Origin of the sequence: Limimaricola sp. G21655-S1 (assembly GCF_027213785.1) — a bacterium.
Lineage (GTDB): Bacteria > Pseudomonadota > Alphaproteobacteria > Rhodobacterales > Rhodobacteraceae > Limimaricola.
The window spans coordinates 1-57,671 of sequence record NZ_JAPWGO010000007.1 but is presented as its reverse complement, the minus strand read 5'-3'; the positions used below and the strand labels follow the sequence as shown (position 1 = coordinate 57,671).

The 57,671-nt window shown below is 68.4% G+C and carries 48 protein-coding genes (1 of these 48 running past the window's edge); 31 read left to right on the top strand and 17 right to left on the bottom strand.

What is annotated here, in order from left to right; translation table 11 throughout:
• The 8 genes in view from rsmH to murD are tightly spaced (at most 17 nt apart) and all read left to right on the top strand, a layout consistent with a single transcriptional unit that may run on beyond the window.
• Positions 1-851, top strand: the 3' portion of a protein-coding gene (gene rsmH / locus O4G76_RS08785; RefSeq protein ID WP_269396981.1) for a 16S rRNA (cytosine(1402)-N(4))-methyltransferase RsmH. The gene continues 124 nt to the left of window position 1, outside the view; 851 of the gene's 975 nt are visible here — the last part of the coding sequence; the start codon falls outside the window, past its left edge; its stop codon occupies positions 849-851.
• A complete protein-coding gene (locus O4G76_RS08780; protein WP_085894715.1) occupies positions 848-1,207 on the top strand; it encodes a cell division protein FtsL in 360 nt (119 codons plus the stop codon). The genes rsmH and O4G76_RS08780 overlap by 4 nt, the downstream gene beginning before the upstream one ends.
• Positions 1,204-2,988: a penicillin-binding protein 2 gene (locus tag O4G76_RS08775; protein ID WP_269396980.1), complete on the top strand. Its 1,785-nt coding sequence runs from the start codon at positions 1,204-1,206 to the stop codon at positions 2,986-2,988. Before O4G76_RS08780 ends, O4G76_RS08775 begins: the two co-directional genes overlap by 4 nt.
• Before the next feature lie 17 nt (positions 2,989-3,005).
• Entirely contained in the window at positions 3,006-4,508 is a 1,503-nt protein-coding gene (locus tag O4G76_RS08770) for a UDP-N-acetylmuramoyl-L-alanyl-D-glutamate--2,6-diaminopimelate ligase (protein WP_269396979.1), read from the top strand.
• A complete protein-coding gene (gene murF, locus O4G76_RS08765) occupies positions 4,505-5,947 on the top strand; it encodes a UDP-N-acetylmuramoyl-tripeptide--D-alanyl-D-alanine ligase (RefSeq protein ID WP_269396978.1) in 1,443 nt (480 codons plus the stop codon). The genes O4G76_RS08770 and murF overlap by 4 nt, the downstream gene beginning before the upstream one ends.
• Positions 5,948-5,952: 5 nt before the next feature.
• The gene (gene mraY / locus O4G76_RS08760; RefSeq protein ID WP_085894719.1) at positions 5,953-7,035 is read left to right on the top strand and encodes a phospho-N-acetylmuramoyl-pentapeptide-transferase; all 1,083 of its coding nucleotides are present in this window, start codon (positions 5,953-5,955) and stop codon (positions 7,033-7,035) included.
• 10 nt (positions 7,036-7,045) lie between these two features.
• Positions 7,046-7,345 (top strand): hypothetical protein, encoded by a 300-nt coding sequence (locus O4G76_RS08755; protein WP_269396977.1) that lies wholly within the window; start codon positions 7,046-7,048, stop codon positions 7,343-7,345.
• On the top strand, positions 7,342-8,739 hold the full coding sequence (murD, locus tag O4G76_RS08750; RefSeq protein WP_269396976.1) for a UDP-N-acetylmuramoyl-L-alanine--D-glutamate ligase: 1,398 nt from the start codon (positions 7,342-7,344) through the stop codon (positions 8,737-8,739). Before O4G76_RS08755 ends, murD begins: the two co-directional genes overlap by 4 nt.
• 14 nt (positions 8,740-8,753) lie before the next feature.
• Here murD and O4G76_RS08745 read toward each other — a convergent pair whose 3' ends face one another.
• Positions 8,754-9,944 (bottom strand): NAD(P)/FAD-dependent oxidoreductase, encoded by a 1,191-nt coding sequence (locus tag O4G76_RS08745; RefSeq protein ID WP_269396975.1) that lies wholly within the window; start codon positions 9,942-9,944, stop codon positions 8,754-8,756.
• Positions 9,945-10,096: 152 nt separating this feature from the next.
• Here O4G76_RS08745 and O4G76_RS08740 point away from each other — a divergent pair, with 152 nt between their 5' ends.
• From O4G76_RS08740 to recN, 12 genes are all read left to right on the top strand, one after another.
• Entirely contained in the window at positions 10,097-11,263 is a 1,167-nt protein-coding gene (locus O4G76_RS08740) for a putative peptidoglycan glycosyltransferase FtsW (protein WP_269396974.1), read from the top strand.
• Complete coding sequence (locus tag O4G76_RS08735) at positions 11,263-12,369, top strand: glycosyltransferase (protein ID WP_269396973.1); 1,107 nt, start codon at positions 11,263-11,265, stop codon at positions 12,367-12,369. Before O4G76_RS08740 ends, O4G76_RS08735 begins: the two co-directional genes overlap by 1 nt.
• Positions 12,370-12,386: 17 nt before the next feature.
• Positions 12,387-13,790: a UDP-N-acetylmuramate--L-alanine ligase gene (gene murC, locus O4G76_RS08730; protein ID WP_269397096.1), complete on the top strand. Its 1,404-nt coding sequence runs from the start codon at positions 12,387-12,389 to the stop codon at positions 13,788-13,790.
• Entirely contained in the window at positions 13,787-14,044 is a 258-nt protein-coding gene (locus tag O4G76_RS08725) for a DUF2484 family protein (protein WP_269396972.1), read from the top strand. The genes murC and O4G76_RS08725 overlap by 4 nt, the downstream gene beginning before the upstream one ends.
• Positions 14,044-14,982: a UDP-N-acetylmuramate dehydrogenase gene (gene murB, locus O4G76_RS08720; protein ID WP_269396971.1), complete on the top strand. Its 939-nt coding sequence runs from the start codon at positions 14,044-14,046 to the stop codon at positions 14,980-14,982. Before O4G76_RS08725 ends, murB begins: the two co-directional genes overlap by 1 nt.
• 91 nt (positions 14,983-15,073) lie before the next feature.
• On the top strand, positions 15,074-15,994 hold the full coding sequence (locus tag O4G76_RS08715) for a D-alanine--D-alanine ligase (protein WP_269397095.1): 921 nt from the start codon (positions 15,074-15,076) through the stop codon (positions 15,992-15,994).
• A complete protein-coding gene (locus O4G76_RS08710) occupies positions 15,982-16,869 on the top strand; it encodes a cell division protein FtsQ/DivIB (RefSeq protein ID WP_269396970.1) in 888 nt (295 codons plus the stop codon). Before O4G76_RS08715 ends, O4G76_RS08710 begins: the two co-directional genes overlap by 13 nt.
• Before the next feature lie 22 nt (positions 16,870-16,891).
• Positions 16,892-18,220, top strand: a complete 1,329-nt coding sequence (gene ftsA, locus O4G76_RS08705) for a cell division protein FtsA (protein ID WP_269396969.1) — start codon at positions 16,892-16,894, stop codon at positions 18,218-18,220.
• A 167-nt stretch (positions 18,221-18,387) separates the two neighbouring features.
• Positions 18,388-20,103: a cell division protein FtsZ gene (gene ftsZ, locus O4G76_RS08700; protein WP_269396968.1), complete on the top strand. Its 1,716-nt coding sequence runs from the start codon at positions 18,388-18,390 to the stop codon at positions 20,101-20,103.
• A 193-nt stretch (positions 20,104-20,296) separates the two neighbouring features.
• Positions 20,297-21,232, top strand: coding sequence for a UDP-3-O-acyl-N-acetylglucosamine deacetylase (lpxC, locus tag O4G76_RS08695; protein WP_269396967.1), 936 nt, complete (start codon positions 20,297-20,299; stop codon positions 21,230-21,232).
• A gap of 122 nt (positions 21,233-21,354) precedes the next feature.
• Positions 21,355-22,224, top strand: a complete 870-nt coding sequence (locus O4G76_RS08690; RefSeq protein ID WP_373568024.1) for an outer membrane protein assembly factor BamD — start codon at positions 21,355-21,357, stop codon at positions 22,222-22,224.
• Between the two features lie 38 nt (positions 22,225-22,262).
• On the top strand, positions 22,263-23,936 hold the full coding sequence (gene recN, locus O4G76_RS08685; protein ID WP_269396966.1) for a DNA repair protein RecN: 1,674 nt from the start codon (positions 22,263-22,265) through the stop codon (positions 23,934-23,936).
• Positions 23,937-24,247: 311 nt separating this feature from the next.
• Here the strand turns inward: recN and O4G76_RS08680 are convergent, their stop codons facing one another.
• Complete coding sequence (locus O4G76_RS08680; protein ID WP_269396965.1) at positions 24,248-25,957, bottom strand: LuxR C-terminal-related transcriptional regulator; 1,710 nt, start codon at positions 25,955-25,957, stop codon at positions 24,248-24,250.
• A 151-nt stretch (positions 25,958-26,108) separates the two neighbouring features.
• Between O4G76_RS08680 and O4G76_RS08675 the strand changes: the two genes are divergently transcribed.
• The gene (locus tag O4G76_RS08675; protein WP_269397093.1) at positions 26,109-27,800 is read left to right on the top strand and encodes a chloride channel protein; all 1,692 of its coding nucleotides are present in this window, start codon (positions 26,109-26,111) and stop codon (positions 27,798-27,800) included.
• 18 nt (positions 27,801-27,818) lie between these two features.
• Here the strand turns inward: O4G76_RS08675 and O4G76_RS08670 are convergent, their stop codons facing one another.
• From O4G76_RS08670 to cobS, 5 genes are all read right to left on the bottom strand, one after another.
• Complete coding sequence (locus O4G76_RS08670) at positions 27,819-28,160, bottom strand: DUF427 domain-containing protein (RefSeq protein ID WP_269396964.1); 342 nt, start codon at positions 28,158-28,160, stop codon at positions 27,819-27,821.
• A 31-nt stretch (positions 28,161-28,191) separates the two neighbouring features.
• On the bottom strand, positions 28,192-30,009 hold the full coding sequence (locus tag O4G76_RS08665) for an aminopeptidase P family protein (RefSeq protein WP_269396963.1): 1,818 nt from the start codon (positions 30,007-30,009) through the stop codon (positions 28,192-28,194).
• The gene (cobT, locus tag O4G76_RS08660) at positions 30,009-31,880 is read right to left on the bottom strand and encodes a cobaltochelatase subunit CobT (protein WP_269396962.1); all 1,872 of its coding nucleotides are present in this window, start codon (positions 31,878-31,880) and stop codon (positions 30,009-30,011) included. Before cobT ends, O4G76_RS08665 begins: the two co-directional genes overlap by 1 nt.
• Positions 31,881-31,967: 87 nt before the next feature.
• Complete coding sequence (locus tag O4G76_RS08655) at positions 31,968-32,675, bottom strand: aspartate/glutamate racemase family protein (protein WP_269396961.1); 708 nt, start codon at positions 32,673-32,675, stop codon at positions 31,968-31,970.
• Position 32,676: 1 nt separating this feature from the next.
• On the bottom strand, positions 32,677-33,663 hold the full coding sequence (cobS, locus tag O4G76_RS08650) for a cobaltochelatase subunit CobS (protein WP_269396960.1): 987 nt from the start codon (positions 33,661-33,663) through the stop codon (positions 32,677-32,679).
• Positions 33,664-33,835: 172 nt separating this feature from the next.
• Between cobS and O4G76_RS08645 the strand changes: the two genes are divergently transcribed.
• Together O4G76_RS08645 and O4G76_RS08640 are read left to right on the top strand one after the other, a co-directional pair.
• Positions 33,836-34,390, top strand: a complete 555-nt coding sequence (locus O4G76_RS08645; RefSeq protein WP_269396959.1) for a sigma-70 family RNA polymerase sigma factor — start codon at positions 33,836-33,838, stop codon at positions 34,388-34,390.
• A complete protein-coding gene (locus O4G76_RS08640) occupies positions 34,387-35,079 on the top strand; it encodes an anti-sigma factor domain-containing protein (protein ID WP_269396958.1) in 693 nt (230 codons plus the stop codon). The genes O4G76_RS08645 and O4G76_RS08640 overlap by 4 nt, the downstream gene beginning before the upstream one ends.
• A gap of 90 nt (positions 35,080-35,169) precedes the next feature.
• Here the strand turns inward: O4G76_RS08640 and O4G76_RS08635 are convergent, their stop codons facing one another.
• The 3 genes from O4G76_RS08635 to gatB all read right to left on the bottom strand — a co-directional run bounded on the left by O4G76_RS08635 (position 35,170) and on the right by gatB (position 37,873).
• Positions 35,170-35,817, bottom strand: coding sequence for a J domain-containing protein (locus O4G76_RS08635; protein WP_085894739.1), 648 nt, complete (start codon positions 35,815-35,817; stop codon positions 35,170-35,172).
• A gap of 105 nt (positions 35,818-35,922) precedes the next feature.
• Positions 35,923-36,327: a DUF4177 domain-containing protein gene (locus tag O4G76_RS08630; protein ID WP_269396957.1), complete on the bottom strand. Its 405-nt coding sequence runs from the start codon at positions 36,325-36,327 to the stop codon at positions 35,923-35,925.
• A 22-nt stretch (positions 36,328-36,349) separates the two neighbouring features.
• A complete protein-coding gene (gene gatB / locus O4G76_RS08625) occupies positions 36,350-37,873 on the bottom strand; it encodes an Asp-tRNA(Asn)/Glu-tRNA(Gln) amidotransferase subunit GatB (RefSeq protein ID WP_269396956.1) in 1,524 nt (507 codons plus the stop codon).
• Between the two features lie 252 nt (positions 37,874-38,125).
• Here gatB and O4G76_RS08620 point away from each other — a divergent pair, with 252 nt between their 5' ends.
• Both O4G76_RS08620 and O4G76_RS08615 read left to right on the top strand, forming a co-directional pair.
• Positions 38,126-38,746 (top strand): transglycosylase SLT domain-containing protein, encoded by a 621-nt coding sequence (locus O4G76_RS08620; protein ID WP_165761369.1) that lies wholly within the window; start codon positions 38,126-38,128, stop codon positions 38,744-38,746.
• A gap of 113 nt (positions 38,747-38,859) precedes the next feature.
• On the top strand, positions 38,860-39,765 hold the full coding sequence (locus O4G76_RS08615) for a transglycosylase SLT domain-containing protein (RefSeq protein ID WP_269396955.1): 906 nt from the start codon (positions 38,860-38,862) through the stop codon (positions 39,763-39,765).
• Positions 39,766-39,769: 4 nt separating this feature from the next.
• On the opposite strand, the gene O4G76_RS08610 is transcribed toward O4G76_RS08615, so the two are convergent.
• The 3 genes from O4G76_RS08610 to pepN all read right to left on the bottom strand — a co-directional run bounded on the left by O4G76_RS08610 (position 39,770) and on the right by pepN (position 43,988).
• Complete coding sequence (locus tag O4G76_RS08610) at positions 39,770-40,633, bottom strand: lysophospholipid acyltransferase family protein (RefSeq protein ID WP_269396954.1); 864 nt, start codon at positions 40,631-40,633, stop codon at positions 39,770-39,772.
• Between the two features lie 158 nt (positions 40,634-40,791).
• Positions 40,792-41,352, bottom strand: a complete 561-nt coding sequence (locus tag O4G76_RS08605) for a type 1 glutamine amidotransferase domain-containing protein (RefSeq protein ID WP_269396953.1) — start codon at positions 41,350-41,352, stop codon at positions 40,792-40,794.
• Between the two features lie 83 nt (positions 41,353-41,435).
• Entirely contained in the window at positions 41,436-43,988 is a 2,553-nt protein-coding gene (gene pepN, locus O4G76_RS08600; protein ID WP_269396952.1) for an aminopeptidase N, read from the bottom strand.
• A 123-nt stretch (positions 43,989-44,111) separates the two neighbouring features.
• Between pepN and O4G76_RS08595 the strand changes: the two genes are divergently transcribed.
• The 4 genes from O4G76_RS08595 (at position 44,112) to O4G76_RS08580 (ending at position 48,034) form a co-directional block, all read left to right on the top strand.
• Entirely contained in the window at positions 44,112-44,372 is a 261-nt protein-coding gene (locus O4G76_RS08595; RefSeq protein WP_269396951.1) for a hypothetical protein, read from the top strand.
• A gap of 133 nt (positions 44,373-44,505) precedes the next feature.
• Positions 44,506-46,674 (top strand): malate synthase G, encoded by a 2,169-nt coding sequence (locus O4G76_RS08590; RefSeq protein WP_269396950.1) that lies wholly within the window; start codon positions 44,506-44,508, stop codon positions 46,672-46,674.
• Positions 46,674-47,102 carry a heme-binding protein gene (locus tag O4G76_RS08585; protein WP_269396949.1) on the top strand — a complete coding sequence of 143 codons (429 nt, stop codon included), beginning with the start codon at positions 46,674-46,676 and terminating at the stop codon, positions 47,100-47,102. The genes O4G76_RS08590 and O4G76_RS08585 overlap by 1 nt, the downstream gene beginning before the upstream one ends.
• Positions 47,103-47,251: 149 nt before the next feature.
• Entirely contained in the window at positions 47,252-48,034 is a 783-nt protein-coding gene (locus O4G76_RS08580; protein WP_269396948.1) for a gamma-glutamyl-gamma-aminobutyrate hydrolase family protein, read from the top strand.
• Positions 48,035-48,139: 105 nt separating this feature from the next.
• On the opposite strand, the gene O4G76_RS08575 is transcribed toward O4G76_RS08580, so the two are convergent.
• The 3 genes from O4G76_RS08575 to O4G76_RS08565 form a co-directional block, all read right to left on the bottom strand.
• Positions 48,140-51,463 carry an error-prone DNA polymerase gene (locus O4G76_RS08575; protein ID WP_269396947.1) on the bottom strand — a complete coding sequence of 1,108 codons (3,324 nt, stop codon included), beginning with the start codon at positions 51,461-51,463 and terminating at the stop codon, positions 48,140-48,142.
• A 70-nt stretch (positions 51,464-51,533) separates the two neighbouring features.
• Entirely contained in the window at positions 51,534-53,390 is a 1,857-nt protein-coding gene (locus tag O4G76_RS08570) for a DNA polymerase Y family protein (protein WP_306467246.1), read from the bottom strand.
• Positions 53,391-53,594: 204 nt separating this feature from the next.
• A complete protein-coding gene (locus O4G76_RS08565; RefSeq protein ID WP_269396946.1) occupies positions 53,595-54,197 on the bottom strand; it encodes a hypothetical protein in 603 nt (200 codons plus the stop codon).
• A gap of 190 nt (positions 54,198-54,387) precedes the next feature.
• Between O4G76_RS08565 and O4G76_RS08560 the strand changes: the two genes are divergently transcribed.
• Entirely contained in the window at positions 54,388-55,707 is a 1,320-nt protein-coding gene (locus O4G76_RS08560; RefSeq protein ID WP_269396945.1) for a cytochrome-c peroxidase, read from the top strand.
• Positions 55,708-55,716: 9 nt separating this feature from the next.
• On the opposite strand, the gene kynU is transcribed toward O4G76_RS08560, so the two are convergent.
• Positions 55,717-56,910: a kynureninase gene (gene kynU, locus O4G76_RS08555; protein ID WP_269396944.1), complete on the bottom strand. Its 1,194-nt coding sequence runs from the start codon at positions 56,908-56,910 to the stop codon at positions 55,717-55,719.
• Between the two features lie 101 nt (positions 56,911-57,011).
• On the opposite strand from kynU, the gene O4G76_RS08550 reads away from it, so the two are divergent.
• Positions 57,012-57,458 carry an isoprenylcysteine carboxylmethyltransferase family protein gene (locus O4G76_RS08550; RefSeq protein WP_269396943.1) on the top strand — a complete coding sequence of 149 codons (447 nt, stop codon included), beginning with the start codon at positions 57,012-57,014 and terminating at the stop codon, positions 57,456-57,458.
• Positions 57,459-57,671: the final 213 nt, after the last annotated feature.

Below are 57,671 nucleotides of genomic sequence, written 5' to 3'. Positions count from 1 at the left end.
CCGGCGCCGACAAGGTATTCGCTGTGGATCGCGATCCCTCGACCTTCGATATGGCCAGGGCCTGGGCCGGGCAGTATGGCGACCGGCTGCAGATGCGCGAGGGGCGATTCTCCCAACTCGATCAGCTTGCGGGCGAGCCGCTCGACGGCGTGGTGCTCGATCTCGGCGTCTCCTCGATGCAGATCGACCAGCCCGAGCGGGGCTTCTCCTTCCAGAAGGACGGCCCCCTCGACATGCGCATGGGCACGACCGGCCCCTCGGCCGCCGATATCGTCAACGAGGCGGACGAGGCGCATCTCGCGCGGATCCTGTTTCTCTATGGCGAGGAGCGGCAGAGCCGCCGCATCGCCCGCGCCATCGTCGCCGCGCGCCCCGTCACCACGACGCTGCAGCTGGCCGAAATCATCGCGCGCTGCCTGCCGCGCCAGAAGCCGGGCCAGTCCAATCCGGCGACCCGTAGCTTCCAGGCGCTGCGCATCGCGGTGAACGAGGAATATGACGAGCTCTACGAGGGGCTCGCCGCGGCCGAGCGGGCGCTGAAGCCCGGCGGGCTGCTGGGCGTCGTGACCTTCCATTCGGTCGAGGACCGCATGGTCAAGCGCTTCATGCAGCTGCGCGCCGGTGCCACCGGCAACGCCAACCGCTTCGCCCCCGAGGTCGAGGGGCCGCCGCCGGCCTTAGAACTGGTCGGGCGCAAGGCCGCCGGGCCCGACGACGAGGAACTGGCCGCCAACCCGCGCGCGCGCTCGGCGCGGCTTAGGGTGGCGCGGCGCACCACAGCCCCGGCGGGGCGGGCCGATCCGGCCGCGCTGGGCATGCCTATTCTGGACAAAGGGGAGAAACGTCGATGAGGGGCGTGATCTACGTGCTGTCGGCGCTGGCCGTCGTCGCCTTGGGCTTCTGGGCCTATCAGGAGAATTACAGCACGCAGCAGAGCCTGCGCGAGGTGCGCCAGCTCTATGCGCGGATCGGCGCGGCACATGCCCGTCTGGGCATGCTCAACGCCGAATGGGCCTATCTCAACCGTCCCGACCGGCTACGCGACCTCGCCGACCTGAACTTCGACCGGCTGGGTCTGCTGCCGCTGCGCCCCGAGGCCTTTGGCCAGATCGAACAGGTGGGCTTTCCGCCCGAAATGCTGCCGCCGATCATGAACCCGGTCGAGGTGTCCTCGGCCTTCATGAACACCGATGAGGAACCGCTGTGATCAGACGGCCATTGCGCCCGCTGGCGCGAATCCTCAAGGCGCGCGAGCGCGGCGAGAATCCCGACGCGATCGAGCGCGAGAACCTGCGACTGCGTCACGAGGAAAACCGCGACCGCGCCCGTTCGCGCGCCGAGGGCCGGCTCTTGGTGCTGGGCGGCTTCTTCTTCCTCGCCTTCGGGGCCATCGGCCTGAAGATGGGTGGTATGGCAGGCGCGCCCGCCGAGGAGCCCCGCGCGTCCGCGTCCGGCAACCCGATCATTGCCCAGCGCGCCGACATCACTGATCGCAAGGGTCGGATCCTCGCCACCAATCTCGATACCTACGCGCTCTATGCGCAGCCGCCGCAGATGGTCGACCCGGTTCGCTCGGCGGCCGAACTGGTGCGGATCTTCCCCGAACTCGACGAGCAGGAACTGCTCGAGGATTTCACCGGCCCGCGCAAGTTCATGTGGATCCGCAAGCAGATCAGCCCCGAGCAGCGTCAGGCGGTGCATGACATCGGCGATCCGGGCCTATTGTTCGGTCCGCGTGAAATGCGGATCTATCCGAACGGACCGATCGCCGCGCATATACTCGGCGGGGCCAGCTATGGCCGCGAAGGGGTCTCATCGGCCGAGGTGATCGGCGTCGCGGGTGTGGAGCGTCGATTCGATGCCTATCTGCGCGATCCCGCCAATGAAGGGGCTCCGCTCCGGCTGTCTCTCGACCTTACCGTGCAATCTGCGGTCGAGGAGGTCCTGCTGGGCGGCATGAATCTGCTCAACGCGCGCGGTGCGGCGGGGGTGCTGATGGAGGCCAAGACAGGCGAGATCGTCGCCATGGCGAGCCTGCCGGATTTCGACCCGAACAACCGGCCCCGGCCACTGACCAAGGGCTCCCCCGCCGACAGCCCCCTCTTCAACCGCATGGTGCAGGGCGTCTACGAACTGGGCTCGGTGTTCAAAATCTTCGCCGTGGCGCAGGGGCTCGAGATGGGCCTGATCCAGCCTTCGACCATGATCGACACCAAGGGTCCGATGACCTGGGGCCGGTTCCGAATCCGCGACTTCCACGATTACGGCCCGCAGCTCTCGGCCACCGACGTGATCGTCGAAAGCTCCAACATCGGCACCTCGCGCATCGCGCTGATGTTCGGCGCGGAGAAGCAGCGGGAATTCCTAGGAGAGCTCGGCATGCTCGAACCCACCGCGGTGGAGATGATCGAGGCACCCACCGGCAAGCCGTTGCTGCCGGCGCAGTGGTCCGAGATCTCGACCATGACCATCTCCTATGGCCACGGCCTCTCGGTCACGCCGCTGCATCTCGCCGCCGGTTACGCGACGCTGGCCAATGGCGGCCTCAAGGTCACGCCGACGCTGCTGCACAAGGCCAACCGTGCGCCCGGGGAGCGGGTGGTCAGCGAGCAGACCGCCGCCGCGACCCGCGCCATGCTGCGCGCCGTGGTCAGCCGCGGTACCGCGAGCCTGGGTGATGTCGAAGGCTACGAGGTCGGTGGCAAGACCGGCACCGCCGACAAGCCCAAGGAAAACGGCGGCGGCTATTACAAGGACAAGGTGATCTCGACCTTCGCCGGCATGTTCCCGGCCACCGATCCGAAATACGTCTTCGTGGTGACCTTCGACGAGCCCGTGGAAACCACGGGTTCGATCCCGCGCCGTACCGCTGGCTGGACCGCCGTACCGGTGGCCGCCGAGATGATCCGGCGCACGGCACCGCTGCTGGGGCTCCGGCCGCAGGTTGAAGGTGCGCCCTATGAGGGTATATCGCTGGCCGCGAACTAGGGCGGCGAGGGGCTGACATGGACGGCAAACAGGCCACGCTGGCCGGATTGGGGCTGACGGCGCAAGGCGGCCGCGAGGCACGCCTGACCGGGCTTTCGGTGGATAGCCGCGAGGTGCGGCCGGGTCATCTCTTCGCGGCGCTGCCGGGCAGCGTCGCGCATGGGGCAGGCTTCGTCGAACTGGCGCTCGAAAAGGGCGCTGTCGCGATTCTCACCGATACCGAAGGCGCCCGCATCGCCGCGCCCGCGCTGTCGGGCAGCGAGGTGGCGCTGATCGTCGCCGAGGAGCCGCGACAGGCGCTGGCGCGTGCCGCCGCGCTGTGGTTCGGCCCGGCGCCGGAAACCATCGTCGCCGTCACCGGCACCAACGGCAAGACCTCCGTCTCGACCTTTGCGCGCCAGATCTGGGTCGCGATGGGTCGCCGCGCCGTCAATCTCGGCACCACCGGTGTCGAGGGGGCATGGACCCATCCGCTCAAGCACACGACGCCCGAGCCGATCACGCTGCATCGGGCGCTGGCCCAGGCCGCGCGCGAGGGCGTGACCCATGTGGCGATGGAAGCCTCCAGCCACGGGCTCGATCAACACCGGCTCGACGGCGTGATCCCGGCCGCCGCGGGCTTCACCAATTTTAGCCAGGACCATCTCGACTATCACCACAGCTTCGAGGCCTATTTCGAGGCCAAGCTGGCTCTGTTCGACCGAGTGCTGCCCGATGAGGGCGTGGTCGCGGTCAATCTCGACGACCCCAAGGGTGCCGAGATCGCCCGGCGCTGCGCCGCGCGCGGCCAGGAGGTGATCGGGGTCGGACGTGCCGAGGGGGCGCGGCTCAGGCTTCTGGCGCAACGCTTCGACGCCACCGGGCAGGAACTGCGTTTCGCCTGGCAAGGCACGGCCCGGATGTGCCGGCTCGATCTCGTCGGCGGTTTCCAGGCCGAGAACGTGCTTCTGGCCGCCGCTCTCGTCATCGGCGCGGGGGAAGACCCCGACGAGGTATTCCGGGCGCTGCCGGAGCTGACCACGGTGCGCGGGCGGATGCAGCTCGCCGCCCAGCGCGGCAATGGCGGCACCGTCTTCGTGGATTACGCCCATACGCCCGACGCGGTGGAAACGGCGCTGAAGGCGCTGCGCCCGCACGTGATGGGACGGATCATCGCCATCGTCGGCGCGGGCGGTGACCGCGATCGCAGCAAGCGACCGCTGATGGGCGCGGCCGCCGCTCACAATGCCGAAGCGGTGATCGTCACCGACGACAACCCCCGCAGCGAGGATCCCGCAGCGATTCGCGCCGCCGTGATGGCGGGCGCGCGCGGCGTGGTGGGCGGCGCCGAGAGCATTACCGAGACGGGCGACCGCGCCGAGGCGATCCTGCGCGGTGTCGACGCGCTGGGGCCGGGCGATGCGCTGCTGATCTGCGGCAAGGGTCACGAGACCGGTCAGATCGTCGGCGACGACATCCTGCCCTTCGACGATGCCGAGCAGGCCTCGGTCGCCGTGGCCGCGCTGGAGGGTCACGCATGACGCTCTGGACCGCCGCCGACGCCGGCGCCGCGACCGGTGGGCGCGCCACCACGGAATGGCGTGCCACCGGCGTCTCGATCGACACGCGCACCCTGAAGCCCGGCGATCTCTTCGTGGCGCTGGAGGCGGCGCGAGACGGGCATGATTTCGTGGCGCAGGCGCTCGAGAAGGGCGCCGCGGCCGCGATGGTGAGCCGCATTCCGGAGGGCGTGGCTGAAGACGCGCCGCTCCTGCTCGTCGATAACGTGCTGCCGGCGCTGGAGCGGCTCGGCATCGCGGGCCGTGCCCGGACCCGGGCCCGCGTCGCCGCGATCACCGGTTCGGTCGGCAAGACCTCGACCAAGGAGATGCTGCGCGCGGCCCTTGAGGGGCAGGGGCGCGTCCATGCCGCCGAGGCGAGCTACAACAACCATTGGGGCGTGCCGCTGACGCTGGCGCGGATGCCCGCCGACACCGATTTCGCGGTCATCGAGATCGGCATGAACCACCCCGGCGAGATCGCGCCGCTGGCACGCATGGCGCGTCCGCATGTGGCGATGATCACGACCGTCGCCGCCGTCCATCTCGAGGCCTTCGAGAATGTCGAGGGAATCGCGCGCGAAAAAGCCGCGATCTTCGAGGGGCTGGAGCCGGGCGGCTGCGCCGTGGTCAATGGCGATCTGCCGACCAGCCCGATCCTGCGCGCCGCGGCCCGTGCCGCAGGGGCGCGGATCATCGGTTTCGGCAACGGCGTCAGCAACCACCACCGGCTCAAGGAAGCGCATGTGCGCGACGGAGTCACGGTGGGGCGGGCCCGGCTATGGCGCACCGAGGTGTCGCTCAAGGTCGCGACCGAGGGGCGGCATTTCATGGTCAACGCGCTGGGCGTCATCGCCGTGGCGCAGGCACTGGACGCCGACCGTGCGCGTGCGATCTGCAACCTTTCGGCCTGGGCGCCGCCCGCCGGCCGCGGGACCCGCGAGACGGTGGTGATCGACCCCGCCCGCGACGGCGAGACGCTGGAACTGATCGACGACGCCTTCAACGCCAACCCGACCTCGCTTTCGGCCGCGCTCGCGGTGCTGGCTGCGGCGCAGACCCGCGACGGCGTGGGCCGGGTGCATCGCGGTCGCCGCATCGCGATTCTCGGCGACATGCTGGAGCTAGGCCCGCGCGAGCGCGAGATGCATGCAGAGATGGCCGCAGATCCGTCGATGGCGGCGCTCAGGACCGTGCATTGCGTGGGACCGAGAATGCGCGCGCTGCACGAAGCGCTGCCAGATGCGCAGCGCGGCCGCTGGGTCGAGAGGGTCGATGAGTTGATCCCCGAAACCGCGCGGCTGGTCGATTCCGGCGATGTCGTGCTGGTCAAGGGCTCCAAGGGCAGCCATGTCAGCCGTCTTGTTGACGCGATCCGCAAACTGGGGCAACGGACCCTCTCCGGCGACAAGGAGGCCTGAGGCCCATGCTCTATCTGCTGACGCTGCTGTCCGACGGCGGCGACTTCTTCAACTTGTTTCGCTACATTACCTTCCGTGCCGGCGGGGCCTTCCTCACGTCGCTGCTGTTCGGGTTCCTGTTCGGGCCGCCGCTGATCAACGTGCTGCGCCGCACCCAGGGCAAGGGCCAGCCGATCCGCACCGACGGGCCGGAGGGGCATTTCGTCAAGGCGGGCACGCCGACCATGGGCGGGCTTTTGATTGTCGGCGCGGTGATGACCTCGACGCTGCTCTGGGCGCGGCTCGACAACCCCTACGTGCTGATGGTGCTCTTCGTGACGCTGGGCTTCGCGATGATCGGTTTCGCCGATGATTACGCGAAGGTCCGCAAGCAGAACACGGACGGCGTCTCGGGCAAGCTGCGGCTGCTGATCGGCTTCGCCATCGCCGGTCTCGCGGGCTGGTGGGCGGCGATGTACCATCCCGACAACCTCACCAACCAGCTCGCCTTTCCGGTCTATAACGAGATGCTGCTCAACCTCGGCATCCTGTTCGTGCCCTTCGCCATGGTGGTGATCGTCGGCGCCGCCAACGCGGTGAACCTCACCGACGGTCTCGACGGTCTGGCGATCATGCCGGTGATGATCGCCGCCGGGGCCTTCGGCGTCATAGCCTATGCCGTGGGCCGGACCGACTTCACCGAGTATCTGGGCGTCCACTACGTTCCCGACACCGGCGAGATCCTGATCTTCACCATGGGGCTGATCGGCGGCGGGCTGGGCTTCCTGTGGTACAACGCGCCGCCCGCGGCGGTCTTCATGGGCGACACCGGCAGCCTCGCGCTGGGCGGTGGCCTCGGCGCAATCGCGGTGGCGACCAAGCACGAGATCGTGCTGTCGGTCGTCGGCGGCCTCTTCGTGGTCGAGGCGCTCTCGGTGATCATCCAGGTGCTCTACTTCAAGCGCACCGGCCGCCGGGTCTTCCTGATGGCGCCGATCCACCATCACTACGAGAAGAAGGGCTGGTCCGAGCCGCAGATTGTCATCCGCTTCTGGATCATCTCGCTGATCCTCGCGATGATCGGCCTTGCCACGCTCAAGCTGCGCTGAGGGATTAAAATTGAAGAATTTTTTCGCTTTACTATATCGTGGACTAAACGCTTCAGGCGCTGCAATTGGTTTGTTTGTGGGTGGTGCGATCCTCTGGGATGCCGATGTGAGCCGAAGCGGGCTTTGTGGCAGCAGTTTTCCATTTCTTTTGGCTGCCGTAACGCTGATGGCCGCAGCTGTATTCGTGTTCTTGTATGATGGATTTGCTGCCCGAGCCGAGGAGAATAGTCTTGGCTCTATAGTTGCTGTTTATGTAGTGTATTTATTTTTGATCGGTCCTGTCATTTGGGCAGTAATGGCTCAACTATGATCCCGGTTCGCGGACATGAGGGCCAGACCGTCGCTGTGCTGGGGCTGGGCCGGTCCGGCCGGGCCACCGCGGCGGCGCTGAAGGCGGGTGGCGCGCAGGTCGTCGCCTGGGATGACGGCCCCTCGGGGCGCGAGGCGGCCGAGGCCGAGGGGATCACGCTGCGCGACCTGACCCGCGCGAGCGCCTATGAGGGCGTGTCGCTGCTCGTCACCTCGCCGGGCATCCCGCATCTCTACCCGGCACCGCACGCCGCCATCGCCGCCGCGTGGGAGGCGGGGGTGCCGGTCGACAACGACATCGGCCTGTTCTTTCGCAGCTTCGCCGCCGAGGGTTTCGACCAGTTCGACACCATGCCGCGCATCGTCGCGGTCACCGGCTCGAACGGCAAATCGACCACTTCGGCGCTGATCCACCATATCCTCACCGAGAACGGGCGGCCGGCGCAGCTTGCCGGCAATATCGGCCGCGGCGTGCTCGATCTCGACCCGCCGCATGATGGCGAGGTCGTGGTGCTGGAGCTGTCGAGCTATCAGACCGAGTTGGCGCGCGCCCTGACCCCCGACATCGCGGTGCTGACCAACCTCTCGCCCGATCACCTCGACCGGCATGCCGGGCCGGGCGGCTACTTCGCCGCCAAGCGGCGGCTGTTCTCCGAAGGCGGACCGGACCGCGCCGTGATCGGCGTCGACGAGAACGAGGGGCGCTACCTCGCCAATCAGCTCGCCACGGGAATGGCCGACGACCGCGTCATCGCCATCTCCTCGGGCCGCAAGCTGACCGGTCCGGGCTGGAACGTCTTCGCGCGTAGGGGCTTTCTCGCCGAATACCGCAAGGGGCGGCAGGTGGCCTCGGTCGATCTGCGCGACATCCCCGGCCTGCCGGGCGCGCATAATCACCAGAACGCCTGCGCCGCCTGGGCCGTGGCGCGAAGCCTTGGCCTCGGCCCGCGTGGCATCGAGGCGGCGCTGCGCTCCTATCCCGGCCTGCCGCACCGCTCGCAGCGCGTGGCCGAGAAGGACGGCGTGGCCTTCGTCAATGACAGCAAGGCCACCAATGTCGACGCGGCCGCCAAGGCCCTCGCGGCCTTTCCGCGCATCCGCTGGATCTGTGGCGGGCTGGAGAAGGAGGGCGGCCTGTCGGGGCTGGGCGAGGGGCTGTCGCATGTCGCCAAGGCCTATGTGATCGGCCGCGAGGCCGAGGCCTTCGCGGTGAAGCTCTCGGGCGTCGAGGCGGAGGTCTGCGGCACGATGGCGGTCGCGGTGAAGCGCGCCATGGAAGAGGCCGAGCCGGGCGAGGTGGTTCTGCTGGCCCCTGCGGCCGCGAGCTTCGACCAGTACGACAACTTCGAGAAGCGCGGCGATGATTTCGTCGCCTGCGTCCGCGGACTTCTCTAAGGGTCGCGGGGCGCTCAGCCGCCCTGCGCGATCGCCGTCCCCGCAGCAAAGCCCGAGGCCCAGGCCCATTGAAAGTTGTAGCCGCCGAGCCAGCCGGTGACGTCGACGCATTCGCCGATGAAATGCAGCCCCGGCACCGATTTGGCCTCCATCGTCTTCGATGACAGGGCATCGGTCGAGACGCCGCCCAAGGTGACCTCCGCCGTACGGTAGCCCTCGGTGCCGGTGGGGGTGAGCCGCCAATCCCGCAGGCTTTCACAGAGCGCGTCGATGGCGCGGTCGGATTGATCCGCCATGTTGCCCCGCATCGGATACTCCTCGGCCCAAGCTTCGACCAATCGCGCGGGCAGATGCTGCGCCAGCACCGTCTTCAGGGCCTTCTTCCCGTCGCTGCGCCGCGCCGCGCGGAGGCTTTCGGCGAGCGTACCGTCCGGGGCGAGATCGAGGCGGATCTCGCCGCCTTCGCGCCAATAGGAGGAAGCCTGCAGGATCGCTGGGCCCGATAGGCCACGATGGGTGAAGAGCAGCGCCTCGTCGAAGGCGGGGCCATCGGCCTGCGCGCGCACCGGCAGCGCCACGCCGGACAGCCCCGCGAAACGGTCGGGAAAGGTCAGCGGCACGAGGCCCGGCCGCGTCTCGACCAGCGGCAGTCCGAACTGCTCGGCGATCCTGTAGGCCAGACCCGTCGCGCCCATCTTGGGAATCGACTTGCCGCCCGTCGCCACGACGACGCGGGCCGCACGGATCGTCTCGCGTTTGCCCGCGCGTTCGATCACCGCCCGGAACCCGCTCTCGTCGCGGGACAGTTCGACCAACGAGGTCTCCAGCGACAGTTCGGCCCCGGCTTCGCGCATCTCGGTCAGCAGCATTGAGACGATCTGGGTGGCCTTGCCGTCGCAGAACAGCTGGCCCAGCGTCTTTTCATGCCAGGCGATGCCGTGCTTCTGCACGAGGTCGAGGAAATCCCAGGCTGTGTAGCGCGCCAATGCCGATTTGTGGAAATGGGGATTCGCGCCGAGAAAACATTCAGGCGCGGTCCGCAGGTTGGTGAAGTTGCAGCGGCCGCCGCCCGAAATGCGAATCTTCTCGCCGGGGTTGCGGGCGTGATCGATCACCAGCGTATCGCCCCCCGCATGGATGGCCGCGAAAAGACCGGCGGCGCCGGCCCCGAGGATCAGGGTGTTGATCTGCCGAATATTGTTCATGACTGGGCACCTGCCGCTTTTCTGCCACGGGCTCAAGCCTCGTGGCGGCAAAGACTGGACGTTATTTTCATGGTCAATCCGGCATGAGCGCGCTAGTCTCTCCCGCAGACCCGCACAAGCGGGCAGGGCAGAGGCAATCAGGCAGCAGGTTCATGACCGAAATGGTGCATGGGGCGGTCCCGGTCAGGACCGTCGATCCGATACTCCCGCGCTGGTGGCGCACCATCGATGTCTGGACCATGTCCTGCATCCTGTTGCTGTTTGCGATCGGCATCCTGCTGGGCCTCGCGGCCTCGCCGCCGCTGGCCTCGCGCAATGGTCTCGACCCCTTCTATTACGTCAGCCGCCAGGCCTTCTTCGGCATCGTCTCGCTCGCGGTGATGATGGGCATCTCGATGATGACCCCGCAGATGGTGCGCCGTCTCGCGGTGCTGGGATTCGCGGGCGCCTTCCTCGCGCTGATGCTTCTGCCGTTCTTCGGCACCGATTTCGGCAAGGGCGCCGTGCGCTGGTTCTCCTTCGGCTTTGCCTCCGTGCAGCCCTCCGAGTTCCTCAAGCCCGGCTTCGTGGTGGTGGCGGCCTGGTTCATGGCCGCGGGGATGGAGCCTTCCGGCCCTCCGGGGCGGATATGGTCCTTCGCGCTTGCCTTCACCATCGTGATGTTTCTCGCGCTGCAGCCCGATTTCGGTCAGGCGGCGCTGGTGCTGTTCTCCTGGGGCGTGATGTATTTCGTGGGCGGCGCGCCGATGGTGCTGCTTCTCGGCCTCGCTGGCGCCGTCGTCGCCGGCGGCACGCTGGCCTATAACAACTCCGAGCACTTCGCGCGCCGCATCGACGGCTTCCTTGCCGCCGAGGTCGATCCCAATACCCAGCTGGGCTACGCTACCAACGCGATCCGCGAGGGCGGCTTCTTCGGTGTCGGCGTCGGCGAAGGGCAGGTGAAATGGTCGCTGCCCGACGCGCATACCGACTTCATCATCGCGGTGGCCGCCGAGGAATACGGCCTGATCTGCGTGCTGGTGATCATCGCGCTCTATGCCACGGTGGTGGTGCGCTCGCTGCTGCGGCTGATGAAGGAGCGCGACACCTTCATCCGGCTCGCCGGCACCGGCCTTGCCTGCGCCTTCGGCGTGCAGGCGATGATCAACATGGGCGTGGCGGTGCGGCTGCTGCCCGCCAAGGGCATGACGCTGCCCTTCGTGAGCTATGGCGGCTCCTCGGTGATCGCGTCGGGCATCGCGCTGGGCATGCTTCTGGCCTTTACCCGCACCCGCCCACAAGGCGGCATCGGCGACATCCTGCTGCGGCGGGGCCGCTGATGTCGGCGCCGCTCCTCGTCATCGCCGCCGGCGGCACCGGCGGACACATGTTCCCCGCCCAGGCGCTGGCCGAACTGATGCTCACCCGTGGCTGGCGAGTGAAGCTTTCCACCGATGCGCGCGGCGCGCGTTACACGCAGGGTTTTCCGCGCGAGGTCGAGATCGAGCAGGTCGGCGCCGCCACCTTCGCGCGGGGCGGTCTTTCGGCCAAGGCAATCGCGCCCTTTCGCATCACGGCCGGCGTCGCCGCGGCGGTGAGCCGGATGTTGCGCGACCGGCCGGCCGCCGTGGTGGGTTTCGGCGGCTACCCGTCGATTCCGGCGCTGGCGGCGGCGACGCTGCTCAAGCTGCCGCGGATGATCCACGAGCAGAACGGCGTGCTGGGACGGGTGAACGCGCTCTTCGCGCGGCGTGTCCATGCGGTCGCCTGCGGGACGTGGCCCACCGAGCTGCCCCCGGGCGTCGAGGCGGTCCACACCGGCAACCCGGTACGGCGCGCCGTGCTCGACCGCGTCGGCGCGGCCTACATCCCGCCGGGCGATTACCCGATGTCGGTGCTGGTGATCGGCGGCAGCCAGGGTGCGCGGATCCTGTCCGACGTGGTGCCGCCGGCGATCGCCAACCTGCCGGCAGAGCTGCGCCGCCGGGTCCGCGTCAGCCATCAGGCCCGCGAAGAGGACGTGCAGCGCGTCTCGACCTACTATTCCGACGAGGGCATCGACGCCGACGTTCAGACCTTTTTCGCGGACGTGCCGACCCGGATGAGCGAGGCGCAGCTGGTGATCTGCCGCTCGGGCGCGTCGACGGTGGCGGATCTGAGCGTGATCGGCCGACCGGCGATCCTCGTCCCCTTTGCCGCCGCCGCCGCCGACCACCAGACCGCGAACGCGCGGGGCCTTGTCGAAGCCGGCGCGGCGATCATGTTCCCCGAGAAGAAATTCCACGTCGAGGCGCTGAGCGAGAAGATCGCCCTGGTGCTCGGTGACAGCGACGGCGCCATGCGCATGGCTCATGCGGCACGCGACGCAGGCGTACCGGACGCGGCGGAGCGCCTTGCGGGGGTTGTGGAGCGCCTCGTGGACGCAGAGAAGGGAAAAGATTCTTGATGGACGGGACGCAACCGATGAATGCCGCCACGAAACTGCCGCTCGATGTCGGTCCGATCCACTTCGTGGGCATCGGCGGGATCGGCATGTCCGGCATCGCCGAGGTGCTGCTGAACCAAGGCTACACGATCCAGGGCTCGGACCTGAAGGGCTCGAAGATCACCGAGCGTCTCGAAGGGCTGGGCGCCCGCATCTTCATCGGTCAGTCGGGCGAGAACCTCGACGGCGCCGAGGTGGTGGTGATCTCCTCCGCCATCAAGCCGGGCAATCCCGAGCTCGACGAGGCGCGCCGGCGTGGCCTGCCGGTGGTGCGCCGCGCCGAGATGCTGGCCGAGCTGATGCGGCTGCGCTCGAACGTTGCCGTGGGCGGCACCCATGGCAAGACCACCACCACCACCATGGTGGCGACGCTGCTCGACGCCGGGCATTTCGATCCCACGGTCATCAATGGCGGCATCATCCATGCCTATGGCTCGAACGCCCGGATGGGGCAGGGCGAATGGATGGTGGTCGAGGCCGACGAGAGCGACGGCACCTTCAACCGGCTGCCCGCGACCATCGCCATCGTCACCAATATCGACCCCGAGCACATGGATCACTGGGGTTCGATCGAGGGGCTCAGGAAGGGCTTCCTCGACTTCGTCTCGAACATCCCCTTCTACGGGCTCGCGGTGTGCTGCACCGACCATCCCGAAGTGCAGGCGCTGGTCGGCAAGATCACCGATCGCCGGGTCGTCACCTTCGGCTTCAACGCGCAGGCCGATGTGCGCGCCGCGAACCTGACCTACAAGGCCGGCGTGGCGCATTTCGACATCGTGCTGCGGGCCGAGGACGCGGTGATCGAAGGCTGCAGCCTGCCGATGCCGGGGGACCACAACGTCTCGAACGCGCTGGCCGCCGTCGCGGTCGCCCGGCATCTGGGCATGAAGCGCGACGAGATCCGCGCGGCGCTCGCGGCTTTCGGGGGCGTCAACCGCCGCTTCACCAAGGTCGGCGAATGGAACGGCGTGGCGATCATCGACGATTACGGCCATCACCCGGTCGAGATCGCCGCGGTGCTGCGGGCCGCACGCCAGGCCAGCGAGGGTAGGGTGATCGCGGTGCACCAGCCGCATCGCTTCACCCGCCTGTCCTCGCTCTTCGATGATTTCTGCACCTGCTTCAACGATGCCGACGTGGTCGGCATCTCCGACATCTATGCCGCCGGCGAAGAGCCGATCGAGGGGGCGGGGCGCGACGATCTCGTTGCCGGGCTGATCCGCCACGGCCACCGCCATGCCCGCGCCGTCACCTCCGAGGAAGACCTCGCGCGACTTGTGCGCGAGCAGGCGCGGCCGGGCGACATCGTGGTCTGTCTCGGCGCCGGCACGATCAGCGCCTGGGCCGGCGCGCTGCCGGCAAGGCTGGGACAGGACGGATGAGCGCAGTGCAGGCCCTGCCGCTGGCGGCTGCCTGCCTCTGGCTGATTGCGGCCAATATGGCGTCCATGCTGCCGCGCGACAGTCACCGCAAATGTGCCAGCTTGCTGGTGGTGGTCGGCGTGCCGCTTCTGGGCTGGGTCACCTTTGCGCTGGGCCCGGTCGTGGGCGTGATGCTGATGGCTGGCGGCGCCTCGGTGCTGCGTTGGCCCCTGAGGGCCGCCGGGCGGCGGCTCCGCCGACTGGGAGGAGCATGATGACCGATCTTTCCGATCCTCTGCCGCAGGTGCGCGGCAGGCTGACGCCGAACCGCCCGCTCTCCGATCTGACATGGCTGCGGGTCGGCGGTCCGGCCGACTGGCTGTTCCAGCCCGCCGATCGCGAGGATCTCGCCGATTTCCTGCGTGATCTCGATCCCTCGGTGCCGGTCTTCCCGATGGGCGTCGGCTCGAACCTGATCGTGCGCGATGGCGGGGTGCGGGGCGTGGTGATCCGGCTCGGCCGCGGTTTCAACGGCATCGAGATCGGTGATGACGGCAGCGTCAGGGCCGGCGCGGCCGCACTCGATTCGCATGTCGCGCGCAAGGCGGCGCAGGCGGGGCGCGACCTGACCTTCCTGCGCACCATCCCGGGCGCCATCGGCGGCGCGGTGCGGATGAATGCCGGCTGCTACGGCGCCTATGTGGCCGATGTGCTGCGCGAGGTGAGCGTGATCCATCGCGACGGCCGGACCGAAGTGCTGCCTGCGAAAGCGCTCGAGCTGGGCTATCGCTCCAGTTCCTTGCCGGAGGGGGCGGTGATCGTCGAGGCCGTGTTCGACGCAGGCCCCGGCGAGGCGGCTGCGCTCGATGCGCGGATGGACGAGCAGATCGCGAAGCGCGACGCCAGCCAGCCCACAAAGGACCGGACCGCGGGCTCGACCTTCCGCAACCCGGCCGGGTTTTCCTCGACGGGCCGCGCCGATGACAGCCACGAGCTGAAGGCCTGGAAGGTGATCGACGAGGCCGGGCTGCGCGGGGCACGGCTCGGCGGCGCGGTGATGAACGAAAAGCACCCGAACTTCCTCACCAATGCCGGCGAGGCCACGGCGGCCGAGCTCGAAGCTCTGGGCGAGAAGGTCCGGAAAAGGGTTTACGAGCATTCCGGCCTGACGCTAGAGTGGGAAATCATGCGGGTCGGGCAGCCGTCCGCGTGACAAGCGAATAATTCGGTCCCCGCAAAGCGGGGAAGGCCCGGAATGGGTTATAACAATGACGCGTCGTTCAGCGGCGCGCGAATGGGGCAGTCTGGGAATGTCGAGCGGGACACATCCCAAGGTCGTCGTGTTGATGGGCGGACCCTCGGCCGAGCGCGAGGTCTCCTTGTCATCCGGGCGCGAATGCGCGGCGGCCTTGCGGCAGGCGGGATACGAGGTCGTCGAGGTCGATGCCGGCCCCGACCTGCCGTCGCAACTCCAATCCCATGCGCCCGACGTCGTCTTCAACGCGCTGCATGGCCGCCGTGGCGAGGATGGCTGCGTCCAGGGCCTGCTGGAATGGCTACGCATTCCCTATACCCATTCCGGGGTGCTGGCCTCGGCGCTCGCCATGGACAAGGAGGCATCCAAGGCCGCCTTCCGCGCCGCCGGCCTGCCCGTGGCCGAAAGCCGTCTGGCCTCGAAGGCCGAGGCGATGGCGGCGCATCTGCTGCCGTTGCCCTATGTGATCAAGCCCAACAACGAAGGCTCCAGCGTCGGCGTCTACATCGTGCCCGAAGGTGCGAATGCGCCGCCGCAGCTTTCCGATGACATGCCCGAGACGGTGATGGTCGAGAGCTACCTGCCGGGGCGGGAGCTGACGACGACGGTGATGGGGGACCGGGCGCTCACGGTGACGGACATCGTCACAAGCGGCTGGTACGACTACGACGCCAAGTACAAGACCGGCGGCTCGCATCATGTCGTGCCCGCCGACATCCCGGCCGAGATTTTCGAGGCCTGCCTCGACTACGCGCTTCGGGCGCATCGGGCGTTGGGTTGCCGTGGCCTGTCGCGCACCGATTTCCGTTGGGACGAGGCGCGAGGGCGCGATGGTCTGGTGCTGCTCGAGACCAATACCCAGCCCGGCATGACGCCCACCTCGCTCGCGCCCGAGCAGGCGGCGAAGACCGGGATCTCCTTTCCGGAGCTGTGCCGCTGGCTGGTGGAGGATGCCTCGTGCGATCGCTGAAGTCGCTGTTCGGGCGCGAGCCGCAATACGGCATCCGCCGGGATCCGGCGCCGACGCGCTGGGGCTACCGCTACCAGCGGCTGATGCTGACGCCGACCTTCCGGATCGGGGTGCGCTTCGGCCTGCCGGTCCTGTTCGTCGCTCTGGTCGGTGGCATCTGGTTCGGCCAGGATGACAACCGGGCCGCCTTTGCAAAACAGATCGACCGGCTCAAGGCGACGATCCAGCAGCGTCCCGAATTCATGGTCGGCGCGGTCGAGATCGAGGGGGCCGAGCCGGCGCTCGCCGCTGCGATCCGGGCCTTTCTGCCAGAGACGATGCCGGTGTCCTCCTTCGATCTCGACCTGCCTGAGATCCGCACCCGGATCCGCGAGCTGACGGCGGTGGCCGATGCCACGGTGCGGGTCCGTCCCGGCGGCACGTTGGAGATCGCGGTGACCCAGCGGGTGCCGGTCGCGGTGTGGCGCTATGTCGACGGGCTGCGGCTGGTCGATGCCGAAGGCGTAATGACCGGCATGATCGCGCAGCGCTCCGACCGGGCCGATCTGCCGCTGATCGCGGGCGACGGCGCGCGCGAGAAGATCGACGAGGCACTGGCGCTCTTCGCCGCCGCCGCGCCGGTCGCGCCGCGCATCCGCGGGCTGGTGCGGATGGGCGAGCGGCGCTGGGACCTGGTGCTCGATCGCGACCAGCGGATCCTGCTGCCGGCGGAGAACCCGGTGCAGGCGCTCGAGCGGGTGATGGCGCTCGACGGGGCCGAGGAGATGCTGGCGCGCGACATCGCGGCGGTCGATGTGCGGAATGAGGATCGGCCGACCATAAGGCTGACCGAGCAGGCTCTGGTGCGGCTCCGCCGCGTCAGCGACAACAACTAGAAAACGGAGCGGGGACGAACAGATGGGGCAGCTCTACCAGACCCAGCGGGCAATGCGCCACATGCGCAAGGCGGCGATGCAGCGTGGCGTGATCGCCATTCTCGACGTCGGCACCTCCAAGATTGCCTGCCTGGTGCTGCGATTCGACGGCGATGCCCCCGCGCTCGAGGGCGTGGGCTCGATGGCCGGGCAGTCCAATTTCCGCATCATCGGCGCCGCCACCACCCGCTCGCGTGGCGTCTCCTTCGGCGAGGTCGCGGCGATGGCCGAGACCGAGCGCGCGATCCGCACCGCGGTGCAGGCGGCGCAGAAGATGGCCGGGGTCCGGGTCGATCACGTCATCGCCACGCTGTCCGGCGCGCGGCCGCGCAGCTACGGGCTCGATGGCGAGGTCGAGGTGGAGGCCGGGCAGGTTACCGACGGCGATATCGGCCGCGTGCTGGCGGCCTGCGAACTGCCCGATTACGGCGATGGCCGCGAGGTGCTGCACGCGCAGCCGGTCAACTTCGCGCTCGACCATCGCTCCGGTCTGGCCGATCCACGCGGCCAGATCGGCCAGCGGCTGACCACCGACATGCACCTGCTCACCGTCGACGCCACCGCGATCGAGAACCTGCTCTACTGCATCAAGCGCTGCGATCTCGAAGTCGCGGGGCTGGCCTCATCGGCCTATGTCTCGGGGGTCTCCTCGCTGGTCGAGGACGAGCAGGAGCTGGGCGCGGCCTGCATCGACATGGGCGGCGGCTCGACCGGCATCTCGGTGTTCATCCGCAAGCACATGATCTACGCGGATTCGGTGCGCATGGGCGGCGATCACGTCACATCGGACATCTCGATGGGCCTGCAGGTGCCGATGGCCACCGCCGAGCGGATCAAGACCTTCTATGGCGGCGTCGTCGCCACCGGCATGGATGACCGCGAGATGATCGAGATCGGCGGCGATACCGGCGATTGGGAGCATGACCGCCGCACCGTCAGCCGGGCCGAACTGATCGGCATCATGCGGCCGCGGGTCGAGGAGATCCTCGAAGAGGTGCGCCAGCGGCTCGACGCGGCCGGTTTCGAGCATCTGCCCAGCCAGCAGATCGTGCTCACCGGCGGCGGCAGCCAGATCCCAGGCCTCGACGGGCTGGCGACTCGCATCCTCGGCCAGCAGGTCCGGCTCGGCCGTCCGCTCAGGGTGCAGGGGCTGCCGCAGGCCGCCACCGGGCCGGCCTTCGCGGGATCGGTCGGTCTGTGCCTCTTCGCCGCGCACCCGCAGGACGAATGGTGGGATTTCGACGTGCCCGCCGAAAAGCACCCGGCGCGGTCGCTGAAGCGGGCCTTCAAGTGGTTCAAGGACAACTGGTAATACGCAAGATGTCGCCGACCACCGAGAATCGACGCTGCGGAAACGGCAGAAAATAAGTAGGAATGCCCGAGTTTCCCCGTGACGATGCGGACGCGCGCGGATAGTTTGGCCAGATAATGGCAGATACGCCCGGCGGGACGGGCCAGATTCAGGACAGGCAGACAGCGATGGCACTCAACCTCTCTCTGCCGGGGCAGGAAGATCTCAAGCCCCGGATCACCGTCTTCGGCGTGGGCGGCGCTGGTGGCAACGCGGTCAACAACATGATCGAGAAGGAACTCGACGGCGTCGAGTTCGTCGTGGCCAACACCGACGCGCAGGCGCTGCAGCAGTCGCGCGCCCAGGCCAAGATCCAGATGGGCGTGAAGGTCACCGAGGGGCTGGGCGCGGGCGCCCGCGCCACCGTCGGTGCCGCCGCGGCCGAGGAATCGATCGAGGAGATCGTCGACCACCTCGCCGGGGCTCACATGTGCTTCATCACTGCCGGCATGGGCGGCGGCACCGGTACCGGTGCCGCGCCGATCATTGCCCAGGCCGCGCGCGAGCTCGGCGTGCTCACCGTCGGCGTCGTCACCAAGCCGTTCCAGTTCGAGGGCGGCAAGCGCATGAAGCAGGCCGAGGCCGGCGTCGAGGCGCTGCAGAAGGTGGTCGACACGCTGATCATCATTCCGAACCAGAACCTGTTCCGGCTCGCCAACGAGAACACCACCTTCACCGAGGCCTTCGCGCTCGCCGACGACGTGCTCTATCAGGGCGTCAAGGGCGTGACCGACCTGATGGTGCGTCCTGGCCTGATCAACCTCGACTTCGCCGACGTGCGCGCGGTGATGGACGAGATGGGCAAGGCGATGATGGGCACCGGCGAGGCCGATGGCGAGGATCGCGCCGTGCAGGCTGCCGAGAAGGCGATAGCGAACCCGCTCCTGGACGAGATCAGCCTCGAGGGCGCGCGCGGCGTGCTCATCAATATCACCGGCGGCTACGATCTCACCCTGTTCGAACTGGACGAGGCGGCGAACAAGATCCGCGAAAAGGTCGATCCCGAGGCCAACATCATCGTCGGCTCGACGCTCGACACCGGCATGGAAGGCCGGATGCGCGTCTCGGTCGTGGCCACCGGCATCGATGCGCTGGCCAAGCCCGAGGAAGTCCCGGTGCCGCGCCGCAAGATGAGCGAGCCGCTGCGCGAGCGCGTTTCGACCGAGGAAGAGGCGCCCGCCGCCCCGGTGCCGCCGCGCCGCGAGGCGCCGCAGCAGCCCGCACCGCGCGCTCAGGCCCCCGCGCCGCGCCGCGAGGCACAGCCGCAGTCCCGCCGCGAGCCCGAGCCGAGCTTCGAGGAGGAGGATTACGCCGAGGGCTTCGACACGCGCCGTCCGGCACCGCGCGAGGAAGCGCGCTACCAGCCGCAGCGTGACGACGACCTGCCGCCGCCCGCCTATGAGCCGCGCCGCGAGGCGCCGCAGGCCGAGGCCGCGCCGGAGAGCTTCGTGGCGCCCGCGCCGCGTTCGGGCGGTAGCTCGGCCGGTGACATGGCCCGGCTGCGCGCCGCGGCTCAGAACCAGCCGCGCCCGCAGCAGTCCGAGCGGCAGGAGATGCCGCGCGCCGAGCCGCGCAGCCCCGCCGCCCCGGCACGTGGCGCCGAGGCCGACCGCCAGCAGCCGCGTTTCGGGATCAACTCGCTGATCAACCGGATGACCGGCCATGGTGAGCAGCCGTCCGGTCAGCCCGCGAGCCAGCCGCGCCAGCAGCCGCAGGCGCAGCGCCCGGCGCCGCAGCAGCCCACCGGCCCGCGTCAGGCGCCGAACTGGTCGGATGATGGCGAGACCGATCCCGAGCAGGAACGCATCGAGATTCCCGCCTTCCTGCGTCGTCAGGCCAACTGACCGCTCCGCGCACAACCGCTGTGCGAAAAGGGCCGCCCTCCGGGCGGCCCTTTGTTTTCCTGTGCCGAATTTCTGCCGATGCGTGTCCCCGGTCACATGTTTCACGCTGTCGCAAAGAGTGAATTGTGACTGATGCATGAAGCTCTTAGGTCACGTGGGTAACGAAATCCGAAACGGATCCGGGCAGAGAGACGTGCAGACTACGCTGATCACACAGGTCGGGTTTACCGGCATCGGGCTCCATTCGGGGCGACCGGTCCGGCTGTGCCTGCGCCCCGCACCTGCCGGACACGGCATCGTCTTTCGCCGGATGGACGTGGTCGGCATCGACGCGCGGGTCCCGGCCCGCTGGGACCTCGTCGAGATCTCGCCGCTCAACACACGCATCGTCAACGAGGCCGGTGTCTCCGTCTCCACCATCGAACATTTGATGGCGGCTCTGGCGGGCTGCGGCGTGCACAACGTGCTCGTTGAGATCGACGGGCCCGAAGTGCCGATCCTCGACGGCAGCGCTGCCGGTTTCGCGCGCGCCATCCTCGGCGCCGGCCTGACGCGGCTTGATGCGCCGCTCCACGCCATCGAGATCCTCGCGCCGGTCGAAGCGGTGCATGGTGCCGCCGTGGCACGGCTGCGGCCGCAGATGCCCGATGAGCCGCGCGGGTTGCGCATCGATTTCGAGATCGACTTTCCGGATGCGGCGATCGGCCGTCAGAACCGGGTGCTCGACATGGCCAATGGCGCCTTCCTGCGCGAACTCTGCGACAGCCGGACCTTCTGCCGGCTCTCCGATGTCGAGGCGATGCAGGCGCAGGGGCTGGCCTTGGGTGGCACCTTCGACAACGCCGTCGTGGTCGATGGCGCCGAGGTGCTGAGCCCGGGTGGGCTGCGCCACGCCGACGAGGCGGTGCGCCACAAGATGCTCGACGCGCTGGGTGACCTGACGACGGCCGGGCTGCCGATCCTGGGCGTCTATGAAGGGCGGCGCGCCGGCCATGCGATGACCAACCGGCTGCTGCGGGCGCTCTTCGCGCGGCCCGATGCCTGGCGTCTCGTCACCTGCGATGCGGCGCTTGCCGACCAGCTGCCGGGCAGCCGGATCAAGTCGGCGGATCTCGCCGCCGTTGCCTGACGAAGGCGGTCGCCAAGCGGTCGAGGGAAAAGCCATTTTGCCCCCGATTTTTTCATGCTAGACCCAAGGCCGAGCGGCCCCGAAACGGGGCGTGAACGGGGCGCCGACCCCGGGATGGGCAGATGACCGACAGGATGCAGGACGCGCGGATGGCAGGCAGCGGAACACGGGCCAGCTTGGGCCTGATTTTGGCCTTGGGGCTACTTTCGGCTTGCGGCAACACCACCAACCGTCTGGCCCCCGGCGAGCTCGAAGAGATGAGCGCGGTCGAGATCTACCAGAAGGGCGAGGGCAGCCTCGAAGGCGGACAGTCCGAGGACGCCGCCTTCTATTTCGGCGAGATCGAGCGCCTCTACCCCTATTCGGAATGGGCCAAGCGCGGCCTGATCATGCAGGCCTTCGCGCATCACAAGGACCGCGCCTACGACGAGAGCCGGGCCAGCGCGCAGCGCTATCTCGATTTCTACCCGACCAGCGAGGACGCGGCTTATGCGCAGTACCTGCTGGCGCTGAGCTACTACGACCAGATCGACGATATCGGTCGTGATCAGGGTCTGACCTTTCAGGCGCTGCAGGCGCTGCGCGCGGTGATCGAGCAATATCCTGACAGCAGCTATGCCGCCGAGGCCAAGCTCAAGTTCGATCTCGCCTTCGACCACCTCGCGGCCAAGGAAATGGAAATCGGGCGCTACTATCTCAAGCGCAACCATTACGCCGCCGCCGCCCGTCGTTTCCGGGTGGTGGTCGAGGACTTCCAGACCACCACGCACACCGCCGAGGCGCTGCACCGGCTGGTCGAATCCTATCTCTCGCTGGGCCTTCTCGAGGAGGCGCAGACCGCCGGCGCGATTCTGGGCTACAACTACCGTGGCACCGACTGGTATCGGGACAGCTACGCGCTGCTCACCGGGCGCGGCCTCAGGCCGGAAGCGGCGGGCGACAACTGGCTGGCCGCGATCTACCGCCAGCTGGTGCGCGGCGAGTGGATCTGAATTGCGCGTGCTGACGTTCCGCACGGGGGGTTAGGACCATGCTGCGCGCGCTCGACATTCGGGACATGCTGATCATCGACCGGTTGGAACTTGAGTTTCAGCCCGGTCTCAATGTGCTGACCGGCGAGACCGGGGCGGGCAAATCGATCCTTCTGGATTCGCTGGGCTTCGTCCTGGGCTGGCGCGGTCGTGCCGAACTGGTGCGCGCCGGGGCGGCGCAGGGCGAGGTGACGGCGGTGTTCGAACTGGCGTCGGACCATCCGGCGCGCCGAGTCTTGGCCGAAGCGGGGATCGAGGCGGAGAGCGAGCTGATCCTGCGGCGGGTCAATACCGAAGGCGGCCGCAAAACCGCCTGGGTGAACGATCGCCGCGTTTCGGGCGAGGTGTTGCGCGCGCTCTCGGACGAACTCCTGGAACTGCATGGCCAGCATGACGATCGCGGTCTGCTCGATCCGCGCGGTCACAGGCTGATGCTGGATGAGTTCGCACAGGCGGGCCCGGCCATCGCCGAAACCCGAGCCGCCTGGACCGCGCGCCGCGCCGCACGCAGGACGCTGGCCGCCGCGCAGGAGCAGATCGCCGCGCTCAAGGCCGAGGAGGAGTATCTCCGCCACGCGGTGGCCGAGCTCGACGCGCTCGACCCCCAGCCCGGCGAGGAGGCCGAGCTCGACTCGACCCGTCGCCGGATGCAGGGCGCCGAGCGGGTGCGCGGCGACATCGCCCGGGCGCATCAGGTGATCTCGGGCGAGGGCGCCGAGGGGCTGGTCGCCGACGCGATGCGCTGGCTCGACGGCGCGGTCGAGGCCGCCGAGGGCCGTCTGGATCCGGTGATGGAAGCGCTCGCGCGCGCGCTCGACGCGCTCGGAGAGGCCGAAACCGGGGTGCGCGACGCGCTCGACGCGATGGAGGTCGATCCCCGCGCGCTTGAGGCGGCGGAGGAGCGGCTCTTCGCGCTGCGTGGTCTCGCGCGCAAGCACGACGTGATGGTGGACGAGCTGGCCGAGTTCGCCGACGGGCTGCGGGGCCGGCTGCGTGCGCTCGATGCCTCCGAGGGCGACATGGCCGAGCTGGAAGCGGCCGTTCGAACGGCCGACGCGGCCTATGACGCGGCGGCGCAGGCTCTGACTTCGCTCCGTTCGGAGGCCGGGACGCGGCTGTCGAGCGCGATGGCGGCGGAACTGGCGCCGCTTAAGCTCGACCGGGCCGTGTTCGAAGTCGACATCACCCTGGCCGAGCCGGGCCCCGAGGGGCGCGATGATGTGAGCTTCCGTGTCGCCACAAATCCCGGGGCGCCCGCGGGGCCGCTGTCGCGCATCGCCTCGGGCGGCGAGCTGTCCCGCTTTCTGCTGGCGCTGAAGGTGTGCCTGACCGGGGACAATGCCGGCAAGACGTTGATCTTCGACGAAATTGACCGGGGTCTTGGCGGTGCTACCGCAAATGCGGTGGGCAGGCGACTCGCGCGTCTGGCCGATGGCGCGCAGGTGCTGGTGGTGACCCATTCGCCGCAGGTGGCGGCGCTGGGGGCGCATCACTGGCGGGTCGAAAAGTCGGTGAGCGCCGGACCCACGGGCGAGATCACCACCTCGCGCGTCGTGCCCTTGGGCGAAACCGACCGCATCGACGAGATCGCGCGGATGCTGGCCGGCGACACCGTCACCGAAGCCGCGCGCGGCGCGGCACGCGTTCTGCTCGAGGATGCGGACGCGGCCTGAGGCCTCATGACAAGAGACAGGAATGCTGCCGCTCATGGTACTCGGGCCTGGTAGGCATTCGGAAAGAAAAAGGCGGCATGTTGGACGGGGTTGGTTCCCCGAACATCACACCGCCAAAGTTCGGCATTGCCCGGCCGGTCGGGTTCTAAATTGATCTTGCCTCAAGCGGCCACTCACCTCCGCCATCGGCCCAAGCTACGTACCGCGATCGTGAAATGCGGTGAATATCTCTGGTCAATGTCCAATTGGTACCGCGTGGGACTACCAAGCGTCATACCCTATTTGGGGTATGGTGGTCCGGAAAGCCATGTTCATGCGTATAGGTTCAGAAGATCAAGCGCATCCGGCCACTTGGAGAGGAACAGAAGTTGGCCCGCATCGTCGTATGCGCGAAATTCGATCCAGGGGTGATCGCGCTGAAATTGTGCCAGGATTTCTGGGGGGACTTGGGGATCTTGCAATCCGGACAGGAAATGCACCGGCAGATCCCGCAGCGAGGCCAGCGAAGGCCGCCAGTCCATGGCGGATCGGCGCGTCATCTCCTGGGCCAGCGCCACGGTCGATCCCCCGCGTGGCGCGAGCAGCAGCGCCGCGATCTCGGGATCTTCGACGAGCGCGAGATCGGCCGAGCTTTCGGCATAGACCTCGCGCAGGATCTGCCGTCCTTCGCCGCGCCGCAGCCGTACCGCTGCCGCCTCGAGCAGCACCGGTAACAGGTGCGGCGTGTAGCGCGCAGCCCCCAGCATGGCCCGGTGCCATTTGTGCATGGGGGTGAATTGTTCCGGCGAGGATAGCGGCAGCGTGCCGCCGCAGGCGATCAGCGCGCCGCTGCGACGCGGATGCGCCCGGTGCAGCGCCATGGCGATCAGGCTTTCATCGCCCATGGTGAGAACCGGCACCGGCTCGCGGACGAGATGTTCGAGCAAGGCCGCGACGTCGTGGACGAACTGCCGCACCGGGTCGGCATAAGGCGGCGGCGGGTCGGTCTCTCCCTGTCCGGCCCGAAGCGGTACGATCACGCAAAGCCCCTGCCGCGCGGCCGTGCTTTCCGCGGCGGCGGGCCAGCGTGTCGGGCCGAGCAGCGGAGCAAGGAACAGGCAGGGACGCCCGCCCGGGTCGCCCAGGATCAGGTAATCGAGGCGCCGCCCGTCCGAGAGCCGCATTCGCCGGGGCTGGACAGCTTGGTCCGTCTCCGCGAAGCGCAGCGGGGTCGAGTTCGGTTTGACCGGTACCATTTGCAGCATCGACAGCGTCAGCCGCACCAACTCGGCCTGGCTGCGGATCTCGGTCTTGCCCATGATCGATTTGAGCTGCGCGCGCACGGTCTCGACGCTGCGGCCCCGCGCGATGGCGATGTCGGGCAGTGTCGCGCCCCGGCTCAGTTCGCGCAGCACGTCCGTCTCCGCCGGGGTCAGGCCGAAGGCTTCGCGAAGCATGTCCGGCAGATCGGCGGGCCAGTCGAGCTCCGAGGTGATGACGAGGACGCGTGGCTCGGAACTGCCCGGCAGGAGCCGCAGTGCCAGCAGAATCCCCCGCTCGCCCTCGGGCCCCTGGCCGCGCAGGATCGCCGTCGTGTCTTCGGTTCCGGCGAAGATGGCATGGATGCGTGTCCTCAGCCGATCGCGCTCCGCCGGTTCGAGATACAAGCGCTCCAGACCTTCGCCCACGACGGCACCAAGCACCCGCGCCGCGGCGGCATTGGCCGTCGTCAGGACCATGTCCGGCCCGATCACGAAGGCGGCGGCGCGCTCGATACCGGCCAGCGCCGGGGAGGTGGCCGAGCCGGAATGCTGGTCGATCAACCGCCGCAGCCGGACAGCGTGCCGATCGAAAGGCTGCAGCCCCCGAAGATCGCCATCATGGATGGCCTGCCGCAGCGGGGCCATCACCGGTTCCCAGTTGTCGATCAGGGTGCCGAGCCGGTCGGGATCGATCGCGGCATCGTAAATGAGGTCGATCAGCGTCTCGGCCTCGTCCGGTGTCGGCAAGACCGCGAGATGCCGTCGCGCCTGTTCCGGCATGCTTGCCTCCCTCATCCGTAGCTTAGACCGAGTGTACCCTCTGGTGCCCGATATGGCGAGGCAGGGGGCGAGCATCGCCCGCGCAGCTTCAATCGGACGAGGATTCACTCTAGAAGCAGAGGCGCATGTGGATGGCTGGCAGCAGGATGCGATGAGCGGCGTCGAGCAGCGAGAAGACGAGCCGGGGGTGCTGGGACGACTGGCGCGGGCCTGGAGCGACGGTTGGGCGCTGATCCGCAGCCACGGGCCGAGCCAGGTGCAGTTCTGGTTCATCGCTCTGGCGCTTGGCAGCGCCGCCGGGATCGCCGCGATCGGCTTCCGTGCCGGGATCGAGTGGTTGCAGGCCACGCTCTACGGCACCGACGACGTGGCGATGCTGCACAGCTTCGCAGCCTCGCTGCCCTGGTATTGGCTGCTATGCCTGCCGGTGGCGGGCGGCCTGGTCGTCGGGCTGCTGCTCGACCGGTTCACCGAGGATGCGCGGGTGCGTTCCGTGGCCGAGGTGATCGAGGGCGCGGCGCTGCGCGAGGGGCGGGTGGAACGCAAGCGCGGGCTGATCTCGGCACTGGCTTCGATGATCACGCTGTCCACCGGCGGCTCGACGGGGCGCGAGGGGCCGGTGGTGCACCTCGCTTCGGTTCTGGCCACCTATGTTTCGAGTTGGATCCGCGCCGACGGGATCACCGGTCGCGATCTTCTGGGCTGCGCCGTCGCGGCCGCCGTCTCGGCCAGCTTCAACGCTCCGATCGCGGGTGCGCTCTTCGCGCTGGAAGTGGTGCTGCGGCATTTTGCGGTCCACGCCTTCGCGCCCATCGCCATCGCCAGCGTCGCCGGCACGGTTCTGGGGCGCCTGGTGTGGGGCGACGTGACCGAGTTCACGCTGCCGGACAAGAACGCGCTGGCCTTCTACGTGGAACTGCCCGCCTTCCTGTTGCTGGGGCTTCTATGCGGTCTCGTCGCGGTGGTGCTGATGCGGTCCATCTTCTGGGCCGACGACGTGGCGAACCGCGTGCAGGCACGCATCGCCCTGCCGCGCTGGCTGCGGCCCGCAGCCACGGGGCTGATCCTCGGCGTCATCGCAATCTTCTTCCCGCACATCATCGGCGTGGGCTACGAGACCACCTCGGCGGCGCTGCAGGGCAACATCGCCTTCGACCTCGCGGTGATCTTCGTGGTGGTCAAGGTGGCTGCGGTGGCGGTCACCATGGCCGGGCGCATGGGCGGCGGCATCTTCTCGCCCTCGCTGATGATCGGCGCGCTTACCGGGCTCGCCTTCGGCACCGTCGCCACCGCCATCGCGCCGGACTTCTCGGGTGAGGGCACGCTCTATGCGCTTGCAGGGATGGGGGCGGTGGCGGCCGCGGTGCTGGGCGCGCCGATATCGACCACGTTGATCGTGTTCGAGTTGACCGGGGATTGGCAGACCGGACTCGCGGTGATGGTCGCGGTGTCGCTGTCATCTGCGCTGGCCTCGCGACTGGTGCAGCGCTCGTTCTTTCTGACGCAGCTGGCGCGGCGGGGCGTGCATCTGGCCGCCGGGCCACAGGCCTGGCTCCTCGGCACGATCCGGGTCGAGACGGTGATGCGGGCCACCGGTGCGCCGCGCGCCGCCCCCGAGGAGGCCTGCCGGGAAATGATCGCGGAAGGGGTCTTCGTGCAATCGGGGGCGACGCTGGAACAGGCGATGCCTCTGTTCGAGACGGTGCAGCGGCCCTTCGTGCCGGTGGTCCGCTTCGGCCCCGGCGACGAGACGCCGGAACTCTGGGGCGCGCTGTTTCAGGTGGACGGGTTGCGCGCGGTCAACCGCGCGCTGACGCGGCTGGCGGCCGAGGAGCATTCCTGACCGCCGCGCCGGTCGGGATCAGACCTGCTCGACCGCGACCTTGTTCTTGTAGAAGGCGAGGCAGTCCTTGATCTGCTCCATGCCCGCCTTGGGATCCTCGTAGGACCAGACCGCATCCTCGATCGCGCCGCTCTTGGCGATGATGTTGTAATAATGCGCATCGCCCTTCCAGGGGCAGTGTGAGCGGGTCTTCGACGGTTCGAGAAAGGCCATCGCGATATCCTCCCGCGGGAAATAGATCACCGGCGGGTAGTCGCCCTCGACCAGTTCCAGCGCCCGGCTGCTCTCGCCGAGCACGGCGCCACCGGCGCGCACCACCCAGGTGCCCTCGGCGGGGCGAATCGTGATGTGATCGCTCATGTTATCTTGCTCCCTGTGAACGTCCCGCCGGTCAGAGCGGCGCGCAGGCGGCTTCGAGCCAGTCCCGCGCCGCGCCGTCGAGGCGCGGGGCTATCGCGTCGAATGTAGCCGCGTGGTAGGCGTCGATCCAGTCCCGCTCGGTGGGAGAAAGCATGCCCGCGACGATCAGCCGCCGCTCCAGCGGCACGAAGGTCAGCGTCTCGAAATCATACATCTCGCGGTCATCGGCGCCGGGCAGGGCCGGGGCCTCGCGGGTGACGATCAGGTTCTCGATGCGGATGCCGAAGGCGCCTTCGCGGTAATAGCCCGGCTCGTTCGACAGGATCATCCCCGGCTCCAGCGGGGTCTCGGAGCCCTTGGAGATCCGCTGCGGCCCCTCATGGACCGACAGGAAGGCACCGACGCCGTGTCCCGTGCCGTGATCGTAGTCGAGACCGGCGGTCCAGAGCGGAAAGCGCGCCAGCGCATCGAGATCGCGCCCGACAAGACCCTTGGGGAACCGAGCCCGGCTCAGCGCGATCATGCCTTGCAGCACGCGGGTATAACATTCGGCGGCATCCGTGGGCGGGGTGCCGATGGCGATGGTGCGGGTGATGTCGGTGGTGCCGTCGAGATACTGGCCGCCCGAATCCACCAAGAGCAGCTCGCCCGGGCGGACCTCGCGGTCGGTGTCTTCGGTGACGCGGTAATGGGTGATCGCGCCATGCTCGCCCGCGCCGGCGATGGTCTCGAAGCTGATGCCGCGCAATTCGTTCGTCTCGCGGCGGAAACCCTCGAGCGCGGTGACGACGCCGATCTCGGTCAGCTTGTGGTCTGGATCCCGCGCCAGACGCGCCGCCTCGGTGTCGAGCCAGTGCAGGAAACGGCAGACTGCGGCGCCGTCGCGCAGATGCGCCTGCCGCGCGCCCTCGATCTCGGCCGCGTTCTTGCGGGCCTTGGGCAGTATGCAGGGGTCCTCGGCTTCGGCGATCTCGGTCCCCCAGCCCTTGAGTGTGGTCTCGATGATCGCAGGCGCGGATTTCGCATCGAGGCGCACGGGGCCCGAAAGCTGGCCCAGCGCGCCGAGGAAGGCATCGATATCGAGCACGTCGACATCCGCGCCTAGATGGTCGCGCAGGTTGTCGGCCTTGCCCTGCGGGCAGAACAGCTCGCACCGACCGGTATCGTCGATGATCGCGAAGCCGAGCGGCACCGGCGTGCAGGGCACGTCGTCGCCGCGGATGTTCAGAAGCCATGCGATCGAGTCGGGCAGGGTGAGCACGGCGCAGCGTTGACCGGCCTCGCGCAGGGCTGCGGCGATCTCGGCGCGCTTCTCGGCATGGCTCTTGCCGGCAAACTCCTCGGGCCAGGCGATGAAGGGCGCGGGCGGTGGGGCCGGGCGGTCTTCCCAGATCGCGTCAATGAGGTTGTCGCAAGGCTTGAGGCCGATGCCCTTCGGGTGCAGCTTGCCGTGCAGCTCGCGGATTTCCTCGGGCGTGTGCAGCCATGCGTCGTAACCCACGGTGCCGCCCTCGGGCAGCTCGGCGATCAGCCAGTCGGCGAGCTTGGTGGCGGGCCAGTCGACGGGCGTGAACTCGGGTGCGACCTGGCTCTTGATCTGGATTTTGTAGCGGCCGTCGATGAACACCCCCGCCTTGTGGTCGAGGATCGCCGCGAAGCCCGCCGAGCCGGTAAAGCCGGTGAGCCAGGCGAGCCGCTCGTCGCGGGCGCGCACGTTCTCGCCGCGCCACGTGTCGCCGCGCGGTACGATCCAGCCATCGAGCGCCTCGGCCTTCATGCGCTCACGCAGCGCGGCGAGACGCGGCGGCCCCTGTTCGGGGCGGGCGGTGGTGACGAAGTTCTGGTACATCAGGCGACCCTGTTCATTCCGAGGACGCGGGCCCGCTTGCGCGGGTCGGCGTCGAAGAGCGAGGCGAGCTGTTCGGTCATCGCCCCCGCGAGCTGATCCACGTCGGTGATCGTCACCGCGCGGTCGTAATAGCGCGTCACGTCGTGGCCGATGCCGATGGCGGTGAGCTCCACCGCCTTGCGCTTTTCGACCATGGCGATCACGTCGCGCAGGTGCTTTTCGAGATAGTTGGCGGGGTTCACCGACAGCGTGCTGTCGTCAACCGGCGCGCCGTCGGAGATCACCATCAGCACCTTGCGCGCCTCGCGCCGCGCCAGCAGCCGGCGATGCGCCCATTCCAGCGCCTCGCCGTCGATGTTCTCCTTCAGGAGCCCCTCCTTCATCATCAGCCCGAGATTGTCACGGGTGCGCCGCCACGGCGCGTCGGCGCGCTTGTAGATGATGTGGCGCAGGTCGTTGAGCCGGCCGGGCAGGGGCGGGCGCCCGGCTGCGAGCCAGTCCTCGCGGCTCTGCCCCCCCTTCCAAGCGCGGGTGGTGAAGCCGAGGATCTCGACCTTGACCGAGCAACGTTCCAGCGTGCGAGCCAGCACGTCGGCGCAGATCGCGGCGATCGAAATCGGCCGCCCGCGCATCGAGCCGGAATTGTCGATCAGGAGCGTCACCACGGTATCGCGGAACTCGGTGTCCTTCTCCACCTTGAACGAGAGCGGCGTGGTCGGGTTGGCGACGACCCGGGCCAGCCTGCCGGCGTCGAGGATGCCCTCTTCGCGGTCGAACTCCCAAGAGCGGTTCTGCTGCGCCTGAAGCCGGCGCTGCAGCTTGTTGGCGAGCCGCGACACGGCACCCTTCAGCGGGTCGAGCTGCTGGTCGAGATAGGCGCGCAGCCGCTCCAGCTCGGCCGCCTCGGCCAGCTCCTCGGCGCCGATCTCCTCGTCGTGCTTGGTCTCGAACACGGTGTAATTCGGATCGGCATCGGAATGGGCGGGGGGCGCCGGGTCCTGCGGCGCCTCGCCCTCGGGCATCTCCTGTTCCTCGGCCTCTTCGGCCTCGGCCTGGTCCTCCATCGAGACCTGCGCCTGGGACTGGTCCTGCTGCTGGTCCTGGGACTGCTCGGGAGAGGTCTCGTCCTCCTCGTCCTGATCTTCGTCCTCGCCGGTCGAATCCGGCTGCTGGTCGTCCTCGTCCTCGGAGGCCTCGTCCTCCTGATCGGGGTCTTCCATGTCCGGATCGTCGCCGAGCTGGTCGCCATAGCCGAGATCGCGGATCAGATCGCGCGCGAAGCGGGCAAAGCTCTTCTGATCGTGCAGCGCCTGCGCCAGCCCCTCCAGCCGGTCGCCGCCCATTTCCTCGATGAAGCCGCGCCACAGATCCATGACATTGTCGGCGCCCTGTGGCAGGTCGCGGCCCGTGGCGAGGTGACGGATCAGGTAGCCGGCGGCGACGGCCAGCGGCGCATCGGCCTTGTCGCGGATCTGGTCATAGCCCTTGCGCCGCGCCTCGGCGCCGATCTTGGCATCGATGTTGCCCGCCGTGCCGGGCATGTTCTTCGCGCCCACGGCTTCGACGCGCGCGCCCTCCATCGCATCGTAGAGATCTCGGGCGATCCCCGATTGCGGCTGGTAGCGCGCGTTGACGCCCGCATCGTGATAACGGTGGCGCAGCGCCAGCGCGTCGGCGGTTCCGCGCGCGAGCAGCACCTCGTCCTTGGTCATCCGGCGGCTGACCTGCGGCAGCCGCACGCTGTCATGGGTCAGGCCAGGCGGATCGACCGAAAAGCTGATGGTGAGCTCGCGGTCGTCGGCCATGACCTTGGTGGCCTCGGTCAGGGCCTTCTTGAACGGATCGGCGGGGTTGTCTGACGTCGGGCTCATGGGCAGAGGTATTTCACCTGAGTTGCGGGGCGGCAAGGGCCGGGGTCCGGCCCCCGTGGGAGAGCATAGCGCGGCGCGCGCCGCGGGTCAGGGGGCCTGGACGTCGAGCGGGGTCGCACCGCTGGCCAGATCGGCGAGCCGCGCCACGTGGACGTCGAGCGCGTCGATCACCGGGTAGCCGGGGTCCTGACCGTCGAAGACGAGGTTCAGATCGGTGCCGGCCAGCACGATCGCCTCGGCCCCCAGCTCATCGACCATCCGGCGCCCGGCTTCGATCAGCGCGGTACGGGTCGAGGCGTCGCAGCGCCCCGCCACCGCCAGATCCTGATAGAGCTGGCCCAGAACCTCGATCTCGTCGTCGAGCGCCACCGCCTCGGTGCGTGCCAGCTGGCCGTAGAGGCGGCTGCGCATCACGACGCGCGTGCCCAGAAGCCCAACCCGCGACAGGCCTTTAGCGGCGAAATGGGCGTCGAGCGGCTCGACACCAGAGACCAGCGGCAGCGACGCCTGCGCGAGCGTCTCTGCATAGCAGAAATGGCCGCCGAGCGAGGTGATCGCGGCGCAATCGGCGCCAGCAGCTTTCAGCCTGTGGATCAGCCCGGCATAGATTTCGGCCTGCGCCTCGCGCCGGTCTGCAAGGTTGTTCTCGATCAGCGTGTGGATGTCGGCCTGCACCACCGTCAATTCCAGCGGCGCGCCGCGCGCGCGCATCGCGTCGCAAAGCCGCTGGTAATAGACGATGGTCGCCGCCGGGCCGATGCCGCCGATCAGGCCGATATGCAGCCCGGTCGCCATGTCAGCGTCCGGCGGTGCTCACCGCGCTCTCGGGCAGCTCCTCGTCGAAGCAGCGCTGGTAGAACTCGGCCACGGTCTGGCGCTCCAGCTCGTCGCACTTGTTGAGGAACGAGAGCCGGAAGGCATAGCCCACGTCGCGGAAGATCTCGGCGTTCTGGGCCCAGTTGATCACGGTGCGCGGGCTCATCACGGTCGAGAGATCGCCGTTCATGAAGGCGGTGCGGGTGAGATCGGCCACGGTGACCATCTGCGAGATGGTCTGCCGCCCCTCGGCGGTGTTGTAATGCGGCGCCTTGGACAGCACGATCGCCGCCTCGGCGTCGTGGCTGAGATAGTTCAGCGTCGCGACCAGCGACCAGCGGTCCATCTGCGCCTGGTTGATCTGCTGGGTGCCGTGATAAAGGCCGGTGGTGTCACCGAGACCCACCGTGTTGGCAGTGGCAAAGAGGCGGAAATACGGGTTCGGCGTCAGCACCTGGTTCTGGTCCATCAGCGTCAGCTTGCCGTCGGTCTCCAGCACCCGCTGGATCACGAACATCACGTCGGCGCGGCCCGCGTCGTATTCGTCGAAGACGATGGCGCAGGGGTGGCGCAGCGCCCAGGGCAGGATGCCTTCGGCGAACTCGGTCACCTGCTTGCCGTCCTTGAGCTTGATCGCGTCCTTGCCGATCAGGTCGATGCGAGAGATGTGGCTGTCGAGGTTGACGCGCACGCAGGGCCAGTTCAGCCGCGCCGCGACCTGCTCGATATGGGTCGATTTACCGGTGCCGTGATAGCCCTGCACCATGACTCGGCGGTTGGCGCCGAAGCCCGCGAGAATGGCGCGGGTGGTGTCGGGGTCGAACTTGTAGGTCGGGTCGATGTCGGGCACCCGGTCCGAGCGCTCGGCGAAGCCCTTGACCTTCATGGCGCTGTCGAAGCCGAAGGTCTCGCGGATGTCGATCTCCTCGGTCGGGCGGGCATTGGGGTCGGTCTGGGCGTCGGCCATGATGATCCTTTCGCGTGCGGGCAAGGGCCCTTTTCGGCGGTCGCGCAAGTGATGGAGCATCGCGCGGCGGGGTTCAAGGGCCGCGGGATGCGACCATGGGCCGGGCCCCGCTTGCCTTTTCGGGGCGGGGCGTCATTGTCTGCAACCAGAGTGACGGGGGAACTTCAGCATCATGTCGCGCCAGACCGAGATCGAGGCGATGATCGGCCGCGTCGCGCTGGGCGATCGCGCGGCCTTCGGCGCGCTTTATGACGCGACCTCAGCGAAACTCTTCGGGATCTGCCTGCGTGTGTTGAACGACAGGGCCGAGGCCGAGGACGCGCTCCAGGAGATTTTCGTGAAGCTGTGGCATAATGCGGGGCGCTACCAGGTGAACGGGCTGAGCCCGATGACCTGGCTGATCACCATCGCCCGCAACCATGCCATCGACCGGCTGCGGGCACGGCGCAAGGCCGAGAGCCGGGGGGGCGGCGACATGGATGCCGTCGCCGATCTGGCCGATGCCGGTCCGGGACCGGAGGCCCTGGCCGTCGCGGCCTCGGAAAACCAGAGGATCGACCGCTGCATGGCAGAGCTCGAGCCCGATCGTGCAGCGGCGGTGCGGGGGGCCTATTTGACCGGCGAGAGCTATGCCGAGCTCGCCGAGCGGCACGGCGTGCCGTTGAACACGATGCGCACATGGCTGCGGCGCAGCCTGATGCGTCTGAAGGAGTGTCTGACGCGATGACCGGTCCCGGCGATCACCACGAGGACGATGCCGTTCTGGCCGCCGAGCACGTGCTGGGATTGCTCGGGGGCGAGGAGCTCGACCGCGCCGAACGACGGCTCGAGACGGATCCGGATTACCGCGCGCTCCATGCGGCCTGGGCCGAGGATTTCGTCTCGTTGACGCAGGACATGACGCCGGTGACCCCGCCCGTTCGGGTGCGTAACGCGATCGACCGGCGGCTGTTCGGGGCGCGGCGCGAAGGGGTGCTGTGGCGGCTGGGGCTGTGGCCCGCGCTTTCGGCGGCGGCACTGGCGGCGGGGACGTACCTCGTCGTCACCAATCTCGACCTGCTGCGCCCGGGGCCGGAAGCTCCCCCGTTCGGCGCCGAGATCGCGGCCGAGGATCGCAGCCTCGTGGTGCGTGTGGCCTTCGATCCCGATGCGCCGGAGATGCTGCACGTGTTGCGCCCCAGCGGTGCGGCGGCACCGGGCCGGGCGCTGGAGCTGTGGCTGATCGCGGGCGATGCGGCACCGGTGTCGCTTGGCGTGCTGCCGGAAGATCGCGAGGGGCGCGTGGCGGTGCCCGAGGATCTGCAGCCGCTGCTGTCGCAGGCGGTACTCGCGATCTCCGACGAACCGGCGGGCGGATCTCCCACCGGGGCGCCCACCGGCGCGGTGCTCGGCGCGGGGCCGGTCACGCGCCTCTGAGCCCCGGCCCGCAGGGCCCGAACCGGTTCATTCACGAAGAGAGACGGACGCTCCCGCGCCGCGCAATGCGGCGTGAGGCGGCCCTCTTGATCAATCCTTGTCGCGAAAGGACTTGCTGTCCTTGATCTGGTCCCACGCCCAGACCACCTCGGAGAGCTGCTCCTCCTGGCTGCGATCGCCGCCATTCATGTCGGGATGCAGCACCTTGATCAGCGCCTTGTAGGATTTTCGGATCTCGGCCTTGGACCAGCTGTCCTTGGCGTCGAGCACCTCGAGCGCGCGGCGCTCGGTGGCGGGCAGGCGGCGGGTATGGCCCTGCTGGGCCGCGTTCTTGCCGGGGTTGCGGGTGGCGTTTTCACCCAGCACCTGGTGCGGGTCGTCGACGCCCAGACGCGCCCAGGCGCGCTGTTCCTCGCTGCGCTTGCCGAAGGGCTTGGTCGACCGGCCCCAGACCCGGTCGTTCTCGATCTGCTCGCTGAACTCGGCCTCGGTGCTGCCGTCGAAGAAGTTCCACTTCAGGTTGTATTCGCGCACGTGTTCCTTGCAGAACCAGAAGTAGTCATCGAGGATATCGGGTGATTTCGGGGCGCGGTACTTGCCGGCCTCCTCGCAGCCCGGGTGGTCGCAGACCCGCGTCGAGGTCTCGAAGGCGCCGGACATCCCGCGTCTGCCGCGCGGGTTTTTCTTCTTCGATGCCGATACCGACATATCGAAACCGAAGGGGTCGTTCTTTGCCATGCTCTGCCTCATCCTTTCGAGTCGGACGCGGCAGTTTAGTCCAAAGAGCCGGAGATTGAAGGGGCGGAGGGCATTTTCCGCCCCTTCGGCGTCGGCCCGCCGGGATCAGTCGCCGCGGTTCGCGGTGACCTGCGGCGCCGGACGGTCGGGGATTTCCTGCGCCTCCCGGGCGCCGGGCACCGGCCGCGCGGCGGCGGGGGTCTCGGCGCGGCTGGCGCTCAGCCCCTGCTGCGCGGCCATCGGCTCGGCCGCCACCGGCGTGGCGGCGGGCTGAGCCCCGGTGGCGCGGCGGAACACCAGCACCGAATGGTAGACGGTGCTGCGACCGCGCAGGCCCTGGCGCTCCTCGCAGGGCAGGGTTTCGGCGCGCAGATATTCCCAGCCCTTCGCGCCCAGGTCGTTGATCGTGCCCTGCAGCGCATGGGCGTAGCGATCCTCGCCGGTCTTCAGGCCGCGCTCCTTGACCCCGCGCTTGGGCGCGGGAACGACGCGATACTCGTAGGCGGTCATGGCGCTCTCCTCCGGCACGGGCTCAGAGCCCGAGCTTCTGCGTGACGATCTGATTGACGGCGGCGGGGTTAGCCTTGCCGCCGGTGGATTTCATCACCTGGCCCACGAACCAGCCCGCGAGCTTGGGGTTCTGCTTGGCCTTCTCGACCTGCGCCGGGTTGGCGGCGATGATCTCGTCGACCGCCGTCTCGATGGCACCGGTATCCGTGACCTGCTTCATGCCACGCTCCTCGACGATCTTCGCCGGGTCGCCGCCCTCGGTATAGACGATCTCGAACAGCTCCTTGGCGATCTTGCCCGAGATGTCGCCCTTGGCGATCAGCACGACGATGTCGCCCAGCTGTGCCGGGCTGACCGGGCTCTGTTCGATACCCAGATCGTCCTTCTTGAGCCGGCCGAACAGCTCGTTGATGACCCAGTTCGCGGCGAGCTTGCCATCCTTGGCGCTGTCGAGATGGTTCACCACCGCCTCGAAGTAGATGGCGTTGGTGAGTTCCGCCGTCAGCACGCCCGCGTCGTAATCCGACAGGCCCATATCGCCCATGAAGCGCGCCTTCTTGGCGTCGGGCAGTTCCGGCAGATGCGCCGCGATGTCGTCGACCCAGGCCTGCTCGATCTCGAGCGGCAGCAGGTCGGGGTCGGGGAAGTAGCGGTAGTCATGCGCCTCTTCCTTGGAACGCATCGACCGGGTCTCGTTCTTGTCCGGATCGTAGAGGCGGGTTTCCTGCACGACGCTGCCGCCATCCTCGAGGATCGCGATCTGGCGGCGCGCCTCGAAATCGATCGCGGCCTGGATGAAGCGCATCGAGTTCATGTTCTTGATCTCGCAGCGGGTGCCGAGATGCGAGAAGTCTTGCGTCTCCTGATAGCGCTCGTAATCGCCGGGACGGCAGACCGAGACGTTGACGTCGGCGCGCAGGTTGCCGTTCTGCATGTTGCCGTCGCAGGTGCCGAGGTAGCGCAGGATCTGGCGCAGCTTGCCGACATAGGCGGCGGCTTCCTCGGGGCCACGGATGTCGGGCCGCGAGACGATCTCCATCAGCGCCACGCCGGTGCGGTTGAGATCGACGAAGGACATGTTCGGGTCCATGTCGTGAATCGACTTGCCCGCGTCCTGCTCGAGGTGGATGCGCTCGATGCGCACGCGGCGGGCAACGCCCGCGCCCATCTCGACGATCACTTCGCCCTCGCCGACGATCGGGTGGTAGAGCTGGCTGATCTGGTAGCCCTGCGGCAGGTCCGGGTAGAAATAGTTCTTGCGATCGAAGGCCGAGCGCAGGTTGATCTCCGCCTTGAGCCCGAGCCCGGTGCGCACCGCCTGCGCCACGCAGCCCTCGTTGATCACCGGCAGCATGCCCGGCATGCCCGCGTCGATGAAGGAAACGTTGGAATTGGGCTCGGCGCCGAACTCGGTCGAGGCGCCGGAGAACAGCTTGGCACGGGTGGCGACTTGCGCATGCACCTCGAGGCCGATCACCAGCTCCCAATCCCCGGTCGCGCCCGCGATCACCTTGGGGGCGGGGGCCTCGAATGTCAGGTCCAGCATGGGAGCCTCTCCTTGCACGGTTGTCGCGGGCCTGATTAGGCGCGAATGACCGTTTCTTCAAGGGTCGGGAGAGCGCGCGCGGCTCGGCGGAGCCACGCAGCCGCTGGGCGGTATCCCGCCGAAAATCCAAGCGGATGAAGCACGGACTCGACAGCCGCACGTGCTGCGGGAGAGATCGACGCCAGTTGCTGCCACAACGGACCAATACGAATAATGTTCCCGACACGTGTATCCGCGCGTTTGCGCCGCCTCATGCCGATCGCGCTGCTCTCGCTAGGTGCTGCCTGTGCCCAGATTCCCGAGCCCGAGGTGGAGGCCGCAGCCCCTGCCGCGCTGCCGGTGATGGCCTGGGACCACCGCCCCGAAAGCGCCCGATGGACCGATGCGACGCTGGCCGCGCTCAAGGCGCATGGCGCGCCGCTGCTGAGCCAGGTGCCCGGCGACATCGCGAACTGGTGCCCCGGCTATGCCGAAGCCTCCGAGGACGAGCGCGCCGCCTTCTGGGCCGGGATGCTCTCGGCGCTGGCCAAGCATGAAAGCACATGGAACCCCGAGGCCGTCGGCGGCGGGGGCAAGTGGTTCGGGCTGGTGCAGATCGCGCCCGCCACCGCGCGCAGCTATGGCTGCGCCGCCGGCAGCGGTTCGGCGCTCAAGGACGGCGTCGCGAACCTGTCCTGCGCCGTGCGCATCGCCGCGCGTACCGTGCGCCGCGACGGTGTCGTTTCGGCGGGCATGCGGGGTCTCGCGGCCGACTGGGGCCCGTTCCACTCCTCGAGGAAACGCAACGAGATGGCGAACTGGACCCGCAGCCAGAGCTACTGCCAGCCACGTCAGACCGCGCAGGCCGCCGCCAAATCGAAACGGGCCGGCTGAGGGGGATGCCTGTCGCCGCCGCGACACAGGCGCCACGTCAAGAGGGGCAACCTCGCGGCATTGCGCCATTTTCGCGTTGCATCGTGTCTTGGCGCCGGTGCAGTTATCCCCCCATGCTCGTGGCACTGATGATCCTGGGGGGATCGATGGCCGTGATGCCGGGTTCGATGGTCCACGCCGAGCTGTCGGACCCGGCGCAAATCCTCGCGGCTTCCATCGAGATGCGAGACGATGCGGACGAGCCGCCACGAGACACACCTGTACCGCCGCGGACAGGTCCCGAGCCGCCTCGCCGCGCGTTTTCAACCGTGATCGCGCCCGAGCTTCAGGCCGATCCGCGACCGGACATCGTGCTGCGCCCGATGTCGCGCCCCGCGACGCTGGCGGCCAAGGCCCCCGATGGCGAAGCGGGACTGCGCCCGCGTGCCCGCGATCCGTTCCTGCCGGAGGCGCACTGGGACGGAAAGCCGGGCACCGGGATCTGGACCCGTGGCCTGATGTCGGCGTTGCGCGGCCCGGCCTCGGATCTTGCCGAGGTGGTCCCGGCCGACATCGCGACATGGTGCCCGGCCTATGCCGAGAACCCGCCGCGGCTGCGCCGCGCCTTCTGGGTCGGCGTGATGTCGGCTCTGGCGCGGTTCGAGAGCCGGCACCGCGCCGATGCGGTGGGCGGGGGCGGGCTCTATCACGGGCTTTTGCAGATCCTGCCCGGCACGGCGCGGGGCTATGGTTGCGTCGCACGCGACGGCGCGATGCTGCGCGACCCGGTCCGCAATCTCAGCTGCGCCGCCCGGATCACGGCCCGGACCGTCAAGCGCGACGGCGCGGTGGCGATGAAGGACGGCCGACGGGCGGGCATCGCCGCCGATTGGGGCCCGATGACCAAGCCCGCGATGCGCGCCGAGATGGCGGCCTGGACCCGGGAACAGAGCTATTGCCAAAGCGCCACGCCGCTCACGGTGCCGCGCCCGCAAGCGCGCCCTCAGCAGAGCCTCGAACGATCGGGCATGGCGTCCTGACGCTTCAGGCCCGCCCGCGCAGCACCGAGCGGGTCGAGCGCACGAGGCTCACCGTCGGTGCGTCGCGTCCGCCCAAGGCCAGCGTCGCGCGGCGCAGCATCTCGATGCCATCCTCGGATTTCGAAGGCAACGCGGCGGGCGAGATCTCTTCGCCCACGGTGATGACATAGGGCTGACGGTCCTTGTTCAGCATCTCGTGGAACAGGGTGATGTCGCGCAGCGTCGGGTGGATCAGGTCGAAGAGGTAGAACAGCGCCGAGTTGCGAGCGCGGATGTTCACCGGGATCACCGGCAGGTCGAACTTGCGCGCGAGCATCGCCGCCGAAGGCATCCAGGGCCGCTCGTGCAATCGGAGCCCACGCCGTTTCGCGAGCCGACCCGACGGGAAGATCACGCCCAGCCGGCCTTCCTTCACCGCCTGCTTGGTCAGGTCCATCGTCACCTTGGTCTTGGCGTGGCTGCGCTTCTCCTTGCGCCACTCCACCGGCACGATCAAATCCTCCATCTGCGGCAGCACCCGCAGGATGTCGCCATTGGCGTAGATGAAGAGATCGGGACGGATCGTCTTGAGCGCGTGATAGAGCATGATCCCGTCGGCGATGCCGGTGGGATGGTTGGCGACGATGAGAGCGGGCCCATGACGCGGCACATTGTCGAGCCCCACCACGGTGAGATGCCGCGCCAGCAGGTCACCCATGTCACCCATGATGCGAGAGGTGGGCTCGTCGCGCAGTTCGGTGCCGATCGCGACCGTGCGGTCATAGGACAGGGCGAGGTGCAAAAGACCGCGCAACGGCCTCACGAGAGGTGATTGCCGGAACATCCAGGGCGCGCGCTCGGCAATCAGCGGGTCAATGCGGTCTTTCATGGAGCTTTAATAACCATTCCCACGCGGCAGTTCCGTGACAATTGCTGGATCGCTGTGCATTTGGCAATGGCAGTGGCCCTTGGACGGGCGGAACGGCGGCTGCGCGCCACAATCTGGAATGGATGCGGCAGCACGCCACCGCACCCATTTCGCGTGGATCACGCGGCTTGGCGGGGGTGTCTGCCCTCGCTAATTTCCTCGATGATCTTGGCCACGAAGGCGTCGAGATCACCGGGATTGCGGCTGGTCACGATGCCCTGATCGGTCGCGACCTCCTTGTCCACGACATTGGCCCCGGCGTTCTTCAAATCGGTGCGGATCGAGGGGTAGGAGGTCATCTCGCGCCCGCGTACCACATCGGCCTCGATCAGCAGCCAGGGCCCGTGGCAGATCGCCGCGACGATCTTGCCGGCGGCGGTGAAGTCCTTCACGAGCCGCACCGCTTCGGGCTTGGTGCGCAGCACGTCGGGGTTGATCTGGCCCCCCGGCAGCACGATGGCGTGATAATCATCCACCTTCGCATCCGAGATCTTCAGGTCGACATCGGCCTTCGGGCCCCAATCCGTCTCGTCCCAGCTCTTGATGGCATCGCCGTCGGGGCTCGCGACATGCACTGTGGCGCCGGCCTCGCGCAGCTTGTCGCGCGGCACCTCCAGCTCGACCTTCTCGAAGCCGTCGGTGGCGATGATGAGGATCTTCGCGTCCTTGATATCGGTCATGTCCGTCTCCTTGCGGTTCGGGTCTTCGCTGCCCGAACCGCAAGGAGGGAGGGGGCGTTCCATGCCGCCCCCTCACGGACGCGTCAGCCGGCCAGCATGCGCCCGACCATCTCGGAGGTATCGCGGCTGAGCCCCTCGGTCCCGGCAATCCGCTCCAGCTCGGCTCGGATCAACGCCTGCCGCTCGGGGGCGTAGCGCTTCCAAGTCGAGAAGGCCTGAGTCATCCGCGCCGTGGTCTGAGGGTTAAGCGGGTCGAGCTTCAACAGCCAATCGGCCAGAAGCCGGTAGCCCGCGCCGGAGGGGTGATGAAATCCCGCCGCGTTGCCGGCGAGCGCACCGAACACGGCGCGGAAGCGGTTCGGATTCTTCCAGTCGAAGGCCGGGTGCCGGGTCAGTGCCTCGGCGGTGTCTGCCGCCGCCTCGGGCTTGGCGGCGGCGACCTGCAGACCGAACCATTTGTTCATCACCAGCCGCTCATGGCGCCACTGCTCCTCGAAGGCCGTCAGTTCGGCTTCGCCCTCTCCGATCGTCAGCAGCGTGCCCAGCGCCGCGATCTGCTGGGTCATGTTGTCGGCGGCCTGGAACTGCGCCCGCGCCCGGTCGCCGCCTTCCGTGAGCGACAGCAGCGACAGCGCGGCGTTGGTGAGCGCGCGGCGGCCGGCATCCTCGGCTTCGGGGCTGTAGGGACCGCTGACCTGATGCGCCTCGTAGAGGCGGGTCAGCACGTCGTTCAGCCGTGCCGAGATGGCGCGGCGCAGCGCCTCACGTGCCTCATGGATCGCCATGGGGTCGGGCGCCTGACCGGTTTCGAATATCGCCTGCGCCAGCTCGTCCTCGCCCGGCAGGGCCAGAAGCTGGGCGCGGAAGGCCGGGTCGAGGCTCTCGTCGGCGATGCCGCGCCCCAGGGCGTCGATAAAGCCCGCATGCGGGCCGTCGCCGTCGAGGATCATTGCCATGAGGCCGGTGCGGGCGAGGACGCGCCCCGCTTCCCATTTGTTGAACGGATCGGTGTCATGCGCGAGCAGGAAGGCACGGGTCTCGTCGGACTGTTCCTGCTTGAGGATCACGGGGGCGGAGAAACCGCGCAGGATCGACGGCACGGGCCGGGCCGAGAGACCGTCGAAGGCGAAGCTCTGCTCGGCCTCGGTCAACTCCAGCACCTGCGTCGGCACCACCTCGTCGCCATTGGGGTTCAAGAGCCCCACCGCCACCGGGATCACCACCGGCTGCTTCTCGGTCTGGCCCGGGCTCGGCGGCGTTTCCTGCCGGAGCGTGAGCGTGTAGCGACCGTCGGACCAGTCCTCGGCCACGTGAACGCGGGGCGTGCCCGCCTGGATGTACCAGCGCGCGAATTGCGACAGTTCCCGGCCGGTCGCGTCCTCGAAGGCTTTGAGCCAGTCCTCGATCGTCACGGCCTGGCCGTCATGGCGCTCGAAATAGAGGTCGAGCGCCTTCCTGTAGCCCTCTTCCCCCACCAGCCTGCGAAGCATGCCGACCAGTTCGGCACCCTTCTCATAGACGGTGACGGTGTAGAAATTGTTGATCTCGACGAAGCTTTCGGGCCGAACCGGGTGGGCGAGGGGGCCGTTATCCTCGCGGAACTGGGCCGAGCGCAGCAGCATCGCGTCGCCGATCCGCTTCACCGCGTGGGAGCGCATGTCGCCGGTGAACTGCTGGTCGCGGAATACCGTGAGACCTTCCTTGAGGCAGAGCTGGAACCAGTCGCGGCAGGTGACGCGGTTGCCGGTCCAGTTGTGGAAATATTCATGCGCGATGATCGCTTCGATCCGCTCGAAATCGGCATCGGTGGCGGTGGCGGGCGAGGCGAGCACGGCGGAGGAGTTGAAGATGTTCAGCCCCTTGTTCTCCATCGCGCCCATGTTGAAGTCGTCGACCGCGACGATGTTGAACACGTCGAGATCGTATTCGCGGCCATAGACCTCCTCATCCCATTTCATCGACTTCTTCAGCGCCTCCATCCCGAAGGCGCATTTGTCGATATCGGCCTCGCGGACCCAAAGGTTCAGCGCGACCTCGCGGCCGGACATGGTGGTGAAGCTGTCGGAATGGGCAACGAGATCGCCCGCGACCAGCGCGAAGAGGTAGGCGGGCTTGGGCCAGGGGTCGTGCCATTCGGCGAAACCCTCGCCCGAGGCGCCGGGGTTGCCGTTCGACAGCAGCACCGGCTGGTCGCTCTCGATCCGCACGTGGAACGGCGCCATCACGTCGGGGCGGTCGGGATAGAAGGTGATCTTGCGAAAGCCTTCGGCCTCGCACTGGGTGCAGTACATGCCGTTCGAGCGGTAGAGCCCTTCGAGCGCGGTGTTGTTCTCGGGGTCGATCTCGACCTCGGCCGCGAAGGTGAAGGGGGCATCGGGGGCGTCGAGCCTGAGACCGCCCTCGACCAGCTCCGGCGTGACCGGGGCGCCGTCGACATGCGCCGATATCAGCTTCAGCTGCTCGCCATGCAGGAAGAACTCCCGTCCGGTGGCGTCCGGGTTGGGCCGGAAGCGGATTTCGGACAGCACCCGCGTCGCATGCGGCGCAAGCCGGAAGGTCAGGCGCACCTCCTCCACCAGATAGGCGGGCGGGGTGTAGTCCCTGAGATAGACGGTGCGGGGATCGTGCTGTGTCATGTCAGGGAACCTTTCGCTGAACCTTCGGGCCTGCCGGACGTTAGGGCCGCAACAGGGGGCCTTCAAGCGCGCCCCCGACCGCGACCGCCCCTGCCGGCGCGGCAACCAGTGAGGAGAAGTGACATGTCCGCCCCGCATACAGACGTCGAGAAACAGGAAAAACGCCACAAGGGCCCCCTGACTGGCATGGCCATCGTCGCCGGCTTCGGCGTGCTGCTGATACTCTTCCTCGTCTTCATCGGTTTCGGCCAAGGCAACGAGCCCGAAGCCGAGAGCACCGTCGAAGCCGTGGGCAGCGGAGAGGTCGAGCAGGCCGATGACGCAGAGATCGTCGGCGCGCCCGAGCAGATTAACGATACCGTCGGTACCGCCGAGCAGCAGTGAGCCATAGGCGACCGACCGGGAAGGGCGCGGGTCCTCCGATCCGCGCCCTTCGCGCGTCACGGCGAGATCGAGTTGCCGCACCTGCCGGGATCGATTAGCCATTTGCACGAAGAACACGAGGAGGAGACGGCAGATGGCCGAGAGGATCGACAAGCACGGGCTGATGGTGGCGCCCGAGCTGGTGCAATTCATCAAGGAAGAGGCGCTTCCGGGGACGGGGATCGACGCCGACGACTTCTGGAAAGGCTTTGCCGCGCTGGCGCAGGAATTCGGGCCGCGCATCCGTGACGCGCTGTCGGTGCGCGCGAAGATGCAGGCCGAGATCGACGCTTGGCATCTGAGCCGCAAGGGGCAGCAGATCGACCCGGCCGAATACCGGCAGATGCTGGAGGGCATCGGCTACCTGACGACCGAGGGCGATGATTTCGAGATCGGCACCGAGAACACCGATCCCGAGATCGCCACCACGCCCGGGCCGCAGCTGGTGGTACCGATCACCAATGCCCGCTTCGCGCTCAACGCCGCGAATGCGCGCTGGGGCAGCCTCTATGACGCGCTCTACGGCACCGATGCGCTGGGCAGCCTGCCGCAGGGCAAGGGCTATGACGAGGAGCGCGGCGCCGAGGTGATCGCCTGGGGCCGCAAGCATCTCGACGAGGTCGCCCCGCTCGACGGCGCCTCCTGGGCCGAGATCGACCGGCTGGAGATCAAGGGCGGCACACTGATCGGCTGCAAGGGCGATGCCGAGCACGGTCTCAAGGAGCCCGAGCAGTTCGCGGGCTCGAAGACCGACGGCAAGGCCGAGTTGCAGGTGCTGCTGGAAAAGAACGGCCTGCTGATCGAGATCGTGGTCGACCCGTCGAGCCGGATCGGCGGCTCGGACCGCGCCGGCATCTCCGACATCCGGCTCGAGAGTGCGATCTCGACCATCATGGATTGCGAGGATTCGGTCGCGGCGGTCGATGCCGAGGACAAGGTGCTGGCCTATCGCAACTGGCTCGGCCTGATGCAGGGCACGCTTTCGGCCACCTTCCAGAAGGGCGGCGAGGAAATGACCCGCCGCATGGAAGGCGACCAGCACTTCAACGCGCCCGACGGCTCGGCCCTGACCGTCAAGGGCCGCTCACTGATGCTGGTGCGCAATGTCGGCCACCTGATGACCAACCCGGCGATCATCGGCAAGGATGACGAACGCGAGATCTCCGAGGGGCTGATGGACGCGGTGATCACCGTGCTCATCGCCATGCACGACCTGAAGAAGACCGAAGGCCCGCGCAACTCGGTGCATGGCTCGGTCTACATCGTGAAGCCGAAGATGCACGGCCCCGACGAGGTGAAGCTTTCGGACGAGATGTTCTCCGCCGTCGAGAAGATGCTCGGCCTGCCGCAATACACGGTCAAGCTCGGCATCATGGACGAGGAGCGCCGCACCTCGGCCAACCTCAAGGAATGCATCCGTGCCGCGAAGAACCGGGTGGCCTTCATCAACACCGGCTTCCTCGATCGTACCGGCGACGAGATCCATACCTCGATGGAAGCCGGGCCGATGATTCCCAAGGGCGAGATGAAATCCTCGGCCTGGATCCAGTCCTACGAGGATCGCAACGTCGATATCGGCCTCGCTTGCGGGCTGCGCGGCAAGGCGCAGATCGGCAAGGGAATGTGGGCGATGCCCGACCGGATGGCCGATATGCTCGAGCAGAAGATCGGCCACCCGAAGGCCGGTGCGACCTGCGCTTGGGTGCCCTCTCCCACCGCCGCGACGCTGCACGCGACGCATTACCACCATGTCGACGTGCTGGCGCGGCAGGAGGAGATCGCCCAGGGCGGTGCCCGTGGCACGCTCGAGGACCTGCTGACGATCCCGCTCGCCACCGGCCGCAATTTCGACGATGCCGAAGTCACCCGCGAGATCGAGAACAACGCGCAGGGCATCCTCGGCTACGTGGTGCGCTGGATCGACCAGGGGGTCGGTTGCTCCAAGGTGCCCGACATCAACGATATCGGCCTGATGGAGGATCGCGCGACCTGCCGGATCTCGTCGCAGGCCCTGGCCAACTGGCTGCATCACGGCGTCGTCTCCAAGGAGCAGGTGATGGCCGCCATGAAGAAGATGGCCGAGGTGGTGGACCGCCAGAACGAGGGTGATCCGCTCTACAAGCCGATGGCCCCGCATTTCGACAGCCTCGCCTTCCAGGCGGCCTGCGACCTCGTCTTCGAAGGCCGCAAGCAGCCCTCGGGCTATACCGAGCCGGTGCTGCATCGCCGTCGCCTCGAACTCAAGAATCTGGAGAACGTCTGATGAGCAAGCTCAACATCGGCGCCGCGCGCACCATCATCCGTGAAACCCTCGCCAAGGCGCATGAGATGGGCCTGAAGCCCATGTCGGTGATCGTGCTCGACGCGGGCGGCCACCCGCTCGCCTTCGAGCGCGAGGACGGCGCATCGCCCGGCCGCTATGCCATCGCCGAGGGCAAGGCCTACGGCGCGGTGATGCTGGGCATGCCCGGCTCGGCGCAGATGGCGCGCGCCGAGGCGCAGCACTACTTCATGACCGCTGCCAACGGCGCCTTCGGCGGCAAGGTCGTGCCGGTCCCCGGCGGGGTGATCGTGCGCGGCGCCGATGGCGAGGTGCTGGGCGCGGTCGGGGTCACCGGCGACACCTCCGACAACGACGCCGAGGCGGCTCTGGCGGGGATCGCGGCGGCCGGTCTCACCGGCGCTGCCTGATCCTCGTTCCGGATCAGGACGACCTTCGGGGCCGGTAATGTGCCTCGATTGACGGCGAATGTGCGCGCGGTCCGGGTCTCCCGGGCCGCGCGATGCTTTTCAGAAAGACCGTGGCTGTATATCTGTAAGGAGCAGCAACCGGAGCGATCATGACCCGTCCCGTCATCGGAATCATCGGCAACAACCACGTCATCGACGGCCATTACGTCACCCATGGCGGGGGTGCGATGAACTCCTCTGCGGTGTCGCAGGTGGCAGGCGGCCTGCCACTGGTGATCCCGGCGGACCCCAAGCTCGTCTCGGTCGAGGAACTGCTGGAGGCCTGCGACGGCTTCCTGCTCACTGGCGGGCGGCCCAACGTGCACCCGGACGAATACGGCGAGGCGGAAACGCCGGCGCATGGGGCGTTCGATCGCTCGCGCGACGCCATCACCCTGCCGCTGGTGCGCGCCTGCGTCGAGCGCGGCCAGCCCTTTCTGGGCATCTGCCGCGGGTTTCAGGAGGTGAACGTGGCGATGGGCGGCTCGCTCTATCCCGAAATTCGCGACCTGCCGGGCCGTTCCAATCACCGAATGCCCCCCGACGGCACGCTCGAGGAGAAATTCGCGCTGCGTCACGTGGTGACGCTGAGCGAGGGCGGTCCGTTCCATCGGCTGTTCGGCGCACGCGAGGTGCTGACCAACACCCTGCACGGGCAGGGGGTCAAGCGGCCCGGCCGCCGTATCGTGATCGATGGCCACGCGCCGGACGGCACGCCAGAGGCGCTTTATGTCGAGGGTGCGCCGGGCTTTACCATGTCCGTGCAGTGGCACCCGGAGTGGAATGCCGGCGCCGACCCGGTCTCGCGGCCGCTGTTCGAGGCCTTCGGCGCGGCGGCGCGGGACTGGGCAGCCTGCAAGGGGGCCCCTGCCCAAGCGCGGCGCAGCGCCTGAGACGCTGCCGCTCGGTATCGGCCGGCACTTTGCGTATTTGAAGAAAGATGAATGGGAGGGCGTCCCTTTGGTTCATCTTTCCGTAAATACGAATGGCGCAACATCTCAGTGAAAATCCCGGCTTTTCGGCAGGATGCGCGCATTGCGGGGATGCCCGTTCGTGGGCGCGTCGCTGCCGCGCGCCGAGCCCTGCACCGGGTTCTTCACCGCGTCGGCATGGCTCGACGGCGGGACGAGGCCGCCGGGCGCGAGCCGAGTGAGCGCGTCGGAGCGGTCCTCCAGCCGCTGCGCCACGAAATGCACGATCTCCACGTCGCGCTGCACGTAGCCTTCGACCACCAGAAGCCGTGCCTGCATCACCACGCGGCGGAACTGCGCCATCACCTTGGGCCAGACCACGATGTTGGCCACGCCCGTCTCGTCCTCGAGCGTGATGAAGCACACCCCCTTGGCGCTGCCCGGTTTCTGCCGGATCAGCACCAGCCCGGCGAGCTTCAGCCGCCGGCCCTGATCTGCGCGGTTCAGTTCGGCGGCGCTGGCATAGCCTTGCGTGGTCAGGCTGCGGCGCAGGAAGGCCATGGGATGCGCCTTCAGCGACAGCCGCAGCGTCTGGTAGTCGGCCACCACCTGCTCGCAGACCGGCATGGCCGGCAGTGGCACCGGCACCTCCGCGCCTTCGTCGCGTGCCTCCCGAAACAGCGGCAGGTCGGGCGCATCGCGCAGACCCCGCGTTTCCCATAGCGCCTGTCGGCGGTCGAGAAACATCGAACGCATCGCATCCGCCTGGGCCAGCCTGCGCACCGTCGCCGCGCCGATCCCGGCGCGGCTCTTCAGCGCCTCGGGGGTCTCGAAGGGCGCATCACGCGCCGCCACGATCCGCGCCGCCGTCTCGGCCGCGAGCCCGCCCACCATGCGCAGCCCCAGCCGCACCGCGAAGCCGCCCGTCGAGATCGGCTCGAGCGTGCAGTCCCAGTCCGACATGTTCACGTCCACCGGTCTGACCTCGACCCCATGCTCGCGCATGTCGCGCACGATCTGCGCGGGGGCGTAGAAGCCCATCGGTTGGCTGTTCAGCAGCGCCGCGCCGAAGGCGCCGGGAAAATGGCATTTCAGCCATGACGAGACATAGACCAGATGCGCGAAGCTCGCCGCGTGGCTCTCGGGAAAGCCGTATTCGCCAAACCCCTTGATCTGCTCGAAGCAGCGCGTCGCGAACGCCTCGTCATAGCCGCGTGCCACCATCCGCCCGACCATCTTCTCCTGCAAAAGCGCGATCGTGCCACGAGATCGGAAGGTCGCCATGGCCTTGCGCAACTCGTTCGCCTCGGCGGGCGAAAACCGGGCCGCGTCGATGGCGATCTTCATCGCCTGTTCCTGAAAGATCGGCACGCCCAGCGTTCGGCCAAGGATCGACTTCAACTCCTCGGGGTCGTGCGGCGCGCCGGGGGAGGGGTATTCGACCGCCTCCTCGCCGGCGCGGCGGCGTAGGTAGGGATGCACCATGTCGCCTTGGATCGGGCCGGGGCGGACGATGGCGACCTGAATGACGAGGTCGTAGAAGGAGCGCGGGCGCAACCGCGGCAGCATATTCATCTGCGCCCGGCTCTCGACCTGGAACACGCCAAGGCTGTCGGCGCGGCACAGCATGTCGAAGACGCGCGGGTCCTCGCGCGGGATCGAGGCGAGGTCCTCGCGCCGCCCCCAATGCGCCGCTACCAGGTCAAGGCTCTTGCGGATGCAGGTCAGCATGCCGAGCGCGAGGATATCCACCTTGAGGATGCCCAGCGCGTCGATGTCGTCCTTGTCCCACTCGATGAAGCTGCGATTGGGCATGGCGCCGTTGCCGATCGGCACGGTCTCGGTCAGGGGCCGTTCTGTCAGGATGAAGCCGCCGACATGCTGGGAGAGGTGGCGCGGCATTCCCACCAACTGCCCGGCGATCAGCAGCGCCTTGCGCAGCAGCGGATCGGTAGGATCGAGCCCGGCCTCGCGCACGTTCTCCTCGGCGATGCCGCTGCCCCAGTGGCCCCAGACGGTCTTAGCCAGCGCGCCGGTCACGTCCTCGGACAGCCCCATCACCTTGCCCACCTCGCGGATCGCGGATCGGGGGCGGTAATGGATCACCGTGGCGCAGAGCCCCGCGCGCGCGCGGCCGTACTTGGCATAGATGTGCTGGATCACCTCCTCGCGCCGCTCATGCTCGAAATCGACGTCGATATCGGGCGGCTCCTTTCGCTCGTCGGAAATGAAGCGCTCGAACAGCAACTGGTGCTGCGCCGGGTCGACAGCGGTGATGCCCAGCACGAAGCACACGGCCGAGTTCGCCGCCGATCCGCGTCCTTGGCACAGGATCGGCGGCTGTGCCTTTTCCCGCGCGAAGCGGATGATGTCGTGAATGGTGAGGAAATAGCGTGCGATGTCGAGCCGGCCGATCATCGCCAGTTCCTTGCGCAGCACGGTATGGGTGGCGGGGGGAATGCCCTCGGGCCAGCGTGCCGCCGCCCCTGCCCATGTCAGTTTTTCGAGATAGTCCTGCGGGCTGCGGCCTTCGGGCACCACCTCGCGTGGATACTCGTATGCCAGTTCCTCCAAGTCGAACCGGCAAGCATCGGCGATCTCGCGCGTGGCGCGGATCGCATGCGGCCACTCCGCGAAAAGCCGCATCATCGTTTCCGGCGATTTCAGGTGCCGCTCGGCATTGGGCAGCAGCCGGTCGCCGGCCTCCGCCAGAACCATCCCCTCGCGGATGCAGGTCATCACATCCTGCAGCGGCCGCCGTTCGGGCGCATGATACAGCACGTCATTGGTCGCCATCAGCGACAGCCCGGCGTCGCGGGTCATGCGGTCAAGCGCGTTGATCCGGGCCCGGTCGCGGCCCCGGTAGAGATAGGAGGCCGCAACATGGCCGAGGCCGGGCAAGCGTCGCACAAGCCGGGGCAGGGCGCTCCCGAGCCCTGCAAGGTCGTCCGGCGGCAACAGGATGAGCTTCAGCCCCTCGGCATGCTCGGCCAAATCGCCAAGGGTGATCTCGCAGATCCCCTTCTTCTGCCAGCGTCCCTCCGGATCGCGCATCTTGCCCTTGGACAGCAGCACCGAGAGCCGGCCATAGGCGGCGCGGTCGGTAGGATAGGCGAGGAACGTCTCGCCGGTGGTCAAGACGAGCCGCGCGCCGATCACCGGCCGCAGGTTTACCTTCTTCGCCGCGATATGCATCCGGACCACGCCTGCCAACGTGTTCAGATCGGCGATGCCCAGCGCGTCATAATTCTGGTGCCAGCCCTGTACCGCGAGTTCGACAGCGTCGGAGGCACCGCGCAGGAAGGAAAAGCAGGTGGCGAGGCCCAACTCGACATATGGCGCGGCCGGGTTCGGCAGGAAGTTTTCCTCCGAGGGCACCTCGCGACGCGGCGGCTTCTCGATCTCCGGCATCAGCGTGGTCCCGGTCTTTTGCAAAAGACCGTGCCGGAGTTTTGGAAAACTCCGGTTCTGTCGTATCGGCTCATGCGAAAACCCCGTGCACGAACCAGCGGGGCTCGGCACCGCGCCCATCGCCAAGAAGCCCCTCGCGGTAGAGCCAGAAGCGCCGGCCGGTGTGGTCCTCGATGCGGAAATAGTCGCGCAGGCGCGTACCCGGCCGATCGCGCCACCATTCCGGTGCGATCCGCTCGGGTCCCGCAAAGCGCGCCACGCGCAGCCGCTGGTGGCGCCAGAGGAGCTGCGCGGGCGGGCCTTCCGGAACGGCGTAGAGCACGCGCACCTCCTCGGGAGGCTCGAACAGCCGCAGCGGGCGATGCGCGCGCGGTGGAAAGGCGCGCCGTGGCAAATGCAGCGCCGGGCACCACAGCATCTGCCGCTCGGGGAGGTGGCTCGGCATCGGCAGGGGCCGGGTCAGGGTGCCGATGCCGAAGCGTGCCGAGAGGCGGTCGATCAGCCGTGCGAGATCCTCGGCATCATCGGCCGTCCCGTCGAGCCGGCGCTGGCGCTCGGGAAGCGCTTCGGCCACCAGCGCGGCCAGCGTGATCAGGTCGAAGCCGAAGCCGGGATCGAGGCCGTCGAGCCGCCCTTCGAACAGTCGCACCATGTGAGCGGGATCGCGCGAGGGCTGCGAGGTCGCGGCCTGCGCCTGTGCCACCTCGCCATCGGTGCGGTAAAGCGCCAGTCCGAGCCGCCGGGCGCCGAAGCCCGCCGCGACGAGCCCGGCGCAGAGCTCTTCGGCCAGCGCGGGCAGATGCGGCACCGGATCGATCACCGGCTCCGCGAGCCGGGCCTGCACGGCGAAGCGCGGCGGGTCGTCTGGGCTGTCGACCGGTTCGGGCGTGCGGCCGGAGAGCTGATCGAGGCGCAGGAGCGGGTCCGCCCCGGGCGCGCCTGCGCGAAACCGGCGCGCGAGCGAGAGGCGCGGCACGGCGCGCAGCGCGCCGATGGTCGAGAGGCCAAGCCGGTCGAGCAGTTGCACGGTGGCGGCGTCGAGCCGCAGCGCCGCCACGGGCAGCGGATCGGTGCGCGCGAACAGCGCGTCAGGATCGCAGATCGCCGGGGCGAAGCGGGCCAGCGCCCAAGCCGTGCCGCGCGTGGGGGCAATGGCGGTTCGGGCGGTGAGACCGAGGCCCGCCAGGCGGTTCTCGATCTCGGCCCGCATCGCCGCCTCGCCGCCCCAGAGATGTTCCGAGCCGGTGATGTCCATGATCAGCGCGTCGGTTCCGTCCATCGCGGTCCAGGGGCACCAGCGCCGGGCCCAGAGCATGAGCCGTTCCAGCGCCGCCGTGTCGGCGCGGGGCTCGGCAAAGGCGGTGCGCAGCTCGGGGCAGAGCGCGCGCATGTCGACGACGCGCGCGCCCGGGCCGATCCCCAGCGCCTCGGCGGCCGGGTTCACCGCGTGGATCACCGGTCCGTGCGGCCCCTCGATTGCCAGCGCCAGCGGCACGTCATCGGTCAGGGCCCGGCCGCGCCGCGCCGCATGGGCCTGCCAGCGCTCGATGGCAAAGCGCGGCAGGTGCAGCGACAGGATACGCCGCGCCATGATGCCTCGGGCAGCCTCGGCCTCCCCGGGCGTCGTCGACCCGCCCGTCATGCAGCCGGTCCCCCGGGGTCGCGCACCAGCCGCATCCGGCCCGGCGCGCCAGCGCGGGCGGGGCATCCCCACCGGTGTGAAAACCTCCTGCTCCTGCTCCTGCTTCTGTTTTGACGCTGCCGGCTCGGCCGGTGCCACGCCTTCGGCCCCCGATGTGGCCTCGGTCGCCGCGCGCAGTGCCTCGGCCGCCCGCGCAAGGCGGCTGAGGTCGGCGGCGCGGGGCCGGGCTTCGGTCGTTCGAGGCGCGGAAAAGGCGAGGACGGGCAGCTTGTCCCCGCCACTCATCGTCGGCGTCCGCTCTGTTCGATGCGCGAATGCGCTCGGACTGCCTCGGGCGGCGCGGGCCATGGCAATGCGCGGCGCGGCGTCCCCCAGAACACCGCCCCCGTCATCGCTTCGCCCTCGATGCCGTCGCGAAAGCGCGCGTCACGGCCGGTCTCTCGCACTCGGAATGCCTGTGGGCCGGATGCCGGCCCAGCCCGGCAGGGCTCAGGCCATGGCGCGCTGCGCTTCCGCCGCATCCATGTCGATCGCATGGTCGAACGCCAGATCTCCGCTTTGCGGGTCATGACCGGCCACCCAGCGTCCCGGCGCGCGGAACCGCGTGCGAAACAGCTCGGCGCTCCACAACGCCGCACCAGGCGCGCGCGCGTCGTCCGGCTCGGGCCGGGCGGGCAAGGCGGCGACGCGCCATCGCTCTCGCGCCGCGCTCAGTTCCGGCGCGGTGCCGCGTCGGATCAGCCATGCCGGGATGCCATGCGCCTCCGAACGCAGCGCCAGCCGCTTGGTCGCGGTGAAGTCGACCGCCGGGGCGGTGCCCCAGATCTCGCCGATTACCGCGCCCAGCGCCGGGCAGCCGAGTCCCTGCTCCATCGCCCAGAGCACGTCCTGCGCCCGCGATACCTGCAGGTGCAGGATCTCGTAGCCCCCGAGACCCGGTGGAAACGGCCGCCCGCTCTCGCGCAACGACAGCCGATCCTGTATCCACAGCACCGGCCCGCCCCTGGGATCGAGATGCGCCAGCGCGAAGGCCGGGGCAGCGGCATCCACTGCTGTTTCGGGAAAGATTTCCGACAAAGTGGGCTGGCGCAACGCCGCGGGCCTGCGCGGCAGCGCGTCCGAAGAGGCGGGGCATGAAGCGGGGGGCGACCACGTCACGGGTTCTCTCTGCAAATCAATGTTCTGTATTTGTTCTAGTCCGCCCGCAGCGTTGCGTCAAATGTTGTCTGCGTCATTGCGCCGCGTGAAGCGCTGCGGCACCTTCCGTCGAAGGGGGAGTGACATGACCGGGAAGACGACGATAACGCTGGCCTTTCTCGGCTGGGCCGGGACGGGGCTGGCGCAGGATCTGCCCGCGCCGCTCGATGACGCGGCCTGGCCCGACGTCGACCCGCGCGAGGCGGCGCTGGGGCAATTGCTGTTCTACGACCCTCTTCTCTCGGGCAATCGCGAGGTCGCCTGCGCCACCTGTCACCACCCCGAATTCGGCACCTCCGACGGGCTGTCGCTGTCTTTGGGCGATGGCGGGCAGGGGCTCGGACCGCTCCGCACCGTCGATCCCGAGAACCCGCCCGAACAGCGGGTGCCGCGCAACAGCCAGGCGCTGTGGAATGTCGGCGCGCTGGAATACGTGTCCATGTTCCATGACGGGCGGGTCGAGATGGATCCGGGCGCACCCAGCGGCATGCGCACGCCGCTCGATGCCGACATGGTCGCGGGCTTCGCCTCGATGCTCTCGGCTCAGACCATGTTTCCGGTGCTCAGCCCCGACGAGATGGCGGGTCACTACAGCGAGAACGAGGTGGCGCAAGCGGTGCGGCTTGGAATGCTGACCGGGCCGGGCGGCGCATGGGATCTCATCGCGCGGCGCGTGGCGGCAATTCCGGATTACGCGGTGCGCTTCGAGGATACCTATGGGCTTGCCCCGGAGGAGATCGGCTTTACCGACATCTCGGACGCCATCGCGGCCTTCATCACCTTCGAGTTCCGCTCCGATACCAGTCCCTTCGATGCGCGGCTGCGCGAGGGGGCGCCGCTCGATCCGCAGGCCGAGGCGGGGTTGGCATTGTTCTATGGCGCGGCGGGCTGCGCCGATTGCCATTCGGGCCCGTTCCAGACCGATCACGGCTTTCACGCCATGGGCGCGCCGCAACTCGGCCCGGGCAAGGCCGCGCGGTTCGAAAGCCACGCGCGCGACGAGGGGCGGTTCCGGGTCACCGGCCGGGCCGAGGATCTCCATGCGTTCCGCACGCCTTCCCTGCGCAACGTGGCGCTCACCGCGCCCTATGGCCATGCCGGCAGCCATGCGAGCCTGCGCGGTTTCGTGGCCGATCATCTCGACCCGGCGGCGGCGCTGCCCGGCTATGACCGGGGGCAGGCGGTGCTGCCCCGGATGGAGGTGTCGGATTGGCGCATCCTCGACGACCCCGCCGAAAGCGAGGCCATCGCCTCGGCAGTGACGCAGCTGCCGGTCAAGCTCGCAGCTGACGAGATCGACGCGCTGGTCGCGTTTCTGGAGAGCTTGACCGACCCGGTGGCACGGGTCGGACGGCTCGGCATTCCCGAAACGGTGCCCAGCGGCTTGCCGGTGCCGATGCCCTGAGGGACGGTTTCAGGTCACGGCGGCGCGGGCGTGGAATTCGGGACGGTCCCAGGACCCCTCGCGCAGGATCCTCACCAGCACATCGACGGCGCGGTCGATATCGGCCTCGTCGAGATAGAGCGGCGTGATCCCGAAACGCAGGATGTCGGGCGCGCGGAAATCGCCGATCACCCCTTGGGCGATCAACGCCTGCATCACCGCATAGCCCTGCGGATGGCGGAACGAGACCTGACTGCCGCGCTGCGCATGCGCGCGAGGGGTCGCCAGTTCGAGCCCGGGGCAGGCGGCCTCGACACCCGCGATGAAGCGGTCCGAAAGCGCCAGCGAAGCGGCGCGCAGATCGTCGATCTCGACCCGGTCCCAGATGTCGAGCGCGGCATCGAGCGCCGCCATGGCAAGCACGGGGGGCGTGCCCACCCGCATCCGCGCGATGGCAGGACCGGGACGGTAGCCCGGTTCGAAGGCGAAGGGCTCGGCATGGCCGAGCCAGCCCGACAGCGCCGGCTGCACCTCGTCGATCAGCCGGGGCGCCACGTGGATGAAGGCGGGCGCGCCGGGGCCGCCATTGAGGAACTTGTAGGTGCAGCCCACCGCGAAATCGGTATCGGCCGCGGCCACGTCGACATCCACCGCCCCCGCCGAATGCGCGAGATCCCAGATCGCCAGCGCGCCGACCTCATGGGCCTTGGCGATGAGCGCGGGCATGTCGTGGCGGCGGCCGGTGCGGTAGTCGACCTCGGTGATCATCATCACCGCGACGTCGTCGTCGATCGCCGCCTCGACCTCCTCGGGCGCCACGACGCGCAGTTCGTGGCCGCGTCCGAGCTGCTCGATCAGCCCCTGCGCCATGTAGAGATCCGAGGGGAAATTGCCGCTGTCGCTGAGGATCACGCGACGCTCGGGTCGCAGCGCCAGCGCCGCGGCCAGCGCCTGGTGCACCTTGATCGACAGCGTGTCGCCCAGCACGGTGGTGCCTTCGGGCGCGCCGATCAGCCGGCCGATCCGGTCGCCGAGTTTCGCGGGCTGATCCATCCAGCCGGCCCTGTTCCAGCCGGTGATCAGCATCTCGCCCCATTCGCCGGACATCGCGCGGGCCATGCGCTCCGGGGCCGCCTTGGGCAGCGGGCCGAGCGAGTTGCCATCGAGATAGGTCACGCCCTCGGGCAGGGCGAACAGCGCCTTGGTGGCTTGGAAATCGGTCATCTCGGCGCTCCTCCTCGCATTGGCCCGCGAAGTTGTGGCAGCACGGCTGCCCTTGCGCAACAGCGCGTGACAGCGCCCCGACGGCAGGGCAGAAAAGGTGGATGTACTGGATCGACTTCCCGCCCGCCTGGACCTTCTACGGATTGCTCGCCGCATGGGGCCTTTCTCGTGTCGAGCCCGCCTGGCTCGGCTTCGGGCCGTATCACGTGGCGCTGGGCGTGATCGTCTTCCTCGTCGGGCTCGGCCTGATGCTCTGGGCCAGCGCCACGATGCTGCGTCATCGCACGCAGGTCATGCCCCGGCAGGAGGCGGCGGCGCTGGTGACCGACGGGCCGTTCCGGTTCTCGCGCAACCCGATCTATCTCGGCGACCTGTTGCTGCTCGCGGGCGGCGCGCTGGTATTCGACGCGCCCTTGGCTCTGCTTCTGGTGCCCGTGCTGGCCGCGATCCTGCAGCGACGCTTCATCCGGCCCGAAGAGGCGATGCTGCGTCGCGGTTTCGGCGCCGCATTCGAGGAGTGGGCCGCCCGCACGCGCCGCTGGCTGTAGCACGGCCATGACGCGGCGGCAGCAAAGTCAGCTGCCGCTCTTGTGCAACATTCTTTCCCCGGCTACTCCTCTCGCAACCGCAGAATGACCGGAGGGGACGTGGCGTGAGGATCGGGGCACCGAGGGAGTTGCATGACGGCGAGGCGCGGGTATCGATGACGCCTGCGTCGGCGCGGGACTTGGCGAAGCTGGGGCATGCGTGCCTGATCGAGG

Coding starts and splice junctions, on each gene's coding strand:
- O4G76_RS08640 (WP_269396958.1), top strand. CDS start 34,387: ATGACCGGTCCCGGCGATCACCACGAGGACGATGCCGTTCTGGCCGCC.
- O4G76_RS08780 (WP_085894715.1), top strand. CDS start 848: ATGAGGGGCGTGATCTACGTGCTGTCGGCGCTGGCCGTCGTCGCCTTG.
- O4G76_RS08550 (WP_269396943.1), top strand. CDS start 57,012: ATGTACTGGATCGACTTCCCGCCCGCCTGGACCTTCTACGGATTGCTC.
- O4G76_RS08635 (WP_085894739.1), bottom strand. CDS start 35,817: ATGGCAAAGAACGACCCCTTCGGTTTCGATATGTCGGTATCGGCATCG.
- murB (WP_269396971.1), top strand. CDS start 14,044: ATGACCGATCTTTCCGATCCTCTGCCGCAGGTGCGCGGCAGGCTGACG.
- mraY (WP_085894719.1), top strand. CDS start 5,953: ATGCTCTATCTGCTGACGCTGCTGTCCGACGGCGGCGACTTCTTCAAC.
- O4G76_RS08590 (WP_269396950.1), top strand. CDS start 44,506: ATGGCCGAGAGGATCGACAAGCACGGGCTGATGGTGGCGCCCGAGCTG.
- murC (WP_269397096.1), top strand. CDS start 12,387: ATGAATGCCGCCACGAAACTGCCGCTCGATGTCGGTCCGATCCACTTC.
- O4G76_RS08740 (WP_269396974.1), top strand. CDS start 10,097: ATGACCGAAATGGTGCATGGGGCGGTCCCGGTCAGGACCGTCGATCCG.
- cobS (WP_269396960.1), bottom strand. CDS start 33,663: ATGGCCGACGCCCAGACCGACCCCAATGCCCGCCCGACCGAGGAGATC.
- O4G76_RS08735 (WP_269396973.1), top strand. CDS start 11,263: ATGTCGGCGCCGCTCCTCGTCATCGCCGCCGGCGGCACCGGCGGACAC.
- O4G76_RS08645 (WP_269396959.1), top strand. CDS start 33,836: ATGTCGCGCCAGACCGAGATCGAGGCGATGATCGGCCGCGTCGCGCTG.
- O4G76_RS08670 (WP_269396964.1), bottom strand. CDS start 28,160: ATGAGCGATCACATCACGATTCGCCCCGCCGAGGGCACCTGGGTGGTG.
- O4G76_RS08675 (WP_269397093.1), top strand. CDS start 26,109: ATGAGCGGCGTCGAGCAGCGAGAAGACGAGCCGGGGGTGCTGGGACGA.
- O4G76_RS08605 (WP_269396953.1), bottom strand. CDS start 41,352: ATGACCGATATCAAGGACGCGAAGATCCTCATCATCGCCACCGACGGC.
- O4G76_RS08575 (WP_269396947.1), bottom strand. CDS start 51,463: ATGCCGGAGATCGAGAAGCCGCCGCGTCGCGAGGTGCCCTCGGAGGAA.
- cobT (WP_269396962.1), bottom strand. CDS start 31,880: ATGAGCCCGACGTCAGACAACCCCGCCGATCCGTTCAAGAAGGCCCTG.
- O4G76_RS08665 (WP_269396963.1), bottom strand. CDS start 30,009: ATGTACCAGAACTTCGTCACCACCGCCCGCCCCGAACAGGGGCCGCCG.
- O4G76_RS08680 (WP_269396965.1), bottom strand. CDS start 25,957: ATGCCGGAACAGGCGCGACGGCATCTCGCGGTCTTGCCGACACCGGAC.
- murD (WP_269396976.1), top strand. CDS start 7,342: ATGATCCCGGTTCGCGGACATGAGGGCCAGACCGTCGCTGTGCTGGGG.
- murF (WP_269396978.1), top strand. CDS start 4,505: ATGACGCTCTGGACCGCCGCCGACGCCGGCGCCGCGACCGGTGGGCGC.
- O4G76_RS08745 (WP_269396975.1), bottom strand. CDS start 9,944: ATGAACAATATTCGGCAGATCAACACCCTGATCCTCGGGGCCGGCGCC.
- O4G76_RS08725 (WP_269396972.1), top strand. CDS start 13,787: ATGAGCGCAGTGCAGGCCCTGCCGCTGGCGGCTGCCTGCCTCTGGCTG.
- O4G76_RS08770 (WP_269396979.1), top strand. CDS start 3,006: ATGGACGGCAAACAGGCCACGCTGGCCGGATTGGGGCTGACGGCGCAA.
- O4G76_RS08595 (WP_269396951.1), top strand. CDS start 44,112: ATGTCCGCCCCGCATACAGACGTCGAGAAACAGGAAAAACGCCACAAG.
- recN (WP_269396966.1), top strand. CDS start 22,263: ATGCTGCGCGCGCTCGACATTCGGGACATGCTGATCATCGACCGGTTG.
- ftsA (WP_269396969.1), top strand. CDS start 16,892: ATGGGGCAGCTCTACCAGACCCAGCGGGCAATGCGCCACATGCGCAAG.
- O4G76_RS08580 (WP_269396948.1), top strand. CDS start 47,252: ATGACCCGTCCCGTCATCGGAATCATCGGCAACAACCACGTCATCGAC.
- O4G76_RS08690 (WP_373568024.1), top strand. CDS start 21,355: ATGACCGACAGGATGCAGGACGCGCGGATGGCAGGCAGCGGAACACGG.
- O4G76_RS08585 (WP_269396949.1), top strand. CDS start 46,674: ATGAGCAAGCTCAACATCGGCGCCGCGCGCACCATCATCCGTGAAACC.
- O4G76_RS08560 (WP_269396945.1), top strand. CDS start 54,388: ATGACCGGGAAGACGACGATAACGCTGGCCTTTCTCGGCTGGGCCGGG.
- ftsZ (WP_269396968.1), top strand. CDS start 18,388: ATGGCACTCAACCTCTCTCTGCCGGGGCAGGAAGATCTCAAGCCCCGG.
- kynU (WP_269396944.1), bottom strand. CDS start 56,910: ATGACCGATTTCCAAGCCACCAAGGCGCTGTTCGCCCTGCCCGAGGGC.
- pepN (WP_269396952.1), bottom strand. CDS start 43,988: ATGACACAGCACGATCCCCGCACCGTCTATCTCAGGGACTACACCCCG.
- O4G76_RS08610 (WP_269396954.1), bottom strand. CDS start 40,633: ATGAAAGACCGCATTGACCCGCTGATTGCCGAGCGCGCGCCCTGGATG.
- O4G76_RS08570 (WP_306467246.1), bottom strand. CDS start 53,390: ATGAGTGGCGGGGACAAGCTGCCCGTCCTCGCCTTTTCCGCGCCTCGA.
- O4G76_RS08615 (WP_269396955.1), top strand. CDS start 38,860: ATGCTCGTGGCACTGATGATCCTGGGGGGATCGATGGCCGTGATGCCG.
- O4G76_RS08630 (WP_269396957.1), bottom strand. CDS start 36,327: ATGACCGCCTACGAGTATCGCGTCGTTCCCGCGCCCAAGCGCGGGGTC.
- gatB (WP_269396956.1), bottom strand. CDS start 37,873: ATGCTGGACCTGACATTCGAGGCCCCCGCCCCCAAGGTGATCGCGGGC.
- O4G76_RS08655 (WP_269396961.1), bottom strand. CDS start 32,675: ATGGCGACCGGGCTGCATATCGGCCTGATCGGCGGCATCGGCCCGGCG.
- O4G76_RS08620 (WP_165761369.1), top strand. CDS start 38,126: ATGCCGATCGCGCTGCTCTCGCTAGGTGCTGCCTGTGCCCAGATTCCC.